Here is a 54,891-nt window from a genome sequence, read left to right as displayed (position 1 = left end):
GCAGCTTTTGCCCGCTCCAGCAGCAGCTGGCCCAACCGGATCAAGCTCATGGCGGCAAAAGCCGCATATGCGAAAAACAAGACCTGATACCATGGGTGGGCCAGAACGATGTTCAGCCGCAATTCCATCTGGAACAAGCCCATGAAGCCAAAGCCCAGTACCGCCGTCAGTGGCAGCACCCAGACGAAATGCTTGCGAATCCAGGCCGAGAACGCTTCGTAATGGAGACCGATCCACCCGCCCAGGGTAAACATGCTGAAATAGTTGATGCAGAGTGAAGGCATGTGGCCGAACGGCTCCACCCAGTTGTGGTACGCATAAAACCCGGCCTGAATTAGCAGGCCGACCCAGATCAAGCCGCTGCGGAACCAGCGAAATGCCCGGCACAGCCACATCAGCAGCGGGAACAGCAAATAAAACTGGACGATGATGACCATAAAGTACAAGTGATACGAAGCATCCGCCCACGGCAGCAAATCCAAAAATTCGCCCGTGTTCCAATGCAAATTCGCCCGGTAATAAATCCATTGGTTGTACAAGTAATAAAAGAGCGACCATACCAGATACGGGTACAGCACCTGCTTGACCCGCCTCAAATAAAACTGCAGCGCCTGCTTGCCGCCGAAGTCGTCCTGGTAGCGATAAAACAGCACCAGACCGCTGACTAGGATAAACACCGGCACGGCAAAATTGGCAAGCTTGTTGAGCGCCAAATACACCGCCTGGGAGCCGCTGCCCGGCGGCAGCTCAACCGTGGCGTCGGACGTCGAGTGAATGAGCACGACCGCGAGAATGGCGATGGCCCGGACGATGTCCAGCTCCAACAGCTTCGGTTTCGATTTCCGTTTCGTTTCTGTCACGTGCGTTTCGTTTCCCTTCTTGCGTAAGTTCATAGGCATATGTATGCTTCAGCCATTGTAACATAACGCCTTCGCGGAATGCATCCGTTCGTTTCAAAAGATTTCCAGTAAGCATTTTACTTACATTTACTTATTAACGCTTGCAACATTTAAGCATTTCCACTTATAATGCGATTAAAGCCATTGTCATCCTGTATCGGAAGGAGTCTGTCATGTATCAGGAGGAACGCTTATTCGCCATTTTACAGCACATGCAAGCGCATCAACGCATTTCCGTTGAGGAGATCTGCGAGCTGTTTCAGGTTTCCCGGGATACGGCCCGCCGGGATATCGTCAAGCTGGAGGAGCAGGGAAAAATATTGCGCACGCGAGGGGGAGCGATCTGTCCTTCGCTGAATAAAGACATCTCGGGCTACCGCGACCGGCTGGAGGCGGAATCCGACGTGAAACGGAACATCGGCCGGCTCGCCGCTTCGCTGATCCACAGCGGCGACTATTTGTTCATGGACGCTTCCACGACGGTGCTTCATGCGGCGGAGCAGCTACGAACCGACGGCCACGTCATCGTGACCAACTCGATCGACATTGCCGGTCTCCTTTCCCCCAAGCAAGGCAGCACCGTGCATTTGCTGGGTGGAGTCGTCCACCCGCACCACCGGTTTATTTCCGGCGCAAGAACGCTTGAAATGCTTCGCGACTATCAGGCCGACAAGCTCATCCTCGGCACCAGCGGGCTGACACCGGAAGGGCTGACTAACCCCTTTGAGGAGGAAGGCTATGTCATGAAGGAGATGATTCGCCGCGCCGATCAAGTGATCGTGCTCGCGGATCATACGAAGTTCGGTCTCCGCCAGTTTTACCGGGTAGCGGGATTGGATTGCATCGACATTGTCATTACGGACCGGCCGCCTGCGGAGCCGATGAGCGAAGCGCTGCGCCGGCACCATATCGAAATTCTCATCGCCGAAGGGGAGAACGAACGATGATTAGATTGATTGTCAGTGACTTGGACGGCACGCTGCTGCTCGGGCACCGGACGATCCGTCCCGAGGACCGACAGGCGCTGCACGACGCGATCGGACGCGGGGTTGCCGTCGCATTCGCCTCCGGACGCATGCGTCCGGAAATTGCGAAGGTAATGGAAACGGTCGGAATTACCGCCCACTGCATCTCGCAAAACGGCGCATACGTGCACGAAGCCGGCGGAGAGCTGATCCGCCACCACGCGTTCGAGCGCGACTTGATCGTCGAGCTCTCGCAGGCGGCGGCAGGTCTGCCGTTTCTCCCGCTGCTCGCCGGACCCGACCGGTATATGACGGAACGTTGGAGCGAGCATGCGCAGCGGCTTGCCTCGCGGCTGATGGCACCATTCGAGGCGGTGGAGGACCTCCGGGAACGGCTCGGACGCGACCTCGTCTGCGGTAAAATTTCGTTCATGGGCGATGTCGGCCAGCTCAGCGAATTTCAGCAAACGCTTCTGACGCAATACGGCGAAGCGGTCGATGCCTATATTTCGGATATCGATTGCTTGGATGTCATGCCCAGGGGAAGCTCTAAAGGGCGCGGCCTGCTTGCCCTCCTGGAAAAGCTGAATATCCGCCCGGAAGAAACGGCCTGCTTCGGCGACGCCTTCAACGATTTGTCCATGTTTGCGGTAACGCCGCACAGCTTCGCCATGGCTTCAAGTCACCCGGACGTGCAAGCCCGCGCTTTTCGCACCGTACCGTATATTTCCGAAGCGGTGCGGTGGATCGACGGGTACAACGTCGGGACGGTTGCCGCCGGCAAAAGCTAATCCGTCTGACCGGTCCGCAAAATTTTCGTGCTCACCTCGACGCTTACCTTGGCTTTCGGATACAGCTGCTTCCATTTGTTCAGAGTCAGGCCGGTGCCCCGGTGCTGCGCCCGGTACTTCTCACCGAAGCCGACGGGATCGACGTTCAGCCTTTGCGTTTTTTCGATAAACGCCATCGCGTTAGCTTGAACCGCCTTGCTTGCTTCGCGCTCCAAAAGTTCGATCACCTGCCGGTTCCGCAGATTGACCGGAGACGAAATCTCCTGCAGCCTCCCGCTCATGTGAACCTGTACCGTGAATGCCAGCTGCTTCGCGTCGGTCAACCGGATCCGGCTTTCGCTTTTCACCGAGTCGAACACGAGATAAACCTGCTTCTGCCCTTTGGACGGGGAGCCGATCGACCCGAGCGCTTCCGGCGATATGCCAATCTCCGTCATGCCGGAGCGGAAACGATCCCGCAGCAGCCGGAGATAAAAAATTTTGCGCAGCGGCAGCGTTCCGACCATCTGGTCTCCCCGGAACAGCGCGGCTCCGTATAAAATGATCTCGTTATTCTTCTGAACGATGTACGGCAGCACCGGGTCTTTCCCCGGCGAGTAGAGGTCACGGATAAACTCATGCAGAATCGGCGAAATCATCTCTTCGCTTTCTACATTTTGGCGGATCGACTGAAACAAATACTCTCCGATATTGCTGATTTCGGGATAGCGCCTCGTCATCAGATCGAAAGCCCGTCCTTTGGAGACGGCCAAATAGATGCCCGTGCCGATCTCCGGATCGCGCATCATCGTATCGACAAGCTGGGTCAGTCCTTTGCGCGCAAGGTCCTCATGGTAGACGACAACCCGAAGCTGGCCCGAGGTCAGTTTTTTTCGCGATTCGGCGTTATTGCTATACCGGAGCCCCTTGCTCGTAAACGCGGTCGACGTAATCACATTGGAGCGCTCCTTCGCGCCTGGATCCATCTCGTAGAGTACCGAGGTACCCAATATTTTGTCGCCCGGAGCCTCGTCGTATCCGGCGGCAATAACCATCCCCAGCCGTTCCAGCACCCGGGTCTGCAAGCAGCCCGCCGCGACGGAAGCCGCCGACAGAAGCATGGCCGCCGTCATGGCTATTCGTTTCAGCTTCATGCCTCCACTCCTTTCTTCTTCCCGCGGCCGCGTTTCCACCGAACCAGCGCAAACAGCACAAAGGGGTACAGCCAAACGAGAAAAATCCCGATCTCTCCAAGCAGATTGGATATCCACTCCACATCCTCATGCGTAAAAAGCAGCTCCGACGACAGTACGAAGATCAAACAGCAGGCATAGAGGGCATACTTTTGCTTCAGCTTGAAGACGGAGCGCATGCCGCGCGTCGAAGCCCACAGCAGCACCAGATTGTTCGGCAGCACCAGAATCATCCAAAAGGCGGCCCCGACGATCTCAAACCGTTCGAGGAACGGAAATTGCGCGATTTTGTACCAGGAGTAAGTGGCCCATACCGTATGCTTAAGCTGTTCCCCCGCATAAAATACAATGGCATTGATCAGCAGCGTGCAATAAGTGAACACCGTAAAAGCGACGGCAAGCTGGGAATATTTCTGCACGTTCTGCTTATCCCGTATGAACGGGTACAAGAAGTACACCAGTTCATAGCCGAGCATCGGATAAGTGGCTGCCCGCATGCCTCTTACAATTTGCCCGGACCCCGCCTCAAACCACGGCAGCAGCTGATCGACCTGCGCATATTTCCACGGAAAATAGTACAGCAGGAATACCCAGAGCCACAGAATAAACGACACGACCGCAAAGCCTGCGATTACCTGCACACCCCCAGTCACGCCGTACAGAAACAGCAGGCTCATCAGCGTATTGAACAGCCAGCTGTTCATGTCCGGAAACAGCCAGGTATGGACGACTTCGGCATATGAATGGAGCACGGTAAAGCAAAGCACAAAAAAATACAGCACGAACGCGAAATTGAACAGCTTGCCCAGCCAGCGGCCGAACAGTTCCTGGTGGATCTGATACAAATCGTTGTCCGGATAATACTCCATTGTCTTGATCATCGCATACAAGGCCGCACTGACCAGCAAACCGTTTAAAATCATGCACACCCAGGCGTCGTGGCCGGCCGCGATGTAAACGTTTCGTTGAAAGCTTTGCGCAGGATCGCCAAGCTGCGTCCCTGAAATGATGAAGAAAAGGACGTAAGCGTTGAGCGGCTTCGTCCGTTTGCTGGTCCTCACCGGGAATCACCTGCCGGTTCTTCGTAAATGTCCTGACTCAGGCTCCGGATGCCGATCGGCGGCTTGACTCGCATTTTGCCGATATGAAACGGATAGAGCGGGTACAAGTAGGATTGGCCGATGGTCTTGACGCGCAGCAGATGAATCAGAACGAAGCTTACCCCCGTCATGATCCCGACCGCCCCCCACGCCCCGGCCAGCAGCAGCATCGGAAAGCGCAATATGCGGATCGCCGCCCCCATAATATAGACCGGCGTAATAAAAGACGAAAGCGCAGCCAACGCCACGATGATGATCAGAATATTGCTGGTAAATCCGGCTTGAACCGCCGCTTGCCCGATCACGATACCTCCGACGATACCCATCGTCTGACCGACCTTGGTCGGAAGCCGAGCTCCCGCTTCCCGCAGCAGCTCGATGATGAACTCCAGCAGCAGCGCCTCCATCAGCGGAGGAAAAGGCACCTTGGACCGCGATTGCGCCAGCGGTACCAGCATATTGGATGGAATCAGCTGGTAATGGTACGTCAAGGCGGCCACATACAGCGGCGTGAAAAAAACCGAGATGAAAATAGCGACCAAGCGGAGCAGCCGCAAAAACAACGCCATATTTGTACGTAAATATCGGTCTTCGGCCGATTTGAAAAAGTCGAAAAAGCGAGACGGGCCCAGCAGCGCGAACGGACTGCCGTCGACGAGGATTACCAGACGGCCTTCGATCAAGTTCAATACGATCCGGTCGGGCCGCTCGCTGGAAATCATTTGCGGAAACAGCGACTCGGGATTATCATCGATTTTTTGCAAAAGCATCGAGCTGTCGGTAATGCCTTTGAATTTCACGTTCGCCAGCTTGTCTTTCATTAAGGAAATTTCGTCGGGCGGAGCAATACCCTCCATGTAAAGCAGCATCACTTCGGTATGCGTGCTTTCGCCGATCTGATACGACGCATAGCGGAGCCGCGTGTCCGGCAAATATTGCCGAATCAAGGAGATGTTCGTTTGCAGCGACTCGGTCAGCGCCACCTGTGGGCCCATGATCTGCGACTCGACCTCGGGGCTCGTGGCGCTGCGGTCGATCTTCAGCGCCGTGTTGAGCAAGTAGCCCCCGCGTTCCGCGCTGGAGAGGAGCAATGTCCAGCCGGAGATCAACCGTTTCACCACCCGGTCAATATCGCCTGCCTTCTCCTGCTGGTCCACCGGCAGATGGCGAATGAGCGTTTCCAAGGAGACTCCCCCAGGTGCTTTTTCCTGCATGGGAGGAATCACTTGCGTCTGTAAAATTTTCGCGTCGGCCAAGTCTCCGTAATACAGCAGCATCCATGTCCCCTGCGCATTCGGGATGCTCCTCGTCTGCAGCTGACCGTGCCGCTCCAGAACAGAACGCAAAGGTTCAAAAGGATCTTGCTCCGACATAAGTTTCCTCCTCCCGGCGATACATATCGCTTGTTAGGTTTTCCCTCCTCCGGAAAATATATTCCAGTTCTGGCGGGAGTCTCCGGGCCTGCGGGCACTGGCCCGATATAGGTGGTTTCTTTCACCAAGGGTTAGACGCCCTCATATGATGAAGTAGTTCGCTTCTCAATGTTCAAAGCATGTTGCGGCATGTCTTGCGGCAAGCCGGTGCTGGGAAGGAGTTCCGCATGAAAAGAACAAAGGTGAAGATCCAGATCCAAAGCGCCGGCAATTCCTCGGACGGTTCCGTTTTGACGCTCAGTGAATCTGTAGTGAAAAGATGGAAGATTCCGCTGGAGCAGCCACTCCAACTCCGTTTCGGCTCTGCTCGGGAGGAAATTTCGGTCATCTCTTCGTCCAAGGCCGGCGTGCTGCGCTTGAGCGGTTCGTTAGCTTCCAGATGTGGGCTTGCCCACGGGGATGAGCTCTGTCTGCAATACAAAGCCGGAACCCGTACGATTCATCTCGGCCCGCTGATCGGTGTCATGGTCAGCCGCGTTTACGCCGATTCCGCCGACAAGCTGTTCGGGGCAAACACCGCCTTTAGCCGTGAGCTCTCCGAAGCATGCAGGCTGTATGGCGCATCGGTGTTTTTCAGCACGCCTGAGGATTTGCGCGGACAGAGCGACCAGGTTCGGGGATGGCGCATCAAGGCTAACGGAGGCTGGGAAAAAACGACGTTTCCGGTGCCGCACGTGCTGTATAACCGTCTTACCTCGCGCAAGCTGGAAAACCGGCCCAACGTGCAGCACTTTGCGACGCAAGCCAAGAGCCGCCATAATGCGGTGCTCTTCAATGAGAAGTATTTAAACAAGACGGAAGTATTCGACGCCCTCCACAAGGAAACGGGTCTGCAGCCGTACTTGCCGGAGTCGTATTTGCTGCGGAACCTCCAGCTTCTCAAATCGATGTGCGCCAAGCATCCGACCGTATTTCTCAAACCGATTACCGGCAGCCTTGGGAAAGGCATCATTCGGATTAAAAAACAGCCGGGCGGATACATTTGCCATTTTACGAATCTGGGCGGCGCCCGTAAGCAGTCCTTTTCCACCCTTGGCAAGCTGTTCAGCACCATCTCGGGCAAACTGAAAAGCCAGCGCTATCAAATTCAGCAAGGGCTCGACTTGCTGACCGTGAACGGCCGGCCCGTCGATTTTCGGGCCTTGGTGCAGCGCGGCGAAACCGGACAATGGGGCATTACGTCCATCGTAGCCCGAATAGCCGGCACGCATCACTTCGTCTCCAATCTGGCGCGGGGCGGCACGCTGACGACGGCCAGGAACGCTTTGGAACGCTCAGGGGCTGCCGCGGCGGCGGGCGGCTTAGGCAAGCTGAGGCGGGCGGCCATCCAAATTGCCAGGGGCATCGAGGAGCAGGTCCCGGGCCATTATGCCGAGCTCGGGATCGATCTGGCGATCGATACGAACGGCCGGGTATGGCTGCTTGAAGTCAATTCGAAGCCGTCGAAGGAGGACAATACGCCGCTGGGGGCCGGGCGCAAGATCCGCCCCTCCGTCAAGAAGGTGGTGCAATACGCCCGCTTCGCGACGAAGTTTTGATCGGTTCGCCAAGCTTCCGGATCGGCGAGCCGAAAAGCGCTCCTACGACGATGGAGCTTGAACGGATCGAGGTAAAGCGCATGATGAAATCAGAACGCCCGAATGAAAGTACCGTCGGCATCATGACGACGCAAACCGATGAACATCCGCCTTTTGCCAACCGCGATTTCTACCGTCGCTTGTGCCTTCTCGGAAGCCGCAGCGGCTTGACGGTATTCGTATTTACTCCGCAGAGCATCGATTGGTCCCGGCCGCGAGTGACCGGCTATGTTTATGATGCGACACTCAAGGAGTGGGGCAGCCGGACCTTTGACCTGCCGGCTATCGTATATGACCGCTGCTTTTTCACCGCCCGAAAGCAGTACGCCGATTATCGGAACGCATTGCACGGTCTTAAACGGCAGTCCTCCGTCCGATTGCTCGGCCACGGCTTGAAGGGCAAGTGGGACGTTCAGCAAGCGCTTCGGCGGGACGGCCGGTTTGACCACCACCTGCCGGAGACGCAGCCGCTGCGCAGCATGCGCACGCTCGTGGATTGGCTCCGGCTGCGCGGCGAAGCGATTCTGAAGCCGCGCGGCGGCTCCCAGGGACGCGGCGTGCTGCTCGTGCGCCGCGAAGGCGCATCCCCTGCGGGCACGGCGAACGCCGCCGAAGCGGCGTTCACCGTCCGCGGGCGCGATTCGCGCAACCGCGCCGTCGCGTGCGGCTTCGCCGACGCCGGGGCGCTGCTTCGCTGGCTGCGCCGCTTCGTCGCACAGCGCAGCTATTTGCTGCAGCAGTATTTGCCGCTGCAATCGCAAAACGGCGACGCGTACGACGTGCGCGCGCTCGTGCAAAAGGACGGCGACGGCCGCTGGAAGCTGACCGGCATGGCCGTCCGCCGGGGGCAGAACGGCAGCCTGACCTCCAATCTGCACGGCGGGGGCACCGTGGAACCCATCGGACCGTTCATGGCCCGCGAGTTCGGGCCGGCACGCGCCGAGAAGCTCCTTCATGAGCTAAAGCAGCTCGCTATGGGGCTCCCGGAAGCGCTGGAATCTTGTCACGGGCGGCTCGCCGAGCTCGGCATCGATTTCGGTGTCGACAAGGACGGCAATAGTTGGATTCTCGAAGTGAATTCCAAACCCGGCCGCTCCATCTTTACTTATTTACAAGACAATCAAGCCAAACTGGACGCCCTGGCCAACCCGCTGCGCTACGCGCGGTATTTGCTGCGGCAGCCGCGTGCGCAGGCGGACGTCAGGCAAAGGCAGCCTTGACGAATGCCCGGCAAAGTTCTACCTACGCTTTCGAAGAAAGTTTTGCCTGCGGCAAAACTCAGCCCACGCTTTCGGAGAAAGTTTTGCCTGCGGCAAAACTCTTAGGAGGTTCAACATGAGCTTGACAACTTGCACGATTCATGTCACCCAGCGTCAGGAGCGGGTCGTCTACCTCTCCGGCGAATTGGCGCGGGCGCTTAAAGTATCCAAAACACGTAACATACATCTGCACCTCGGCGGCAAAAGCGTATACGCAGGTTTGAAGCTGCTGAAAAAGAGCGGTAGCCATCTGTATTTGCCGTCATTTCTTTACGCACAGCTTCGCATTCCCCGGGCCGGCACCAGCATGATCACGTGCAGCAACGGCAAAGACCTCCGCATCGGCCCGCTGATCGGGGTCTTGACCAACGTTACGGGAGGGAACAGCGCTCCGTTCGGCAATCGGACGGAATTTATCCGGCAATTTATGCGCGCCGGTTCCGACAAAGCTTTCTACTACGGCTTTTCCCCCCAAAGCGTCAATTGGTCTCAAGCGACCGTCACCGCCGTTCTCCCGCGCGGCGAAGGCGGCTGGGTACGCAAGACGATGCCGCTGCCCGATGTCGTCTACAACCGGCTGCCCAGCCGGAAGGCGGAGCGGCTCGAATCGATGAACGCTTTCAAGCAGCGGTTTATTCGCAGAGGAATTCCGCTGTTCAACTGGACTTTTTTCGACAAATGGGATGTGTACAATTTGCTGGAAGGCACCGAAGCTTCCCGTTACGTTCCCGAGTCCCGGATCAACCCCACCCCTTCGCAAATTAAAGAAATGCTGGAAAAGCATAAATTCATCTATTTGAAACCGACCGCCGGCAGCCTCGGCATCGGCATTTTCCGCCTGACGTACAACCCGAAACGCGGCTACTATGTCCGTTTCCGGCGAGGAGCGCGCAATGTACTGCTCCGGTTCAGCCGGTTCGAGGCCCTTATGGCGCTGCTTAACCGGCAGAGCGGAAAACTGAACAACTACGTTGCCCAGCAGGGGATTCGTCTGATCGAACTCGACAGCTGTCCGATCGATTTCCGTTTCCACATGACCAAGAACAGCACCAACCAATGGGTCGTTGCCGCCATCGGGGCCAAGAAAGCGGGCAAAGGCAGCGTCACGACCCATGTGCGCACCGGCGGGCAGCTCATGACGCCCGAACAGGTGCTCAAGCAAATTTTCGGCAGCCGGGCGGATGCGGTGCTGACGAGTGCCAAAGAAACCGCCGTCAAGCTGGCGGAGGACATCGAGCAGAATTACCGGCATACCTTGGGCGAGCTCGGCTTCGATATCGGGATCGACCAGAGCGAACGCCTCTGGATGTTTGAGGCGAATTCCAAGCCGGGGCGGTCCATTTTCAAGCATCCGGCGCTGAAGGAACAAGGAAAAGCTTCGCTGCAAAACATCTACGACTACTGCCTCTACTTGAGCCGATTTCGGTCAAGGAGGGATTCCTGAGTGGCTACCAACACCAAAGGACCGTCCAAGCGTGAAAATCCGACGCTGGCCATTCTTACTCACTCGGATGAAACGCGAGTTTTTCGCGGGAATCAAGAAAATTTTATCGACCTGATCCGAGCCGGTGCAGAGCGCGGCGTTCTCGTTTACGTCATGACGACGAACGATTTCAAGCTGTCCGGAAACAAAGCCGTCGGATATACCTATAATGTGGCCGACAAAACGTGGAAAAGAGGGGTGTTTCCTGCCCCCCACGTCATATATAACCGGATTCCTTACCGCAAATTCGAGCTGCTCCCCGAGGTTCAGCAGGTGATTCAAACCTGCATGCGGCAGAGAAGGACCCGCTTTTTCAATCCGTCCTTCTTTAATAAATGGACCTTGTTCGAATGGCTCAATCATGCCAAGAAGACACAGAGCTACATTCCCGCCACGAGACGGCTCTCCGGTGAGGAGCTCGATAAGCTGCTTGCTGAGTATCCGTTTCTGTATCTCAAGCCGATTCGCGGCAAAGCCGGCAAGGGCATCATGAAAGTAAGCCGCAGCCTTCTCGATACGAAATCCAAAATATTTGAGCTCAGCATTCAGGAAAAGACGAAAAGCCATATCTCCCGTTACCCGAGCGTCTCCCGTCTGTGGTCTGAAGTACGGGAGCTGATCGGGGGCAAGGACTATATCATCCAACAGGGAATTCCCCTCTCCAGCTATAAGCAGCGTCCGTTCGATCTGCGGGTACTCGTGCAAAAGAACGGCAAAGGCCAGTGGAGCGTCGCGGGGGTCGGCGCCAGATTGGCCGGAAAGCTCAGCATCACGACCCACGTTCCACGGGGCGGCTCGATTGACGATCCAGCCAAGCTGCTTGCCTATTCCTTCGGCGGGCTCGGCAGCAAACGCATCATCGCCCGCGCTAAAAAAGCTTCGCTCACCATCGCGAAGCAGATCGAGAAGTCCAGCGGACATATGTTAGGCGAAATGTCTATGGACCTTGGCGTCGATCAAGAAGGGCACATTTGGTTTTTCGAGGCAAATTCCAAGCCGATGAAATTCGACGAGCCGCCGATCCGCAAAAAATCGCTCGAGAATCTGATCCTGTACTCCATCTATTTGGCCAAGCGCAAACCGAAACGCCCTCTCAAAAAATCGGAGGCCTTCTCCCTTCAGGCTCAAACCAACGCCGAGCACGATAATTAAGAAAGATAGGCAGGTGAGCGGCACTTGAGTATCCAACTTGGCGTGCTGGCTATGTATATGCCTGGACGGAAGCTGGAAGAGCTTTCGTTTTACCGCAAACTGAGCATTTACGGACAAAAACTCGGGGTGGACGTATTTGTATTCACCCCGGACGATGTGGATGACAACCGATCGCGGATTCACGCGCTCGCCTATAACCAAGCAACCCGCTCATGGACCCGCAGATGGGTCGGATTTCCGCCGATCGTCTATGACCGGTGCCGGTATCACGGGGCGGACAATTACCGCAAGATCACGCGCTTCCGGCAAAAATATACCAAGCTCCGCTACCTGAGCCGGCCGCTTGCCAACAAATGGATTATTTACCGCCTGCTCTCGGAAGATGAAAACATCGCTCCGCACCTGCCCTCCACCGTTCATTACAAAAGCCGGAAGCAGCTGGAGCAGTTTCTGAAGAAGCATCCGATCGTGTACATGAAACCGAAAAGCGGCACCGGGGGGCGCGGTATTATCCGCTTGCAGCGGCTGCGGGGAGGCCGTGGCTATCTCATGCAGGGGAGAGATGCGGAGCGCCGCATTTTGCCGGCGGCCAAGGTGACCGCAGCGCACATTCCGGTGCGGCTTGCCGACTGGGGGCTGCAGAGCAAATACATCGTGCAGCAGGGCATTCCGCTCGAGCTGAAGGACGGCCGGGTGCACGACTATCGGATGCTGGTACAAAAAGACGGTCAAGGGAAGTGGCAGGTAACCGGATGTGCCGGCCGTATCGGACCGCCGTTTTCCGTCACTTCCAATCTGCACGGCGGCGGGACCGCGATCTCCATGGAAACGCTGCTCAAAAACCGTTTCGGGACGGAAGAGAAAGTAAAGAGCATCAAAGAAACGGCTTATACCCTCGGGCTCCATATCGCGAAGCATCTCGAAGACAAGTTCGGCACGTTCTGCGAAGCCGGCATCGATCTGGCGGTCGATCCGTCAGGGCATGTTTGGCTGCTGGAGGTTAATCCGAAGCCTTCGCGCGACGTGTTCCGGCTTACCGGAGATCTGCAAACCTACCGCAGGGCGATTCGCCGGCCCATCGAATTCGCTCTCCATCTGCTCCAAAAGAAAGCGGCGCCTAAAACCGATACCAAAAATTTGGATTTTGCATCGCCATCCCAACAAAGCGAATCTGACTGAGACCGGTCTGTTTGAAGCAGCGGTCTTTTCTTTTTGGGCCGGATTTCCGGTTTTTGTTCATAAAAAAACACCGATGCGTCATCGATGTTTTTCGTGCTCGCCGGCGAATCCGGGTCAGAGCCTTTAAATCAAAAGCTTTACGCTTCGAGCAATGCCGGAAGGTCGCGGAAATCTGCGATGCGGACGTCGGCCTGATCCAGCTCTCCCTCTTTGCGGAAGCCAGCATAATCGCAGCCGACCACAAACAGCCCGTTCGCATGTCCCGCCTCGACATCCGAGGAACGGTCACCAACCATCCAAGCGTTTTCGATGCCGTGCTTGTCCAGCAGCTGCCGCACGAGATCCACCTTGGAGCGTGTCGCATACTCCCCTGCACTGTACAAGCCTCCGGCTTCAAAAAGCGGCTCCAGCCCTTGGTGACGGATAACGCCTTTGACGTAGGCCTCCAAACCGTTGCTGGCAATGAACAGCCGCACGCCCCTCCGGCGCAGCTCCCGCAGCGTGTCGGCTATGCTGTCATACAGCTTGCCTTCGCCGCGCTCCATCCCCTTTACTTGCAGCTCCAGTAATAGCTCGTCCGCACGGCGGTGAACCGCTACATCGGCATCCGGCATCACCAGCTGCCATATATGCTCAAGCAGCATGCCAAGCCCGCTCAATATGTACTTCTCATCCGGCGTCTCCCCTTGAAACAGCCCTTCCGCACGCAGCTGTTCGAATGTGGCGTGATAAGCCGGCAGCAGCAGCGTTTCCGTCTGAAACAGCGTCCCGTCCAAATCGAAGATCATCGCTTCCGGTACTCTCTTGTTCGTCGACATTCCCTTTCTCCTCCTGACATCCGCATAAACATATCACGTCTTATAGAACCATGATTGTCACAGATTGTCAAACGATGTCCTCACAGTACAAAATGAATATGGACAATAGCACGAATGTCAACACGGAGGAAACGGTATTGTCTGCTGCAAATTTCTCGGGAGCGCCGCGCGTGATAGGCAGCGGATTGGATTGGGACGGGTGCGAGACCCTTGGCTACATTCCGGAGGGCGTTGTCTGTGAAGCTGTCGCAGAAGCGATCGAAGCGTGCATCACCCCAAATAGTCAAGGGCCACTATGGGGATTGGCCTGGCGGATAGCTTAAGCATTCGAACCGCCAAAATAAATGATGGCGTACGGAATGATTATACCGCTCGTTCCGTACACCAATGCCCCTGCCTGCCCGCCGAGCCCGGATTTCCCCCTAAAATACCTTTTTCGCCCCCTGCTCCGACTTCAAAATCTCCACTGCCTCGCGGAAGCGGAGCGAATGAATGACTTCGCGCTCGCGCAAAAATTTGAGACTGTCCTGCAGATCCGTGTCGTCCGTCATGTCGATCAGCCATTGATAAGTGGCGCGCGCTTTTTCCTCCGCGGCGATGTCCTCATACAAGTCGGCGATCGGATCGCCTTTGGCTTGAATATAGGTTGCCGTCCATGGTGTGCCCCCCGCGTTGTTGTAATAAAGCGCCCTATTGTGATTCACGTAATGCTCGTCTAGTCCGGCAGCCTTCAGTTGTTCCGTCGTGGCATCTTTGGTCAGCTTGTAGACCATCGTGGCAATCATTTCCAAATGGGCAAATTCTTTTGTACATCATGTTTGGAGGTGATGAATCCAATCCATTTGAATCCATTTTGGGGCTTCAGGTTCCCAGCCATTTTTGACCGTCTAAACCAAACTGTATAATATTAGGGGGAAGGATTAATTTGGTAAAGGAGGGTTGTTAGCTTGAATATTGAAGAAGCCCAAGTTAAAGAGGATGAGCGTATCAAAAAGAGAGAAGCTGCATGGGCGGAGGAAATAGCAAAAGAAAACGAATCCAGAAACTTCGCAGGAACACTTGTCAACTTCATTGGTTGGGCAACCGTTATCCTTAGCGTAATTTTTGGATTATGGGTTTCAATGGAACAAAATGGAACACTGGGTTTTGTTTATATTATCTCGGGAACCGTAACGGGGATACTCTTGGTCGGATTTTCCGAAGTAATCAATCTTTTGCAAAAAATATATAACAATAGTCGAAAATAGTAATAACCCCCGCCAGAGAACTCTAGCGGGGGTTATTATACTATTCAGCTTTTTGACCGGAAGCCTTACGCAGCTCGTTCGCCAGCCAGTGAATATATTCGGCCTGTTCTTGAACTGCTGCGGCCGCGGTTACGTCTCCGGCCTGCTCCGCCTCTTGACGCTTTGCGTCCAGCTCCTTCCATGATGGACTCATCCACGTATCGATAACTGTATTCGCCACACCTTTGTCAAGCGCCATATCTTCTACCTCCATATCATATTTGATAAGTCCGTTTGCTTCGATAATGCTGATCAACTTCTGCGCGTACGTCGGATCGGTTGCGTACCCGGCCTTCTGTAGAGCGCTCGCCGCCCCCGCGTAATCCAAGGCCGCACACCGCTCGAAGAAACCAGCGCGTTCATAGCGGCCGTTCTCGGTCAAAAAACGACTGTGATCGCAAATACTGCCTTCCCACGAATCGTATACGCGGAATCCGTCTTGAATCGTAATCCACTGGCCGCCCACGAACTCTTTTGTCGCTTGCGTCTGGCCCGTGCCTTTAATCCCGAACAGGTTATTTCCAGGCGCCGAACGTCCCCAAGCGCTCTCTAATGCAGCCTGCGCCAGTACGATCGACGCCAGTACGCCGCTTTTTCGCATATCCGCCACGGCATACGGCGCGATTGTTTCTACGAACTCAGCGCGCGTCATTTGTGGTCCCGTTCCCATCCGCCACACCTCCCGTTTCTTTTTCGTCCACTTTCGGAATAACTACGCCACCGCCACCGTCCCCCGTCCGCTTTTTTGTAAACGTATAGGCTCCGCTTGCCGTCAGCGCAACGACACTGATAACTACGATCTTCTCCTGTACGGCTGCTGGTACCAGTACAAAAACGGCAGCTACGACTACGGCTACAATCGGAGCCAACCGCCCAGCCAGCGCCTCATACTGCGTACCGGATGCGAGTCCTTTTAATACGCCGACGCACGCGGCTACAAGCGCGGCCAGCGTTGCGACATCGTTAAATTGCGCCATATCAATTCCGAACATATTGCGTCACTCCTTAGTTAATTTTTTCTCATCATTTCGCACTTGCAACTATGTGTGATCCCGTTTTCACCCCCTTTCCCTGTATATAGAATCCACCCTGTAAAGCGAAGCCAACGATAGCTAGGATGATTGCGCCTATCACTGTCGTCGCCAGCCAGAACGTCAGCTTGTCGATCTTGTCCAATCGGTGATGAGCTGACTTCGTGCTTTCCATTGCCTTTTTCGCAATGTCTTCCACGTCATCGACTTTCTTTGTCAGGTCCTTCAAACCGTCTACTTTTGTAGATAGTTCTCGCAAGTCTAGCCGTACGTTGGTGATCTGATCCGTAATTTTATGCATTTCATCCATTCATCAATCACCCTCTCTGTCCACAGTGAGTCAATTACTCTTGCAAATTCCTAAGCGCTTGGGAAAATGAAATAACCCCGAATAGGCTCGGGGTTATTTGAATCGTTTTAGATACTCAATGAATTTTAGCCGCATCCTATCATGACCAACTTCGTTCGGGTGGGTGCCGTCTTTCGTCGTGCCTGCATCCCATTTGCTGGTATCCATTGGATGCTGAACGGCGGATGCGGTATCGATTGTACCAGTGAGCAGGCCCGGTGCCGGATTCGATAGAAGCCAACTGTTTGCTTGATCTCTATCAGCACCCTTTGCGAACTTTGCGCTTACGGGGGTTTGGTTCTCAGGTGTCGCCCAAGCATCGCTCGAATTGGTGCGCGGCGGTATAGTGAACTGGTAGATTTCTTCTATGCCGAAGTCTCGAAGGAGCTGCCATGTCGCTATGATGTCTGATTTGAATTGATCAAATGACTTTCCCATCAAATCGTTCGTGCCGTAGTGAACGAACGCTCGACGGCCGTATTTCAGAAGGCCAACGCGAAACATGGCTTTTCCGTTGGCGCGGAAGTCGTAGCTGCTTTCCCCGCCTTTCGCAACACGTATCCAAGGGAACTCAGCCCCGAGTCCCGCAGCGATAAATCCACGGTCCTGGGGATTGTCTCCAGCACCTTGGCCGATGGAATCAGCAACTATGATGTTTCCGGGGACAGCAGAAGGCCCCACAATCGCTATGGGATGATATACAAATTGACCGTGTGTATCTGGTGCCCCAGAATCCACTATGTCCGCATTTTTCATCCCTTCCCCGCGAGAATTCCACGCGACAAGGCCGCGCGGGAATTTTCCCCCGTCTGGAATCGATATGCCAGTATACATGTAGAATCCAGTGCCTTTTTTCCCGTTCACCGAAGCCATATCAGACATTTGTTTCGCTCCGGGGTCAAGAGCGAACGCTCTACTCCCGCTCGTGGTAAAGAGTGGGATTCGCTTGGTATTCCCAATTGGGTATTCGATACTTGACCTCACAGATATCGGGTTTGGCGTGGGGACATCCTGGTCATAGTAATTCCCGAAAACAACAGAGATTTCAGCCATATCCTCAGTAAATTCGTGATATGTTCGAGAGGTTTGCTCTTTCACAAAAGGATCTTCTGGTTTGGTGGGATATAGCCCATTGCAGAGGTGGCTACCCCGTGTCGCCACGGCTTGAAGTTTCCCTGATTGTCTGCTATCACTTCCAGACCCAGACATATAAATGTATCCCATAGCTACCTCCTACAAAAGCACGTAATTAAACTCGTTAGATCCGGTAGCGCATTTGTAGTACAATTTTGAGCCGCGGATATACTCATCAAAAACAAATTTCGGTGAGACATACAGGATTTTTTTCGGCGAGTCTGAAAAAGGAATATCAATACTAAACATTACCTCAGACGTGCATTTAGAGCAGTCAAGAATGATGTGGTTAAATCCCCCGAGCCCTGAGCAGTCAATCACCTTTTCATTCTGGTCCACTGTTGTTTTATTCGCTGCTTTCAGCGTCACGGCGTCGTAATAACGTGCCATCGTTAACACCCACCTTCAATTTAGATTTTAGTTTATTGTTCGGACCCCTTGTGGAGTTTGTACCCTAAAATTTGTCATCGTAACGTCCGTGCCTACAAGCTCGAAGCAACCAATACCTGCGGGAGTAGCAATCCGCAATGCCTTCGAGCCAAGTACGCCGGAATTTGGATCATAGATCGCCAAGGAGAGCTGAGCAAGTCCGGCCTTGTACTGCATTGCCCAGATTTGTTTTTTCGTCACGAACTCCCGGTATGTGTACGCACTTTCGTTCCCAGCCTTGTCGTAGTGCGTCACGGTATAGCGATATCTCACACCGGGCTTGAGATTATTAACGTGCTTTTCGATCACGTTTATATCTGTCGAAACAACCGTCCCATTGAATAGATTCGGTGCCCCTCCTACCCACGCCGAGCCGGTCCACTCCCCGAGATAGAAGAGGGTCCGAGCATATCCAGAGGACGGCGTCGGGTCTGAGAACCGAAGCCATGTGAAATTTGCCGCTGTTTCCCCATAGGTCACGGAAACGTTAGGATCGTTGGCGCGTTGGCTGTCGACGAAAAATCTGACTTCATGCGGCCCAGACTGATTCCCCGCCCGGTCCCACAAATAGAAGTGAACAAGATATTCCCCATCGCCCGCATAAACCGGGGCGTCGAAATAAAAATCGCCCCCGGACTGTCCGGCGGCGTATGGCCCGTTCCAGTTCATGCCCGTTTTGACATAGTGGGCCTCGACCGACGTGATCCCGCTCACAGCATCAGCAACCCCGTATATCCATACGCGCCGCGTTCCTCCGGTCTGGTTCGTGTAGCTGAAGCCTTGGACGCTGGCGACCGTTGGAGGGGTACGGTCTACATACGTGCTGATAGCACCAACGAAACCATTGTTACCGGCGTTGTCATAGGTATAAACGTGCGTGGTATACAAGCCTTCATTATTTCCGTAGGCATTTATGGGAATGTCACAATACCAGTTGTTACTTCCGTCTCGCACACCATCACGCCACTGGAAGTCTGATCCGGGACCGGCTGTCGGAAATCTCACAATAGAAACCCCGGACCAACTGTCTGTTACATTGTAGGCCCATACCCTGAATGTGTTGTTCGGCTGTATTTTCAGATATTGTGTGCCCGTCAAACTTCCAACAGTTGGCGGCGTGGTATCTGACTCATACGTGTACCGGATGATAGGCGGACTTCCTGACTCCCTAGAACGGAATTTTAGCAGGCCGGGCGAGTCACCACTAATTAGTACATCGCCCATTATCAATATTCCGCCATCAAAAAAATCCCTAAATAATTCAGTTTGAGCTAATTCAGTGACATCAAACGAATACGTAACCCCCGGAACAATCGGAGACCAGTCAATCCGCGTCGGCCTGTAAACGGCACCGGGTCTAAAACTCGTTTCATTTTCATTCCATATGTCCTTCAAAGCCCCTACTATCAAATTTCCTGATGTTTTTCCATCGACATAATCTGCTCCTACGAGCATAATTTCTACTTTCACCATCCTGCTCCATTGCGGTATGGAGAGATTGTTAAAAGCCATTGATGCGAAGTAATTGTTTGTCCCTTTTTGGCCTACATACAAGTCAGGTGCAGTACCTTTGAAAGTTCCTTGATAGAAATCTCCAAAACCATCTTTATATGCGGTCGATTCTATATACGGCATCCGTTATCCCCCTATTTGCCGATAAGAGTCTTGTCGACAAGAATCCACATACGCCCAATCTCCGGGTTCACCGGGTCGGACGTTCGGACCTCGATCACAAGTGGTTTTGTATGGTCTTCTCGGACTGCATTAACATCTTTTTTCAAAGCCACATTCGCGTCAATCAGCTCCATATTCTCATCAATCAGTGATTTTGTATCAAAATATGTCGTGGACGGGCTGCTCCGGTCCACTTTGTTTAGCTGCAAATTTGGCGTTTTGGGATTTGCCAAAAGATTCACCCCCATGCAAATTTATCGAGTGTGGTATTTTCAAGCTGCTGCAACGTCATGCCCTCAACCTCGGCTACAGTCAAGTACCGGAACGCATACCGTACATCTAAATGCGCCGGTTTCACTTCCTCAATAGCTGCTTTCATGTCATGAAGATTTGGCGGAACACCCAACGTATCAATGAATCTGATTTCAAAGGAATACTCCCCTACCGTGTCTATAACATCAATCGCTCCGCGCTCATAGGACTGGGCGACGGTTTTCAAAAGCTCAATTGTTGCCGGTCCCGATCCGCGGATTTTCGACTTGACGACGGAACGGCGCTCCAAGATTGGTTTGTTTCTATCGACGGGTATAGCGAGTTCGTTTTCCCATCTCTCAAGTGCCCATGTTGCAGTATCCACAAAGTTCTGGTTTAAAGTCTCTTCGATAAGCCGGTGGAGATTGTCAAACTCCACCCCTTCGCTTTGCAGCAGTTCCTTTGCTATGTCCGAATTCTCATAATGCCCGGACAAATACGACAAAAGACGTTGACCGGAAGGGGAGGTAATTTCAATATTCATGTCAGCGTCACCGTCCCGCGCTGCGGTATTTCCGTTTCAATCAGAGTCACATTGCCGTTTTCGCCGTTAACTTTCAGATTCTGATAGTCAACCACACCCGGCGCGTTTAAGAGCATTGTGCCGATCTGGGCGTATCTTACGACGGTATCTTTGAAGGCAATTGTTTTCAAATATCCATCAAGCCCCGTTTCGATACCTGGGCGAACGTCTGCAAGAGATTTGCCAGCGGCCAACGTCAATTTGGCCGTGACGTTGATTTGCTTGGTCGTGGCCGATTCCACGGTAACATGTGCGCCGATTGGGGCCATGCCTTCACCACGCCCCTGTACAGGGTCAATATAGGCTTGAACGCTCTCTACAAGCCGGGCAGGGGCCGGTAGAAAGGCGGAGTCTACGATGACCACTTTCACCGTTTTAGGGCCGTTCCAGAGAGGAAACACCTTCGCCCCACCCACGCCAGGCACCTCAAGCGCCCACTCGACGTAATGCGCCTTGTTCCCGCTTGTCGTCGGCTTCCGGCCCCTCTCAAGATAGCGCTGCAACAATGATTCTTCGGATTCCGTATTATACCCGCCTTCGGTTGCCGTCTCATTGCTGACTTTCGTTATCCCCGGAATTGTGACGGGCATTTGAAGGATCGAATTGGCGGGAACATTGCCCGCAGCTCCCACATCGACGGCTATAATCGGGACGGCCACACTTCCCGAAACCGGTATTGTTACGGCGGTTGTGGTTTTGAACTGGGTCCCGTATGCCGTGGAAAACAGACTGTCTTTTGCGATTTGGGCCCCGCTCGCTCCAGTGATTTTGAGCGTTCCTTTTGCTGCTACTGCGGGCTTTCGGAACACTCCACGCTCCTCCGCCCTCATCTCTAAATACTTACCTGATGTCGTTTGAGCAAACGCCAGATTCAAAACCCGTTCCAAACTCGTATAAAGATTTGCAAATTCGAGGGAGGCAGCGGACGCTTGATCGAACGTCATCGAGCCTTCCAGCTTAGCCATATCATTTTTGACGGAGGCCAGCATCCGGGCAAGGATCGCTTTCCATGTATTTTCTTCAAACATTGACTGTCATCTCCCCGTATACAGTAGTCACCGTGCATTCCACGTTTACGGTATCGCCATCGATTTTCGTTCTGATGTCGAACACATCCTTGATGTATGGATTTACGGTCAATGCCTCCTTGACGTACCGCTCCATTTCACTCTGTATGGCGCTTGGGGAAAATGTGCTGCCTATGACTCGTTCAAACTCATGCCCGAAATTCCAACTATACGCAAGGTGCTTAAACCGGTCCGTACGCAACGCCTTGTATATCCAAACTTTCAGCGCCTCATTGCCTTCGATCACCATCATTTTTCCATCGTGTAACAAGTACTCGCCTGTTTCGAAATTCCATGCGTATTCCTTGAAAAGTGGAAGCTCTTTGTTTGACGGCCTTTGAGCTGGCACGTCCATAAACGGGAATATCCCCATCGTTACACCACCTTGCATAAAACAATATATACCTTATGATCCGCAGTCGGCAGCATGGCAACCGTGTCCCCCACGCCAAGCGGCATGCCAAGCGTCACCTTTTCGATTACCCCTTCGCTCGTCCCGCTGATTTGTGATCGCAGCAAATGTTCGGAGACAAGCAAGTGCTCCCGATCCAATGGCTGGCCGCCAGTCTGGATAATTAGATTTGGCGGTATAGACACGACCTTGCCTAACTGGATCGATGGAGGATTCAACTTCGCGCCCTGCTCTTGTATGAAATTCACGATCCATGCAGCGGACATTTATATCACCTCAATAGTCACCAATTTGAAGGGAGAACGATGTACTTTTGTCCTTGCTCTTGTCTTTCTTTTCCTCTTCGCCGTCGTGTTCATCCATGATGTTTTTAAAGTTCAAACTTAAGCGGATGGTGTGCTGCCCGTTCTCGAATGTGTGTGCATCGGAATCGATATAAAAAAGGCCGGTCAATCCGGTGAAACTTTCCACCTGTTGAACGGCATTCCCTGCAATAAGATCGTACATTTCTTCGTTACCGGCGATTTCCACATCGGCCACACGGTTCACATCTTTTAGCAGCTTCTCCGCTTCCGCTCTTGCGTCTTTCATCCCCGTGCCCGCCTCCCCTTAATAATCACCTATGGTCAGGCTGGAATTGTTATTTTGCTTTGAACCGTCTTTATCAGATTCCTTTTGGTAAACTTCTTGCAGAAGGCCATAGTTTTTTACCCATGCATCACGCGTTAGAATGCCGACGCGGTTGCCCTTATCGTCCGTGATAATGACTTGATTCACCATTGATTCGATATCTTCTCCGTATGTCGCATTTATCAAGTTCCGATCCGATGAAAGCTTGACCTTTCCGACGATGTTGCCCTTTTCAATAACATCCAGTTTTCCCGAATTCATTCGCGGCATGTACTGTTTTCCGTTTTTCTTATGGGCTTCAGTATACGCGGTTATTATAGCCTCATACCCGGTTTTCCCCATATGAACAAAGCTTACGGGAATGCCGGTTGCGGCCAACTTGCCAACCGGCACGCCTAATTGATCGCATACGCTGCGGGTAATTGCCTCCGGCGTAACCTTCCGAAATGTTTTAGACAGCTTTGATTTGACGAGGTAAATCAGGCCGTCGTAAGCCGTCACAGACAATTCATTACCGTTGTATGACTTCTGCTTTTTGAATACATAGCCTTGGAATAATTCCCGCTCCTGGTCGTCATACATCACAATCATGTCGGCTATGTCGATAAAGACCTTTGGCAGCTTCTCGTCGCTCGGTGAAACCGCTATGCTCAATTCGAGTTTCCGGGCGACCTCGCGGATATCCCCGCTCCATGTGGCCCGGATGATCAGGCTTGTGATGTCCTTCGTTTCCCCATTTTGGATATGCCTGAAAATCATACTCACCTGCCCCGCAATCTTAACGTCGATCCCATGACAAGCGCACCGAAGTCCCGAATATTGTTATCCTGCTGGATCTCTTTCCAGCGGGTGTCATCACCGTACTGGCTTTTGGCGATGGTGATAAGGGTATCCCCTTCCCGAACGGCGTAGGCAGGCAAAGGCGTCCGATCTGTAGGCCTAGACTCGCCAAAGAGCGCGGCATACTGCTGAACGGAGGAGACTTTGTCCGCTTCGAGATGTTCCTTAAGGAATCGGTATTCCTTCAGCTCCAGCGTATAGTACACGTCCTGCGGACCGAATTTTTGGCCTACCGTGAAACTTTCAATCGCCATTGCTTCGTTGATCTTTAGGCCTTCTCCAACGATTAGCAACCGGATCGGCTTGCCGGAGTTCCGCCACCGTCCGATCATATCCAAGCATTCAGACGGTTTCGGCGGGTTCCTATATTGGCAAAGTCCATCATCCTGTATCGGGAAGTATGAGCTGATCGTGACGGTCTTAAGCTTCCGCCGACCAATAAGGTTAATCTCCCCGATCTGGTTAATCGTGACCGTTGAATTTTGATTTCCGGCAACCATCTCGAAGCTTTCGGGAGGAACCGGAAGCCAAAGCTTTTCTTCTCCGCTATTGAACGTAAGCCAAAACTCTATCACGGCCGAACCCCCTTATTTCGAAAGCTTGCAGAAAGGCGCTCGCCATTGCTTGGATATCGTTTTCACTCGGAGGTGTTATACATATCTCTTTAGATGTGAAAGAGATTTTGCGGTACTTTTCGATTTCACCAATCGGTAAAATAACATCGCCTTTATGAAGCGATGCTAGGTATCCGTCATATGGTACGTTTAAAAACATCATGTCCCGACTCACCCCATGTTCATTGTGACATTCTCCAGCTCCGCGCGAAGAGCAGCCATAATCTTTTGGATGTCGCTATCATCACGCACGACAGGATTGTTCAGGTTTATCGTAACCTCCACGGATCGCCCTTCCCCGCTTCGATACTGTTCAGCTTCTTGCGCGGTCAGCACAGCTTCGTTTTGGTGAAGCAGCGCCGGATAGTTATCACGCGGCACACGTGGCATTCCGATTGCTTTTGGCTTATATTCCTCAGGATATCCGAACATGTCGTAGTACTTTCCCTTGATTGCGTTTTTGACACCGCCAAAGAACGTAGTGTCGTCTGCGGAAATACTGCCTTGACCATATAACGATTCGCTCTTTCCTGCCGCGTTGGAAATATTGTCAACAAAGGTTGCGAGGTCGGTTTGTTCCTTTTGCTGCTTTTCGTCAAGGAACTTCGAAAAACTGTTTATCTCGCCGCCAATGCCGACGCCCGCCGCAGCCGCAGCCTTGATTTGGATCGGTCCGGGCGTCATAAGAAAGGTCATCAATGCGGAAGCTCCGGGATTTTCTGCGGCAAAGTCTTTCATCCCTTGGAGCATACCGGAAGCGATAGGCTTGCCGATGTCTATTCCGATTTGTTTGAACGGGGCAGAAGACGCTTTAACAGCGGTGCTCAGGTAGCCAACTAGAGCATCGACAGTGTTGTTAATCTGCTCCTTACCGCCGGACGCATACCATTTGTCGAACGTATCCTTAAAGCTTTGAATGGCGAACTGCACTTTGCCGCTGAGAGTGTTGATTTTTTGGAACTCCGGATTATCGATAAAGTGTTTCGATAAATATTCCTTCGCTTTTTCCACGCCACGAACCACGCCCGAAAACATCTTCGCCATAAGTTTAGACCCAGCTTCAAAGAAGCGATCCGCACCACCGCTGCTTAGAAAATCGGCCCACTTTTGTAGCTGCGGCTTCAAGATTTCTAGCGACTTAATACCCATGTTGGTGATCCCGCTCTTGAAACTCCCTGAAATTGTACTCCAAAGCCCGCTGGCGGAAGTCGAAAGCTTGGTTGATCCTCCCTTGAAAATTTCGGTGAGAGCAAGACCCTTGTCGTTCTTGATGTTCTCCATCTTGCCGCCCGCAGCCTTGATTTGCTCTTGCGAAATTTTGAAGCCAAATTCCTTCATCCGCTCCGTTTCACCGGTCATCAGGTCGGCAATAGCCTCGATAGCATCCTCAAGCGTTTTTCCCGGCGTCAAAGCTGCCATGTCTTCCGAGAGCTTCACAAGGCTCATGGCCTGCTTGGTGTCGCCTCCTGCTATGCCTACCGCGCGGGTACCGGTTTTGATAACCTCCCCGGTTTCAAATGGGGTCTCATCGGCGTTTTTCCGCAAGGCAATGATAAAGTCATCAGCTTTCTTTTTGACCTCTTCCTTACTCATCTTTTTATTGTTCACGCCGATGAAGTGCTCCATGCTTATTTGAAACCTTTCGAGCTCGGCCGCGCCTTTCAGAGCTTCCGCCATACCCGCACCCGCAGCAACAACACCGGCAGCAGCAAACCCAGCGCCAACCTTCAAAGGCGTTTCCAAAAAGGACAGGCTGCTTCTGATTTTGCCTAATCCGGTCGATACGCCGTCCTTAAGACGGACCGCCACGGTATACGGCGATTTCGTCACCCGCCAAAGGGTAGAGGAAACAGCTTGCATCCGGCCCATGAAGTGTTGGGTTCTGGCCGTAATCGTTACCGCCCGATCCCGTACGCTTTGCATTTTTTTTGTTATGTCATTAATAGCCTTCCAAGCCGGAGCATTGCGCGTCCTAATGGTCCGTTCTCGGTTATAGGCGGCGTCCATGGCTTGGCGGGCCTTGTTGACATCCTTCTGAAAGGAAGCCGTATGTCTTGAAGCTTGCCGCAGTACCGCCGAATAGTTATCCCTCAACGAGATTACTGATGTTAGGTTAGCCAATTCGCCATCCTCCTACATGACCGGGATAAACGGCCACACCTTGCCGCTTGCGTAAACCTTCTCCCGCTCCTCATGCTCATATTCGTAAAAAGCCCGGATGAGCGTGTACTCTCCGGGCGGCAAGTTATGGATTACGCTTGGTCGGATGCCTTTGCGGGACCAATAATAGTACAGCATTTCGAGGTGCCCGTCATCACCCGACCTCAGCCGTTTTTTAGTTCTATAACCTTTCCTTCTCCGAACCCGGATAGGCCGGAAATCTGTTCGTACAGTTCCATGACTTCACCAGGAAGCAGCAGTTTCCCGCTATCAAGTAATTCCTTTGGAGTGCTGACGTTGAATCGCCCCAACAAAGTACTATCCTTCAGACTCGGTTCAACGACGCCTTTCAAAACCGTGAATAGCGGCACCATTTTAGAGCCATCCGCCCCTTTGCCTGCTGTGATGTCCTGAATTTCGTTCATTTCATCGAATGTGATGGCTTGTACCGTGAAAACCACCGGCTGGCTTACCAATTCACTAAGTCTTTTAATTTCGACTTGCTTTGTGGGACGTTTCAATTTTTCAGAATCAATAGTAAGAAGTAGATCCAATGTAGACATAGTTTTTCCTCCTTGGGGCGATTGCCCGATTAGTTATTAATTGTGTCTTTCAATTCCCAATCAGTGAATGTAAAGGGGGCCTCGATTTCGCCAAGCTTTCGCAATTCCCAATCGATCAATGTCAGGTCGTTAAAGCTGGCATCCTTAATTAAGATTCGCTCTGCTCCGAGTGCTCCGGGGTCATTCAAACTGGAGAGCAATTGCATCCGAGGATTGATCCCCCGAAGAACATCCGCACTCATTTTCCGGATCATACGCGAGTTGACCTTATGCATGCGGACCGTTCCGGTACCCTTATACCCCATGAACTTCTGATCCGTTGTATATTTCCCGGCCAACGAAACGTCTTCCTTGATTAGCTCTACTTTGGCCTGAACCCCAACCACTTCCGCGACATAATCGCCATCAAGCCACAGCTCGCCAAATGTCCCGGATATAACGCGGTCGCCGTTAATTTTGTTCGTCAATGTTCTCTACCCCCTACAGATTCACGACGAGTTTAACGTCCTCAATCGCGTCCAGCGGTCTTTCTGCGGCCGTCAAAAACACCTGATCCCGCGTGTTAGCTTCTTTGATTTGCTGCTCGGTCATTCCAGCGACGACCGATTCGCCAAGGATAGATTTTAGGTATGTGCGTTGTGCCGGCACATCGATTTCAGCACGGTTTTTCCCCGGATCAAGCACCCCGTCCTGCTCCAACTGTTCAAAATATGCGTTGATTGCAGAGACAAGCAGCAGCTTGTTGATATACGAGTTTTGCACCTTGCCAATGTAACTATCCTCGATTGTGCTTTTCACGTCATGATAGGTCTTGTTCAAGATGCGCACCAGTTTGATCTTCTTCCAGTCCTCACCCATACTTTCCGTCACCGTCACAAACGAAGTCACGCCCCGGGCGATTTTTATTTTCTCCCCGTCATGATACAAAATCAGTTTCCCGGCATTCACTGCCGCGTCCGCTTGCGCCTTTATCATCTTTGGCACGTTCGTTACTTCCGGCAGCGGAAAAAACGTAGGGGCAACCGTCAACGGGAGCCCGGCAATAATTCCGGCAATACGTGCGCTGAATTGGCTCGCCGTGTATTTCTTCGCCCCGACCTCAATATCTTCGGTTGCAAAGTTTATGACTGCCGGATGGTCCGTGGCGCAGTTGGGAAGTACCGCTGTAATTTTCCGGTCCTTGGTTTCGAACATCCCCTTGGACCAAGTGCCTGCCGCTGTCACGTCGGCTGCGGCAATCCCGGGAATCGCAACGACGTTAAATCTGATCGACTCCAGCAGGTTAAAAGCTTCGACGTAATCAGCTGCTTTTTCTGAAAGCAGAATTAGCCGGATCTCTTTAGGCGCTCCCATCAAAGCCATTTTTACATAATTGGAGTTATCCGCACTCAGTCCAGCGGGGATATCCTCTACCCCTTGGACTCTCCGCTCGGTCGCGTTCGTCACGCTGCTATCCTTGAGGACGAGCGCCAAGATGCCCGCGGCTCCCTGTTGGATCGCAGCGGCTGCTCTCTGCCTAAAAGTAATAATCACGCTAGGTAATCCGCTCATCGGCTTAATTCCTCCTTATAGTGTACTTCCTTCATCAATTCCGGATTAGCCGACGGGTCGCTTGTCGTCGCTAACCATTGCCCCTCTAACGAAACTTGAATATGGGACCGGTCTTCCTCCGGCCCCCCCACTACGCTAAGAATCGTGTATACTTCCCTTGTGGGGCTGCGCAAAAAGTTGCGTGAGGAAAATGCCCGGCGGACGAGGTCCGACATTTCGATTTGATCAAAAGAATCAACGATGTCGGATGGTAATTGCTTAGGGAAGTAATGAATGTGCCATACCGTTACGCCCCGCATGATCCGCTTTGTCAACCTCTCTTCCCGGACTGGTTCCGGGTAAACGTAGAAAGATGGGGAAACGAAGTCTTCCGGAACAGCGTTGACGTAGATGTTAAGCTCCGGTCTGACCTCCTTCATTACGGACCGTACGGCGTCCAGGCTGTCACGTAACATCGAAACCCGCCTCCTTGCCGATCTTTTTCAAGAAGGAGTCAACCATACCGGGAATTCGTTCGTTTGTCTGCTCCAGCGCCCGACGCATGAAGTGCTTTCCCGGTACAAACCCTTTCGTCTTCACGCGACGCCGTCGCTTCCCTTTGTCTACGCCGCTACGGACTAATCGTGTGGGGCGACCATAGGGCACCTTGAGTTTGTGGCCGGTTTCCACCATCCGCGCATAGAAAACTTTTGTTCCCACTTCGACGGTATCGACTGGGTTAACGAAGAGTATCCATTCCTTTTTGCCTTTGTACGGCTGGCGCTTGAAACTGGCAACCAAACGGCCGGACTTCTCGCCGCAAAACTTTGCATTGAAATCCAGATTCGTCTTTCCTACCTCGTACCGCAGCTCATCGTACCGTTTCCGGTCCCTTGCGGCACGTTCCATTTGTCTGATGTGTTCTTCCAGTCCGGAAATACGGAAGTCCGTCATGCGCTTCCCTCCCGCCACACCTCAACTTCAATATGGTGGTTTCCCGGTTTGTATGGAGGACCGGCAGTAAAGTCTTTTGTGTCTCCGTTAAGCGTCACCCGGTCGCCCGCTTTGATATCCGCGCCTATTGGCATGTAGAGCATGTAGGACTCATTTGTCTTTAGGTCCGGTGCTTCTTGAGTCGCCCGTAGATTCTTACGGGAAAGGCGGCAGCGGCTTGTGCCGATTGTTTTCCAATCCTCCCCTTTAGGGGTTTTATACTCATCCTCGATCTGAACCAACCGCTTGATAGTGCAATTGCGGTCAAACAACGAGCGCAACATTATACCCACCTCCCGATATACGGCGATATCAGAGAAATCACGGCCCCCGGCAGCTCAAAGCCGCTTCCATCCGTTTTGACGTTGTATGTGACGGAATAATCCCCGAGCCGCTCGGCTGCGATCCCTAATTGGCCGGAAAGCGTTGTTTTGGCTAAAAATAAGCAAGCCAATTCAATAGATTCCGGTAATGTTCGGGGGTTATCAGGTGTCGCATCACCGGGGAGCACGTAGCCCCCGGTATAAGTCACCTGAATATTGTGCTTGCCGATCGGCCAACCGCTTGAACGGTAAAGCCTTCCTTCTGAAAGGATTTCATAGTCTGTGATTTCTCCGGTCGGTCCGGTCAAGCTTTCGACGCTCGCTACCGGGAAGTTACGAAGGTTGATATAATCCGAACGAATATACCCGCTCAAGCGCTCCGTATATTGCTGCTTCCGGAAGGATCGCTTGCAAAAAGATTCAATGGCCTGCGATGCGGCCAACAGGTGGAGCGATAACTCGTCTTCCTGTCCATGTTCTTCCTTCGGTATTTGCAGTAACCCCTTAAGTCGCTCTAGCGTAGCAAGCACCGTTGAACCTCCTTATCTTTAGGTGACCGTCAACTCGCCAAAGACCACAGCGGCCTCATCGAATTTTTGTACATCTTCCCGCTGAATAGCCCGGACATCGGTTGTGTTTCGTCCGAAGGCTTTCCCGCCCACGTTTGTCGAGGCAATGGAGTATTGTTGCCGGTCGAAAAGTACCGCAAACTCTTTTAGATCACCAATGATAACAGGGGCCTTTTTCGTTGTTGTGCCAGTCATAGGAAGCCAACGATTTGCCAGTACGACAACCACCCTACCAAAAAGTAAATTCCTCGTCGGTTGCGTTGGGTCTGGTTGCATCAACGGCCGACCCTGCCCATCTTTTTGTTGATCTAAGAAGTTGAATCCATCCTGATTTGTAATAATGATAGAAGATTGGCTGATTGCCGGGTCCAAATCAACATTGAGCACCTTCTTGATATCATCCGCACCAGCCAATGCTTTTTTGGTCAAAGTACTAAGCAAATCAAGAATCAGTTTGTTCCGTGTGACAGTAGATTTTTTAGCAATCCATTTTGCAACATATTCGAGCAGATTCTGATCAGTATCTGCTAAAAGCGTATTGGAAAGCGGAAGAATACCGCCACGATCCTTGATTGCGTATGTGATGGATTTGAATTTCGGATTGTCCAAATCGGCCAAGTCCGTCAACTCCGTGATTTCAGTAAACGGGGTAATATCAGCATTCTTTTCGATAACCCGAGAACCGGACCTTGTGGAGACTGGTTCAACTGTTACATACTGTTCCAAACTGATAAACTGCCGCTTCAATTCGTGGATCAAAGTTTGAATGTCCTGCGGCACAGTCAATCCGCCGTCCTCGCCTACACCACCCTGCATACCGGCGCGGACTTCCGCCATTGCCTCCTCGATAAGTCGTTGTTCATCGCCAGTTAGTGGCCTGTTGCGCAATACTTTCAAAAATGCATTACGATATTCCTTTTGCTTATCTGCATTTTCTTCGCGATGCTCCGGCGTCTCGATAATTGCAGGAATAATTGGCGGTGCCGCAGGTGTATCGATACCGCGCAGCTCCTCAAGCATGTCAACCTGCCTTCTCAATTCTTTGGCAGCGTCCGCTGCTGCTCGCGCTTCTTCAATTTTCCCCTGCTCTGCTAGTGTTCGCGCCTCTTGTAGTTTGGCGGACAGCGCTTGGCGCATTTCGCGTTCTTTTTCACCCATTGTTTAGTTCCTCGCTCTCAAGCTTTTTTTTTAAAATAAAAAACTCGGCTCGTCAGATTGCTAACAAGTCGAGTTCAAATAACAATTTTTCTTTTTTCAATCGCCGCTGTTCACGCGACTCAATTGGCATTGCTTCAATGCTTCGTTGGTTGACTTCGCTGTCCGGGTATGCCGGGAAAGGAGTCGGGGAAACCTCGAAGAGATTCACGTCGACAAGCGTGCGCTCGTATACATCATCTTCGGACAGAAACGTCCATGCGTCCTTTCGAACGTTGAATCCGAAACTTACACCGTCCACGTCGCCGCGCCGGATCGATTCATAGGCATCATTGCCCCATGTATTATTCGGCAGGTCCAATTCGAACCGCAGCCCTATGGTATCCTCCCAAAGTCGAAGCGTTTGGTTTTTTGTGGACCCGAGGACGAAGTTAGATTTATGATCCCAGAGTGCTTTAATTGTGTTTTCCTGCAAGCTTCGAGCAAAAGCACCCTTCGCTACTTTCTCGTAGAATTCGCCCCATATGAGGCTGCTACGCTGGTTAAAGCGAACAACATAGCCGGTCACTGTACGGGTTTCTTCGCCTTCTGCCCCGCTGCGGACTTCGAGTTGTTCAGCTTTCAGATATCGAGTCTCTTTATGCACCTGTTTCACCTCCTTTACCGAGCCCGGCCTTGAGCATTTGATATTGGTCCATTTTATCGAGGCTGACATAGTTCAGGCTGACAAAATGTTTGTCGCCTAGCTCCCCGATGTTGTCCTGCTCCTCAAGGGCCCGTACCTCATTGATTTTATAGACGCCCATAGCAATCATTTCTTTGTAAAACGCCGCCCGGCTTGCGCTATCGCCCCGCAACTCGCTCGCAAGGTTGAAGCGTACGTAATAACGCCGCCGCTCCAATTCTGTGAAGAGTTTAAAAGTAATCTCCTGCTCCCAATTCGTTACGATTGGCTGAAGCGTGTTTTTGACATACTCAAGCGATTGGTTTTCCATGTTGCTGAATTTGGCCTGTTCCATTAAGCCGAGTTTGTAGCCGGGGACTTTGTAAATCTTCGCGACTTCCATAATCCCGAACCGGCTTGTCTCAATGAATTGAGCATCATTTAACGGCATGCCGAGGGCTTGGTATTCCATGCCCGCATCGAGAATGGCAATTCGGTGCGCATTGGATAACCCAGCGTTTGCTTTCTGCCACTCGTCCCGCGCCTTTTCTTTCGCCTCCGGTTCCAGTTTTGCCGCACCTGGCACCCTCAAAATACCGCGTGTCGCTGTGCCGTTTGCATAAAACGAACCGAGGAATTTCCTTTGCGCCTGCTGGACGCCAATCTCCTCCCGAATGACCGCGATAGGAGAAATACCCTTCAAGCCGTTTTTTGATATGCTCTTGATATGGATGATATCCGCGGGGGGTATCTTGCGGACCTCACCGCTTGGCAGCACAGTCACATACCAAACCTCACCGGTAACTTTATCCGTCCGAACATCCGTCTTTGACGGATCAAGCGGCCAAAGCGCTTTAGGCTGGCCGTTATTTGGACCGCTCGTCTCCCATTCGATATTGGCGTATGCATTCCCCCATAAGGTGCAATGAACCTGTAGCAGCTCCTTAAATGTGTAAGCACTCATATACGGGTTAGCTCGAAGCCCGAGTATGCAGGAAACCGGATGCGAACCGTCTTTTTCGATGCCTTCCCCACGCCGTTTGAATGTCTGGATCGGCAGCTTGCCGATATCCCCGCCCAAGATCGAGGCGCAAGTATACACGTTGCTATTCAGCAGCGCCGTTTCACTTGTTACCCGCTCGCCGCTAGCCGTCCCTACCCCGCCCATGATATTAATCAGCCAATCTTGGGGATTTGTAAGATCAGACTCCAAAAATGACCGAGATTCCAGCAAATTACGTAAAAACATGACGTTTTTCACCTCCTTCTGGCAGAATCAGGAGGTTTCCGGCCAAAAATCAACCCAATAATGCCTAACATAATACCAAGTGCGTACATACCGGCTATTTCATTCCACATGAAGGTAGCCCGGACGATGATAAGCAGCCCGAGCAGAAAGAAAATATCGTCAACAAAAAGCAGCAGCCATGCCAACCGCCGTAACTGCTTCAATCGCTTTGCACCTCCCTCAGAATGAAAAGTCATCGGATAGAATGTGTTTGTTCAGGTCCAGCTCCTCCGGACTAAGGACCGCTCTCACCATGGCGTTTATTATTGCGGCAATTAAATCTATCCTTTGGCTGTCATCCTTATGCTTTTTCGATAGCTTAATGTTTCCGTTACTATCGATAATTTCGACCGCATTTGATAAGCACCAAGTCAGTAACGGGCTTCCGTCATGAACTATTCTTTCCTGTAACACCAGCTCTCTAAATTTCTTTGTCGGCTCGGAAAGCGTCTGAGCCCCCTGCCTGATTTCCACACAAACATACCCTTTCGAAGTCATATCATTTGCAAACTGCCGAGCACCGTAGGGGTCGTAACAGATTTCTTTGACCTTCCATCCTTCCTCCTGTTCTTTCTGGTGGATGTGGTCCTTGATGAAATTATCATCCGTTACATCGCCTTTTGTGAGTTTACACCATCCATCAGCGGCCCATGCTCGGTAAGGAACACGGTCAGAATGTTCGTGTTTAGTTGCTGTATTCTCAGGCATAAATCCGTGAGCTGTCACGGCATACCGGCCATCGTCCAATTTGAAGACGAAACCCGCTGCAGTCAGGTCAGTATTTTTGGATAGGTCTTCGCCATTCCAGCATTCCCTTCCTCGAACAAGCTCCAAAAACTCTTTTCTGGGTATGCCGAGTTTCTTCCATCGGTCCATGATTCCGGACATGTATTTGTTCTCACTGTCCGATTGCCAAAGGTTCACCCTTTTCGTTAACCATTCCCGGATTTTTGCGTGATCGCCTGTGTTGTACGCGTCATCATGTTCCGCACGGATTTGCCGAAACAATTCCTGGGCATATTCATTGTCTTCCTGAAGGATCGGATTTGCTTTAACCCACACGGTTTCGTCGTGAGGATCGTCGCCCTTGTCAAGCTCCCGGATCATCACAAAATACGTTTCATCCATGGGGATATCCCCGGCAAGCATCTTGCAGCGAGCATCATACTCCTGCTTGCAGGGACTGTTCTCGGCATCTTTCCCGGCCGTGGAGATTATCAGCATCAACGACTGCAGCCGCTTCCCGAATCCGGAGTACAATACATCGTGGATTTCACTGCTTGGATGCGCATGATATTCGTCTATGATCACAATACAAGGGGCGCCGGAGTCTTTATTCTTGGTATCTTTGGATAAGGGGCGAAGCCATCCGCCTCGCGTCGCATGCTCAATATAGGTTCGCTTAATTCGCAAGCGCTTGAGAATTTCCAAACTTTTCTTGCCCATTTCTTGTGCATCGCCCCATACTCGCTTCGCTTGGCCTTTATCTACGGCGGCACACTCTACCTCTGGGCTATCCTCGTACCGTTTATATGACGGATTTCCCGGAGGATACACACAATCGCCACACATGCCATAGAGCGCCAACCCGCTCATTTCCGTCGATTTCACGTTCCCGCGCGCCCTCATGTTGAACGCTTTTTTAAACCGGCGCTTGCCGCTTTCCACGTGGACCCAACCAAATATGCTGCCTAAATCAAACTTTTGGAACGGTGCCAGCTCGATCAGTTCGCCAGAGAAGGGACCACGCACGTGACGGCAACATCGTTCAAACCAATCGAATATCCGGTTCGCTCGACTTTCATCGAACACATAGGGGAAATCGTCGGTTGCCTGCCGTCTCAAGTCATTCAAATGCCGTGCGCAGGCCAGCCGCTCCATTTTGCAGCTGGGGCGGAGCCCGGTGACGATCTCCGCGGCGTAGCGATGCGTCGGGTGGACATCTTCCCAATCAGTCGAAGAGTTCGGCATTTGGATCTTCCCCACCATCGGCTATCTTCTTTGCGAGTCGGGCACGAGCTTCCGCGTTCAGGCCGAGCTTGTTCGAATAGGCAAGAATGATTCTGGAGTAACTTTGAGCTAACTTTACGTTTGCGCTCACGACGGTATTACCCTGGGCGTTAACTTCGGTATACCCGAACAATTCTATTTGTTCATTTGCATGCTGGTATTTTGCAACGGCATCGCAGTAAGTTCCAAGAACATCCTCGTCAACCTTGTCAAGGACATCGAACTCTTCCATATCCTTGACGGTCTTCCGCCAAACTTTGCGGGCTTCGTCCGATAACCATTCGGGTATTTTTAACTTCCGTTTCTTTTTTCGTTCAAACTTCTGAGCAGCAGCTTCACGAGCCTGAACCTCTTTTTCGGTCCAGTGTTTGCCCCCGCCTTTTTTCCCAACCCTCATATGGTCAAACTTGATCACTTGGTTCACACTTTTTACCTCCTCCCTCCCCTCAGAAACTTTCGTCGGGGACTTTTTTTCACAGACGAGGGACACGCGGTCTGTAAGGCCCGTAGGCGTATTTTTTGACCCCCGGGGGGTGGGTTCGGCCTCCGGCGCCTCTTAAGGGCCCTAGAAACGAATTTCAGACGCCATACGTCGTTTTAATTATCAAACTCTTTTTCAATTCGTTTGTAAGTCTCTATTAGAGCCGCATTCACGTTCGTGTTTTCCAAAAGCTTCGGATTTTCCACGAGCCCACCGCGCAACACCTTGATATATTCCAGCAGAAGCATGATTCGTTTCTCTACATCCAGCTCGGAGAATTTCTCTACACTCTCTCGCGCCAACCCCATCTATACCCCTCCCTTCTTTAGTTTCCAAACCCTCCATCCTCCCGCGCCGTCTTAGTACTATGGCAGCTATCGCATAATCCTTGGTGGTTCTTTGGATTCCAGAAAAGAAAATAATCGCCCTTGTGCGGCTCGATGTGGTCAACTACATTTGCCGCAGTAAGGCGATTCTGTTTCTTGCACTCTACACAAAGCGGATGCTCGGCCAGATATTGCAGCCGGTACTTCCTCCACCGGTTATCATAGCCCCGGGCATGCGCCGATCCGCGCCGCCGCTCATATTGCTGGCCGACTTCCTGCTTATGCTTCGTGCAGTACCGTTCCCGGGTTAACTCAGGGCAACCGGCTCGGCTACATGGTTTGAGAGGTCGCAGCGTCATTTACGGAAGCTTCCTTTGTCTCGTTGGTCATGCCGCTATCTGCAGCGTTGATCGTGCTGTTGTCCGTAGCTGGGGCCACGTTGCTGTCTGGGATGGTAGCCGTGTTGCCTTCCGCCGCCTCATCTGCGGTGTAGAAATCAATAATGTAAGATTGGCCTATTGCAAACTGCGCGGCTGTTTCATGATCAACGATTATGGCTGCCTCCTCGTTGGTTTCAGACCTCAAGACGACTTTCTTGCCTGCGTTGACTTCCCACTTGTCCAATACTTTCAGCTTTAGTTTGATCTTCAAATGAAGCCCTCCTTTTTGTTAATCCTTGAAATTTGTTCCCATCAAAAAGCGAACACTTTGTGAACGTCTGAGTTACCCATATCTTATATTGTGGGTAACTGGTTAAGGGTAGGATAATCCTTGCTATTACTGACTTTGCTAATGATCTTCCGAACGAGTTACACCTATCCTCAATATGGTGAATTGACTACGCTTTGAAGCGTTTTAGAGCTGTATCCATAGTGTCTTGCTCTATTCCAATGTACCTGAGAGTGACCTTTTCCGAGGTGTGGTTAAAGAATTTCATCAGCATGCCAATATCCTTATTAGTCTGGTGATAAAACAAATAGCCGAACGTTTTACGAAGCGTATGACAACCTATGTCGTCAAGATCGAATTCGTCGGCAATTTGCCTTAGCAGCTTATAAGCCATGCTTCTTCCTATCGGCCGGTTGATACCTTGGCGGCTTTGGATCAAATATTCATGGGGCTGCTTACCTTGGACATATTCCTTCAGCTCGCGCTTGAGCTCAGGAGTAATGAGGATTCGCTTTTCCTTCTTAGTCTTTCTCTCACGGAGTGAAATGTGAGTTCCGACTATATCCCTTACTCTCAGCCTCAGTAAATCACTGATCCTCAGCCCGGTATTAATGCCAAGCAAGAATAAAATATAGTTCCTTGGGTTTGTATCTTTTAAATGAGATTTGATATCTTCCAATATTTCAGGATCACGGATTGGCTGGACGAAGTTCATTCGTCGCACCACCCCTCACGCATACCTGTCTGCTGCAGACTTGCTTCGTACCACACCACTGGCCCCAAATACAGCCCTTGCACTGATTCGGCTGTTTCGGCGGGTCTTTTATCCTCTTTTGCCTCACGCGGCGTTCCCTCCCCTATGCCTTTTCTGCGTGATGTTTCCCATCACAAAAAGAGCCGCCATGGCGACTCCTTTGCGTATCCAACTTTCATTCCTTCCGCAGCGGACCGGAATTTCCGGACCACTGAACAAGAAATGAATTAATTTCGGGGCATCTAACCCCACCTCGCACCGCACCATTGCGCTTGCCATTTTCCTCCGAATGGAGACGCTAAGGTCGGAGACCCACAGCACGGCCGAGTGCCTACAATGATAAGGGTACAGTAGACATTACCCGGAGCCTCTTTTGCTTGTTTGGCTCTCTGGTTCTACTGTACCCTGTAGGTATGGACATATAGTGGACAGCGTTTGGACATGGAATGGACATTTTTTTAGTCCAAGTATAAAAGTGTATTTGCAACCGACGTGGCTCCTTCAATTACTTTTCGATCTATTGTTTTATCGCAGCAATTCCAACCTTTAAAGCGAAGGATCGTTGCGGCGCGTGAATTCCCCTTAATAAACATGTACTCAATTACTGCTTTCACATCTTTTTGGAGAATCTGATCAACTGCTATTTCAATTTGAGTTGTGAATTTTATCAAGTCAGTCTGCAATTTCTTTTGTTTCTCTGTCTTTGGTGGGGTGCGTTCGAATAGCAGTACCTTTTGCTTCTTTTCTTGGTATTGTTTCAAATGGGATTTTGCAATCTTAATTTCGGTTTCCGTTGCCTCAGGAAATAATTCTTCCATGCACAAAACAGACATTCTCCTCACCCTTCCTTTATGCTATAATGTGGGTGAGAACTGACGTTCTACCCCCGCCGACCCGACCAAGAGCTGCGGGGGTATTCTTTGTTATTCTTCGACTACTCTAAATCTAGTTTCGTCAGTGATTTCTTCGTCGACTGGATCGACATAATCCTCCGGGGTTATCTCGGAAAACCTGATCAGTACCCCGTTTTCATCTCGCATGACAAATAAGTATTCTCGCTTCCACTTAGCTTTATTTTCCATTCTTACACCGTCCTTCTTCATATTTGAAACACCCTGACCGTATCAAAGTTTTATTTTCATCCCGTTGCGTGCTCCTGATGACTTCGATCGAGCCCGGTGAATTTGTTGAAGTTCTTCAAGAAGGCCAGCTCGACAGTACCGACCGGGCCATTCCGCTGCTTGGCGATAATAATCTCTATAATGTTTTTCTTCTCCGATTCCTTATCGTAGTAATCATCCCGATACAAGAATGCGACGAGATCGGCGTCCTGCTCGATCGATCCAGACTCCCGCAGGTCGGACATCATCGGTCGTTTGTCCTGCCGCTGCTCAACGCCACGGCTGAGCTGGGATAGAGCGATGACTGGCACGTCCAGCTCGCGAGCAATCTGCTTGAGCGTACGGGAAATTTCCGAGACCTCCTGCTGCCGATTTTCTTTATGACGCCCACGGAGTGTGATCAACTGCAAGTAGTCTATCCCGATCAGATCCAGCCTGCCAAGGCGCTTCTTGAGCCTCCTGCATTTCGCCCGGATCTCCGAAACAGAAATTCCAGGTGTATCATCAATATAAATATTTGTATCTGCCAACAAACCGGCAGCAGATGCGACTCGGTCCCAATCATCAAACTCCAACCGGCCAGTTCTTATGCGGCTGGCGTCTATATTGCCTCTCGAACTTATGGATCGTTGACCCAACTGTGTCGCACCCATTTCCAAACTGAACAAGGCGACATTTGCTTTCCCCTCAATGCCAGCGTTCTCTATAATGTTGCCCAGCAACGCGGTTTTCCCAACAGAAGGCCGGGCCGCCATGATGATCAAGTCACCTCTCTGAAAGCCGGCCGTCATCTTGTCCAAATCGGTAAATCCCGAAGCAATGCCTGTAATGCCGTTTTCCGATTGATTCAGCGCCCGATGCTCAATTTGTTCATAGGCTTCCATGATGACCTTCGGCATCGGACGGAAGTCCTCCCCTTTTGCCGTGCAATCCAGCATGATAGCAGCGGCCTGATCCAAGAGTGCGGCAATCTGTTCTGGTTCGGCCTGAGCTTTTGCTTGGTCATAAATATCCTGGGTAATTCTGCATGCCATCCTCTGTATACTGCACTTCCGCACTTCCTTCGCGTAGTAGGCGACATTGGAGACGGTTGGAACTGAACCGGCAATACTGGACAAATAACTGACTCCGCCTACGCTTTCAAGCTCACTCTTCGCCTGCAGCTTCGATGCTACGGTAACAACGTCGATCGGTTCTCCGTCTTCTCTAAGATCTCGCATCGCCTGATAAATCACGGCATTGGACTTCCTGAAAAATGCGTCCTCTGGCAAAATGGCATCAATCACATCGAATGCATCATTCTCCAGCATGATCGAGCCGATACAAGCCTGCTCTGCTTCCAGATTATGCGGGGCCAGCCATTCATCAGGAAGGTAATCTCGCAAACGTCTCACGCACCTTTCTTCTTTGCTCAATAGACGGCGGTACGGCGTTGATTTGATCATGCTGCATGAGTGCAAGCTGTCCGGCAATTCGCAACTGATCGTGGTATGAACTTTGCTCATCAGCTGCCGCAAGGATACCCGGATGCGGCGGAAATTTGTTGTTTGGATCAAGTGTGTACCGCCTTAAATTGGCTTGTGCCAGTTCAAAAGGAGTATTCTTCAGAAGATCCCGCCAAAGCTCGATTTTGAATGAATTTTCCGGCCCGAATGATCGGTCACTGTACGTACTCTGGATCACTGCGAAAAGCTTCCTGATTTCCGATTCTTTCACGTTCTTCCGCCTCCTGTATCAGTTTCAAGGCCAAATCCGCACCGGAAGCAGGTTGTCCGCTCTTTTTCTTGCTTAGGACTTTGTCAGCAACCCAAGTCAGGATAGCACGATAGTCGCTTTTGTACTTCTTACCCGATGCGCCCTTGTAATTGTCCAACTCGGTAATGCAGGCATCTGCAATGTCGCTACCATGAGCGTCTACCAGCTTGTGATACTCGTCTTCGGTCATAGAGACAAATTCGGCGTATTTTCGCTTCTTGTTTTCGTCTACGTTTAGGTTTTGATCTTTAAGATCTTTATAGTTGTCCCTATCGTTTCCCCTTTGGTTGTCCCTGCCGTTGTCCCTGCCGTTGTCCCTATCGTTTCCCCTTTGGTTGTCCGTATCGTTGTCCCTTTTGAACAATCCAGATATTTTATAACGACCGGCCATATCCACGCGGTTCGATTTCCGATATTGAAAAAGACCAAATTCAATAAGGAGTTGCCTTGCACGATCAAACTCTTTACGACTTAAGCCTGCGTTCGCCTGGAGTACCGCATTAGGAACAGTGAATTCCTCCGGCCACCCAGCCTTATTACAAACGGCAACGAGTTCATGCCATAATGCAATTGCGCTGGCAGGCAAGGGGTTCACTTCCTTCCATCTGTGGAAGCCGACGATAAGCTCAAGGTAATTCATGGTGCGCCACCCTCAATCTGTTGATCTCATCAGCTCACGCGGGATTAGCCGAACGTCTGCCCTGTTCTGCAGCTCTCTTGTCCGGTCGTACAGAGGCACATATCGATGTCTAAGGTCATCCGTCCCCCTGCCTGCATTGGCTGCATAAAGGAAAGCAGCAGGCTGCTCTCCTTCCGCGGTCGGTACATTGTACTGCTCGCAGCGTGTCTTGCTAAGCAAGATCGCATATGGATAAGGCCTGCTCGTCCAACGACTGGACGATGGAATGAAGTATGGCAATCCGCTGACAACGACTTCTGCTTTGGTATATCGTCCTTGTTCGTTCGGCATGTCTATCCTCCCGAAATGTGCTATAATAGCACTGTTAGTCTTCACTCTCCCCCGATCCGGCCAAGGTGCGGGGGAGTTTTTATTTGTTCCAATTCCAAATCCCCTGCATCCCTTTCGCCGGGATAGACTCCGGTAGCTGCTGAACGTTCGTTAATTCCCAAGCATACCTACCATTGTCATACCAACCAAACATAAGTTCATTTCCATCAATTTCGATCCATTCATGATTGCTATCGCCCGCATAGAGCGAAGTGATACCTTCGAACACATCGATTTTCAGACAATTTGACAATTCGCAAGTTGCCACGATAGCACCGGTTGGCAGATTGTCCGCCGTATATCCATGCTTAGCAAGCACAGAGCGGAATGGTTCTTTCTCGCAAAGCTCCCGATCTACCTTTAACCCAGCATGTATTGCCAACGGACCGCGATACTTTCGCCTCCAAGACCGTGTTTCGAATTTTTTTTCACCAAGGGCAATTAGGGTCGCCCATGGCTGTATGATTGTTATGGCTTTCAAATTACCGTCTCCTTTCATGTCTATATTTCGCGCCCCACCCGCCGTCTTGAAGCGGAATGTCGTCCGTGACAATCAGATTTTCAGGTGAATAGGGAGATAGTATGCAAGCTGGGTCAAAGTCAATGACCCGATCCCCGCGCTTATTGACACGATAGCGCACAGGCTTATTTTCATAGCACCAAAGCGCACCGTCAGTAATTTGGTGGACTACGACTTGCTTTCCTTCCGCATGTTCTAACATAACCCTGCAAACAACTCCTGGCTTAAATATTTGTTCCGGATAGAAAAAGAAGAAAAACATCTCATAGCAAGCTGCGGAGCTGATCCACAACCTTGGCAGCAGCCGCTTTAAGCTTGTCCTGCTCCGATTGCTCTTTCACGGCGGCGATCGCCTTAACCAGTGAATCCCCGTCTTTGACAATTTGCTCAATTTGGATTTTGGCCTTCAAAAACTGTTCATTGTTGCTGCGGGCCAACTGCTGATTCAGCTTGTCCAGTTGCTCTTGCATAGACTGCTTGTCCTTGGCTGCCTGCTCTATCAGTTCCTGCTCACGCTGCTGCAAGCGTTGAACAGCTTCACGTTCAGCCTCAGCCTTGGCTGCCTCCAATTGCCGCTGAAGCTCGGCAACCTTTGTCTCCTGCTCGGACTTGGACTTTTCGGCCTTCCGAAGCTCGGTTTTCAGCTTGGACATTTCTTTGTTGTCCCCGGCCTTCTGAGCCTTCTCTAGCTCGGCTTGCATGGCGGCTAGCCGATCGTCCATTGCTCGTTTTTCCGCGTTTGCCTCATCCAAGTTTTTAGACACCAGCTCACGGGCAGCTTTTGCCGCCGCAGCCTGCTCCTCTGCAGCCTTGACGCGTTCCTGTTCTTCTGCAATCCGTTTTTCCAGCTCTTTCTTCTCCTTGATGGCTGCCACCAGTTCCCGGCTGGACATTTCGGAAGCATTGTTCTCTTCCACAAATTTCTCCCGTTCCTCGGCCGGGACCGAAAGTAGCGCAAGAGCTTGGGAGTAGCTTAAACTCGCAAGCGCTTGAGAATTTGCATACTCGGAAGCTACCTTCATAAAATTGTTTGCGGACGACTGGCTGTAATTCACATTTTCCGATAACCATTTTGCCCATTCTCCGTGAGCAACTAGCGCTTTGGCTTCATGAAGTCGATTGCCGATCTCAATAGCCGATCGCAGCACATACTGCCGCGCTTGATCGTCGATACTGCGGATTTCAGCGGCAATGACCTCTGGCGTCCTTAAGGCAATGCTTGTTTCCACTACTGGCAATGCTGGCGCAAGTTCCTGCTTCTGTTTTGTCGTCATACTGCAACCGCCTCTTTCCGTTTATTGATCTTCTGACCGGATCTCTTCTCCACTTTTAACTTTTTGAACGTCTCGATCAACGCTTTCAAGTCACCGGTGGGTTGTTGATGCTGGTATCCATACGCTTGCTTGATTTTCCCGTCCTTCAGTTCCAATGTAAAATAAGGCTGATCCGGATCCGCTACTTTCCGAAGCATGAAAATGTTCGTTTCGCCTTTAGCATGGCGTTCTGCGTATCCTCCGACACAATGACGTAAAGCCTTACCTTCTTTGATAATCTCGTCGCCGGATAGCGCTGGTCGGATGATATATCCATCCATTTCAAACCTATATTGTTCCAGTTCAGCAACACGTTTGGCTATCCGCTGCGCCTCGATCTCAGATATCTTGATTTTGACTTGCGAGGTTGTGCTTTCATGAGCCGTATACAAATTGTGGGGGAAAACAACTTCATTGCGTGTTAAGTCCAACCCCAGAGCCTCGCATTGCTGCATGTAATCCTTCCACATCGAAACAACGTTAGCGCGACTCCCAAAAACACGACTGTTCTTCCTCTTTTGCCTTTCAATATATGCAGCACAAGCCCGTACGTTTTGATACTTAAACATAGGCTTCATGCCAAGGAATATCCCCATTACAGCGGAAGCTATTGCTTTCAGTTCATCCAAGGGTGGCCGGTTCCTATCCTTTAAGGTTAATTGGTATAACCTCAACGTAAGCGCACCTGTTTCGTCACTTTCGGTTATACGAGGCTTCCATTCCTTGAATTGCTTGAAATCCTTCTTGCTTAATCGCAATACCGCGTCAACTGTTTTACCACTCCATTTAATAGCATCGTAAGTCCTTCTGCCCTCCAGCTTGGCATGTACAAAATACTGATACCCCATTTTGGTCAGAAATTCGATGCAGGGATACTTCGAGTACAGCCCGAAAAACTTGGTCATGTCATTTCCGTCTGAATAGTGTTCCCAGGTGCTATATTGAAAAGGAGTGTCCGCCACGGCTTCCTTAATACTGTCAATAGATGTATAACAAGGCGTTCCATTCTTATAGAATGAGTATTCAGAAACAATATTCTTACGCGGGTACCATTCGTGTTCATCCCAGTATCCGGTACAGAACATCGTGCTCTTGCCGCCCATTTCAAAGACATAGCTGCATGAAGGTCGATAAAGGGTAGTAACTTCCTTATAATCGCCTGTGTAGTCTCTGCGAACAAAAAATCCTTTCGCCGTAATGACCGATGGATCTATGATAGATTTCTCATAGTAGACGACATAAACCGAATCTTTCATGAATTTCCTGCCGACATGACTTTTTTTAACTACGCAAGTCGATTTGCATTCCGGGCAGGTCGCCTTAGAGTTGTGTTTCAATGGCTCTTCCGGCCTGTGCTGCTTACGACAATGCGTACAATATGCATACTGGACACGCATTACTGATTTTGTGAACAGGTAGCGACTATAAAGCAAAACGTGATTCTCGACATAATCCTTAAGCCCTTTGCTTATTGGACCAAAATGAGCTTTATGCGCTTTGAAAGCGGCGGCCTCTTCTTTTTTCATGCCCTTCCCTCCTTACAGCAGCAGCTCGTCCAGATCAACGCTGAGGCCGACGTCTACCGTCTCCCGTGCTGGCGCTGGCTTTTCCTGCTTGATACCGTAATACTCCAGCACAATAGCCATGCCCTCGTCCGGATCGAGCGCGGCCGTGTTGCCAACTCGAACCTTCTCCGCAACTTTCCGCATCGCCTCAAAGCTGCCATTGATGGATTTACCTGGAGCGGTGAAAAGCGGAGCTTTATCCGGATTCTCGCGGATAAATTTCATTAGTTGGCCTCCGACATATGCGTACATCTTATCTTTGGCGTTGTCCCCTACTTCTTTTTGGATGTGCCGAAGCGCTGCTTGTACCGGCATGCCTTTCCCTCCTTTGTGCCAGGGGTTGAAGCCCCTGGCATATATTGAGCGTCTAGCCTACAATGACGATATTATTTTTCAAGATGCGCTCTTTGAGTTTGTCATACAAATATGCCTTGATCCCAGAAATGGCCATCACTTTCCACGCCCCGCCGTCTGCTTCGAATAGCGCGGCTTCCGGGCCCTTTTTCAGCCGAAGCACGAAAGGAGAAAGCGGCTGCTCGATCTCAACGAATGTCCGGAACGGTTTAAGATGGACAGGGTTGGGTACCGGGACATTTTCGACGGTAGCCACACCTGTTTTGGCTGCAACGGACTGGCTGATGCCATCATCGCCAAACGACATTACCTGCTCGTCTTTCACATTGCCGACCAATCGCAGCACCGCTTCCCGATCATTGCGTAAATCTTCCGAGACGGCCGGGACAAAGCAGCTTTGAAGCAAAATGTTGAATGACTCCAGGTCGTGGTAGTCGTTAAATCTAATGCGCGGAAGCAAGGCCGTTGCGGTGATCAATGTGCTCCGGTTAAAATCGCCATTAAGGGAAGTGAGTACCCGGACCTCCGTCGGGGAAATGACATGAAGGATAACCGGCAATTGGAGATCAAAGTCGGACAATAAATATTCCACGATGCCGCTGAGGTTATGTACCTCAATATGATCGATCAACGGCTTTCTGATCTTCGTCAGCTCCGCGTTCGTGTAGGTCTGACCGTCGATTTCAACGGTCTGGATTGGCGCGGTATGCTTGGCCAGGCTCAAAATTTTATCTATCGCTTCTTTAATCAAGGAAAATTCCTCCCAGTTTTTTTTAGAATTACCTGAACGGCGTCAGATTGACGACATTCTTTACAGGCGTACCTGTTCCATCGACGATTTCGCCGTTATCGGCAAAGGCGGTCTGATCCCGGTCCTTACCCATTTTCAATTCCTTCATGACGGCGTTGCCCTTTCCGTCATAGTCGAAGACAAAGGCTGACGGCAATCCCTTGGCTGGAGCAAGAGACGACTTGACGGTTATCTCAGCGTCTCCGAGCTGCCGCGCCTCATTCGGTTTGATTGAGACCTCAATGGTTAGCTTCCGGACGGCGTCCGGCTTCGTGTTAGGGTCAAGCACGTTCTCCGCAATCTTGTTCAGCTCTCGCTGAATACGCTCTGACGCACCGCCGCCTGCCAGTTGATCGATGCTAATTGACACGTTTTCCACCTCCCCACTTTTTCCGCTCCAGTGCTGGACGGCTTATTAAAGCTGCAACATCTCGTTCGGATATGATCAAGGCTATGCTGCCATCGTCAAAGCTCACCTTTGCATGACAACGAGCAATGCCCCATGTATCCAGCACCTCGACAGCTCGTCCGTCTTTTAGCCGTATGTGATCGCCTTTTAACAGCAACATCCCTAACCCCTCCTTGCGTCAGCCGCATCGCAGACGGATCAGCAACCTAATCCGTCTGCGATAAAGCCGACAGTGTCGGCTCAAAATCGCAGGATATCATCCCTCCCTAAGTAAACACCTACTTCGGACCACTCTTCCCTTTTTGAATGGAGTGATGTCGATCTATTAAAAAATACATGTCTTTCGAACCCTTACTCCCTACAAACAATTGAGTGAAATCAATTTCTCCTGCGACTAGGAACTCAACAATTTTGTTTTTGATTTTAGTTAAGTCGGAAATAACAGTTTTGTTGACTCCATCCAAATAAACGTCTTCCCAAATAATCGCGGAGACAGTGTCTTGTCCTTTGTATACTCGGACTGTGAATAGATCCACATGACTTGCGTAATCAACATCGATCCGAATGGCACCGTCAGTGCTCTTTGAAATCGATCGGGCGAGGACGCAAATATCTGCAATTAATTTGTTCATTTTGCTGTCACACATTGCCACATACCTCCTTGTCAACTGATTCCAAAGCAGGTATACTATAGGGGAACATATTTTCCATTTTCACGACTAAGTCGCCCTGGCCGGCGGCTTTTTCGTTTTCTGCTAGAATCCGCGCTGTCATCGACCGAATCGTTTCCTGTGCCCGGCACTCTGCAGCCATGCGGACCACTTCGTGTGCCTTTAATAGCCCGCTGGCATAAACAACCCCTGATTGCATCCCTTCAGCTTGCAGCATGTCCAAGAAAAAAACATGTTTTTCAGCGTTCACCGCGCTTCACCTCCATTTCGTGCTTTTTAGCTAGCCTACGGCGATCCAGTCCGAATTCCTCTTCCAGAACCCCCTGCAATACAGCGGCTTTTTCGATCACGTCTCTTATTTCATGCCAGACACGTTCGGCACTCTCGCGTCGTTTGACCGGGTCTATATGCTTCGCCAAGGTGAGCCCCTCCAATGCATGTTCAAGATCGTCGAGATCCTTCAAAAGCACATCTTTGAGCGCTGCTGGATGAAGATCGAGGTTAGGAACATCATCAAGTATGTTGGAGAAATATCCTCCGGTACGCTCGTCCGCCAATTTAATAGCAAGTTTGTAGTTCAAACTTGCCAGTTTAGCGTCGTGGGCTTCCGGCCATTCGCGTTCTCCAGTTTCGATTTTTGAAATGAGGCTGCGATCCATATTGAGCTTACTTGCCAGTTCCCGTTGAGTGATCTTATCCTCGCTGCGATAGGTGCCAATGGCTTCACCGATCGACATGTTCCCACGTCCTTTCTGTCACGTAAAATGGATATATTTGTGACATCCGTCTGTTGTAAAATCAAGTTATACTGACGAATGCATCGGGAGGATTTATGATTAAAATGGATATAAGAACGATATGCGAACAATTAGGCATAAAACTAAGCAATTTCAAGGCGCATATTTCGGAACAACGGTGAACCCTTCAGCTTCGAGAGCCGGAAGCAGAGCGTCGCGCTCGGCTTCTGTTGCCGCCTGATGGTAAGCCTGAATGACTTCGGATTCGGCCATACGCTTTTTGCATAGTACCCAAATCATTTGCCTGAGCTCGTTAATTCTTTTTTCGTTTTCCTCAGGCGTTTCGGCCAATGCTCCATCATAAATGCTTATTGTTGTATTCTCGATTTTGTAGGTTTCAACCACATTTCCCAGCTGCGCGGCTTTCTCCATAGGAATCGACCTCCTATGTGTATGTGTATGCAGAGACTGGGCTGGGACGGGCATTGAATTTTCACCGCCTTCATTGAAGAATTTTCCTTATCTGCTAAAATGGAAACTGTCCGTTATGCTGAATTAATTTTGGAGTTATGAATCACAGAAGAACACGTTTCGTGTTGTTCGTAGTCATAAAAAACCTCTTGAACTGTAACGTTATAAAATTTGGCTAAGCGAACTTTTATGTCGTCCCTTGGAATTCGCTGCCCATTTTCGTACATTTGCAAAGCACTCACGCTTATACCGACAGATTCTGAGACTGCTTCTCTTGACTTGTCTCCGCGTAATTTAATCAGTTTTTTTGCAATTAACTCTTTCACGCGTCGTCACCACCTCTCTTTAAAAAGCACATATTGTGTTCTTGGAATTAATATAGCATAACACGATATGTGCGGTCAACACATTTTGTGCGGTAGATATTAATCAACACGTTTTGTGTTAAAATAGAAATGGGTGATTCTATATGACTGGTTTTGGTAAACGACTACGCGATCTGCGTGTTGGAAAAAAATTAACTCAGAAACAACTTGCTAAAATCATTAAAATTAGTGAAAGCGCAGTAGGAATGTATGAGAGAGGTGAAAGAGAGCCTAGCTTTGAAATAACTGGGAAAATCGCAGAATATTTCGAGGTTTCTGTTGATTGGTTATCTTATGGAAAAACAGTTGAATTCAAGGACAGTATTGAAGAATTAAATCATGACATCGATTTACACAACATTTCAGACATTCTTAATAAATACAATCTTAAAGTCGATGGTAAACAATTAACAGAAGAAGAAGCTAAGGGGTTTCTTTCTTTTGTAAGAGCAAATCGTTCCTTAAATTGATCCAATTTTCGTACAGTCCATATCTTTTTAGATATTCTATAATATCAACATCTTTTTTATCATTTTTTTTATTGTCCACAAGTCGCACCGCCTGTTATGTTTTGAGATAGTAATATCTGGTGTTCTTATTATAATACGAACAAACGTTCCCATTCAACCAAAAATGCTAAACAACTAGAACAGTGAGCGAAAGTTTTCTATGTCATTATTTTGACTCTAAATATCGCTTTACTGTTTTTTTATGTACTCTTGCAACTTCTGCAGCCGGTATTTTCTCCTGGTTAAAAAAGACCTGCCCTCTTACCGAATCGTATTCGGTAATAAGCTTCATATTGACGTAATTAGAGTTGTCCAGTCTCCACAAATCGAGATTGTATATTTTGGAGCAAGTATCAAAATCGTCCATCAATACAACTCCTTCGTAAACGTTACCACTTTTATGATAGTAATGTATGCGTCTGGGATGCTTGCTTATGAGACGCCAGTAATAGCAATCCGTTAAATCGATGTTTATTAAGCTTTCAGGGTCGTTCGAATCAATGACCAATACTTTCAATCTTTCTTCTTTTTGGATTAGCTCTGAAATCACATCTACCATTTTTCGATAATTATCGACTGCTATCTTAACATGTTCTTCGGAGGGGTCAGCATCATTTAGCATGGACAGCAACGACATCAAGCTCACCTTCGATCCCCTCCCCAATTTATGCGCATTGTTTGCTCCTTTGTCAGTAATATATCACAAGAAATGGTAGCTATGGAATCGACAAAATGACCTCCAAATTGTATGTTTACAATTTTTTTATTTTGTGATATGGAGAAAAATTGCTAAAAAAAGAGTAAAAACCGCTTTTCCCCAATATTGGCGCGGGTTTTACTCTTTTTTAGGAAGATGTTCTACTTTGTACATATTTCTGAATGATATCGTCGTGTGTAAGTTATTGTCGAAATATGCGATTCTTAGCTTGTCGTCTATATACTTAATTTTGTTGATATTGACTAAATTTTTCGAATCAAGTTCCTCGAATCCAAAAGGACTAAACATTCTAACGCAAGTTTCCAAAGATCCATCGAACTGAAATACATACACGCCATTCAGTAAATGGAACCTTAGCTTCTTTCTTTTGTACAGATCAATGTATAGTATATCTAGTCCATCAATCCAACAATTTTTACCTTTATCGTCCAAACAAAATAAAGGCATAGTGCTGATCACGTGTCACCAACTCACTTGCTTTTCTTTAGTGCAGTTGGCCTCCCAAGAAATTCCTTACGAAGCTTAACTGCTTTGCCTTCCTTTGCAGAAGACGAGATGATTTTTGCCAGGTATTTCTTCAGCATGTACTCTTCCACCTCCCTATTTTAATTAAAGTAAGCGATTGTGAAAACAAGGATAGAGAGATAGAACTGTTACTAAAAAAAATACTTGAGAAAACTATCATAAAAGTAAGAGACAATGATTTAAAGTCCCTATTTTCTGAAAAGAAGATAACAATTACTAACGTTAATAATCCAATGTAAGGTAAAATAAGTGGACTTATTTGTATATGTGGAATGATTGATAACAGTATAACACTAACAACAACGCAAAGTGTAAGACTTTTTAAATGGAACCCACCAGTAAGGTTACGGAGCAGCCAAAACGAAAAGATAGTTAAGGTCGTCTCGACAACACGTTCTGATAGAAATCCAATGAGTAAGGTACTTATTATAACAAGCGCGAATGCGATCCTAACTGAAAGGCCGTACCTGATCTCATCTACATCAAACTCAATACTTTCATCCCATGACTTTGCCTTTATTGCTAATAACTCCGCCAGTTTTTCAATTGGATCAGTTATCACGTGACATGTCCTTTCGATAAGCTAGGTAAAGTAAAACAACATAAGACAATATGATCATGGGAATACTTATAAATGACTTGTGATGAAAAATCAAATAAAAAGTGAACATCAATATACACGCCACAATAATTATTGAGGTAAGAATTACAAAGTCGCTTCGCTTAATCTTTGATTTGATAAAGAAGTCATGTGGTGGTCGTATAATAAAGCTGAATCCCAAATTAAACTTATGTAGCGCGTATGAAATAAGTAAAGCGCTTGTTGCGGTGGCAAATTGAAGGATAAAGGCATCTAAACTACTTGGATTATTGACAAGTTTTTCAGTTACCAATCCGAAATTTGACAGAACAAGATAGATAATTAAATTTAACACACCGTAACCAAAGTAAACTAAGGAAATAATTATTCCTCTCCAGATCTTAACTTTTATCATATACCTGAAAAACAGAATATATAAAACTAAGTGGGTAATAATATCAGCGAGCTGATTGATTTCAAAATATACCCTTATGAAATATGAGGTTAGGGCAACTACCACAGCGATTATCGATATTTCCTTGAAGTATTCAAAATAAGGCAGTCTAAAAGTTTTAAACATAAGAGCAAATAATGCATAGACTTCAAGGAGTCCAAAGAACATAAACAGAATAAACTCCATACAATTTCCCCTTTAAACCACATATAGGACTAATATACTGTACGCTCTGTTTTTAGTAAATTATTTTTTACATTTTGCAATTGAAAGAATATTTTGGATATGATACAGTAAAAATATAAAGGAGCCGTGCGGTAACACGACTCCTGCACATCCGCTGTAAGAGCGGTCAGCTTAAAGGTTTTACGATGGAATAGACCGTTTACCTTATCGAGGGCGGTCTATTTCTTTTTGTTTTGGATAAGCACGATGACGATGGTCACAACCAGAGTCAGCAGCGTGATAATCATCGAGCCGAAACTGATCATAAGCGTCAAAGCGTCTTTAACCTCCACAGGCATCACCTCCCTTCCGGGAGATTAGCCGACCGCCCTTAAAGCCAATATGTGCGAGGTAAATTATACCATAGTTGGACGAACAAAAGAACCATCTTATGGGCTTTTTTGACTTCTCATTTGATAGCATAATATTGCCATGTTAGAATAAGAATACAAGGGAGCCGTGCGGCTAACACGACTCTTTGAAATCCGCTGTAAGAGCGGTCGGCTGCAAATCAGGTTTAGGCCAAGAATAGACCGTTTCCCCGTGCGAAGGGCGGTCTATTTCTTTTTGAGTTATGTCAGTAGCCATTTTATAAGGGCTTTTTTCATAAGGACTATGCGAAGGATGATGATGCGTGATTAAATTACCTCCAGGCAATTATTGCTCTTATCTGCGTAAATCTCGGGCCGATCTCGAAGCGGAAGCGAGTGGGGAAGAAGATACATACAAACGTCATGATCGGATCTTGCTAGATTTGGCCAAACGGTATGGAGTTGTTATCAAAGAAACATACCGTGAAAAACCGATCTCAGGCGAGCGGATCTCCGAACGCCCCGAGATGATTCGGATTCTCGAAGATGTCGAAGAAGAAAAATGGGATGGTGTATTTACGGTAGAGGTTGAACGGCTTGCCCGCGGCGATACAATGGATCAGGGATTGGTCGCGCAGGCATTCAAATATTCGCAAACGCTCATTGTCACACCGATGCGTATCTTTGATCCCAACGATCCGAATGACGAAGAATATTTCGAATTCAACCTATTTATGAGCCGACGCGAGTTTAAAACCATCAACAGACGACTTCAGGGTGGTCGTATTAGCGCTGTCGAGGAAGGAAGATATATTGGCAGCGTTGCGCCATATGGATACATCAAATACAAATTACCGGTGGGCAAAGGGTTCAGTTTAAGGCCCCATCCGGAGCAAGCACCAATCGTGCAATTGATCTTCTCGCTCTATACTGACCCTGACCCGGAGAAACGAATGGGCACGACGTCAATCGCAGAATATTTGAATGATGAACTAAAAGTTCCCACGGCTCGGGATGCGCGATGGATCGAAGCGACACTAAATGATATTCTAAGAAACCCTACATACCTCGGTAATGTACGTTGGGGTTCCCGGCCTTTGGTGAAGAAGAAAAACACTAAGAGTCGGCCGCGTAGGTCCCGTAAAGATAGCAACGAACATAAAGGGTTACACGTACCATTAATAGATGTGGAAACTTTCGAACTTGCTTGGAAAATCAGAGAATCGAATTCAAATTCCAAGGGGCCGAAAGCGCAAATCAGCAATCCTCTCGCCGGCCTCGTCAGATGCGGAATGTGTGGCGGTCCAATTCTGTATCGTCCTTACGGTGGTAAAAATCCGGATGCCCTTATTTGTACCAAAAAAGGCTGTCCAAATGTAAGTTCCTATCTGTACTTGGTAGAAGAACGACTAGTACAGTCCCTCGGAATTTGGCTGGATGGCCTGAAGAGCCAGTTGAATACTCGCCAAGAAACGCAATCCAATCGACAAGAAGATACTAAAATTAATGCCCTTCTGAGCGTTCAAAGGGAACTAAAAAAACAGCTTGAGGAAGTCAAGAAGCAGCAAAATAATATCTATGATTTGCTGGAACAACAAGTTTATACAATTGAGATGTTTAAGGAAAGAGCGAAGGTCATCGCAGAAAGATATGAGGAGGTTAAGAAAGCGTTCGATGAGACCGAGGCAGAACTGGCCGGTTTACGCAGGAGAGTCGAGGCACAGTACGAAACTATTCCCAAGTTGGAGAAATGTATCGATGGATACCGCATGGCAAAAACGCCTGCGGAAAAGAACGCACTTTTAGAGCAAGTGATCGAGTCGGTAATATATACCAAAAAGGTAGGTGGGCGCTGGAGTGGCGCTATCGACCAGTTTGATTTGAAAATTATACCGAGAATATCCCCTCAAAAAACCCCGTAATTACGGGGTTTTTCATCACCTCCAAACATGATGTGCAAAATCCTCCGTCCCGATATCGGTTAGAAGCCCGATTACTTTATCCGGTATCGTATATCGCTGATTCAAATACCGCAGCGCCGCCGCCAGCTCGCCGTCCGCACCGCCGTACTGCTCGATCAGCAGCTTTGCCATGTGCGGGTCACACTTGCTGACCCTGACCGGGTACTGCAGCTTTTTCTCATAGATCCACATCGCACAAGTCTCCTCTCCTGGCTCGGCTTTGAATCAGACCTGCCACGGCCACGGCGACTCCACCCATTGCCATGGATATCCCGAATAGCTGTGACCAAACTGCAGAAGCGGACCGAATTCGGACTCGTACCGCCCGGCCAGTAGCTGGCGCTGCTGCGCACATTGGTTAAACTGCTCCAACGCCTGGGCGTCCTCGGGGTGCGTATCCAGATAGAGTGTCAGCTCCACCAGGACGAAATCGATCGCCTGCAGCTCCTCCAGCAGCGTGTAATAATGGGGGGGCAGCGGTTGTTTCATGCCGTTCACCTCCTGTCCTTTCAGCAATGTTTGGATTCATATGGACTATACAGCACAGGCCAGAGCGTACCGCACCGGAGCGCCTGAAGCGGGGGATATTGAGGAAGCCCCGGCGGTTGAAACTGAATATACAGATTTGGCGGAATAACATAGGTCTTAACCGTAATCGGCGGACAAGGGTCGAAGGGGCTGACATACGGATACCATTCTTTCTCAAGATCCATGGCCGGAAATGCCTCCTTTAGCAATCTACCAATATTTATACATTGCCGCTCGTCCATTATGCGTATAAAATGACAACAACTTCATCTGCCCCCTGCAGAAGGAAAAAAGGAGCTGAAGTGCATTGTTAAAGAAAGCGTTTCCAAAAAGATTGCTGCTAACGGCCGCCGCTTCTTGCCTGATCGCGGTCCCTTCCGTTTTCC

71 protein-coding genes and 3 pseudogenes (2 of these 74 only partly in view) are annotated in these 54,891 nt (G+C 50.1%); 11 read left to right on the top strand and 63 right to left on the bottom strand.

What is annotated here, in order from left to right; all coding sequences use genetic code 11:
• A protein-coding gene (locus ET33_RS13670; RefSeq protein WP_036682579.1) for an acyltransferase crosses the window boundary here: on the bottom strand, window positions 1-860 show its 5' portion. The gene continues 247 nt to the left of window position 1, outside the view; the window shows 860 of its 1,107 coding nt (coding positions 1-860); its start codon is at window positions 858-860; its stop codon lies off the left edge, out of view.
• Window positions 861-1,072: 212 nt separating this feature from the next.
• Here ET33_RS13670 and ET33_RS13665 point away from each other — a divergent pair, with 212 nt between their 5' ends.
• A complete protein-coding gene (locus tag ET33_RS13665) occupies window positions 1,073-1,846 on the top strand; it encodes a DeoR/GlpR family DNA-binding transcription regulator (protein ID WP_036681933.1) in 774 nt (257 codons plus the stop codon).
• Window positions 1,843-2,655 (top strand): Cof-type HAD-IIB family hydrolase, encoded by an 813-nt coding sequence (locus ET33_RS13660; protein ID WP_036681929.1) that lies wholly within the window; start codon window positions 1,843-1,845, stop codon window positions 2,653-2,655. The genes ET33_RS13665 and ET33_RS13660 overlap by 4 nt, the downstream gene beginning before the upstream one ends.
• Here ET33_RS13660 and ET33_RS13655 read toward each other — a convergent pair.
• Genes ET33_RS13655 through ET33_RS13645 form a run of 3 tightly spaced genes read right to left on the bottom strand, consistent with a single transcriptional unit; the run spans window position 2,652 to window position 6,300 of the window.
• The gene (locus tag ET33_RS13655) at window positions 2,652-3,788 is read right to left on the bottom strand and encodes a Ger(x)C family spore germination protein (protein ID WP_036681927.1); all 1,137 of its coding nucleotides are present in this window, start codon (window positions 3,786-3,788) and stop codon (window positions 2,652-2,654) included. The genes ET33_RS13660 and ET33_RS13655 overlap by 4 nt on opposite strands.
• Window positions 3,785-4,888: a GerAB/ArcD/ProY family transporter gene (locus tag ET33_RS13650; RefSeq protein ID WP_036681924.1), complete on the bottom strand. Its 1,104-nt coding sequence runs from the start codon at window positions 4,886-4,888 to the stop codon at window positions 3,785-3,787. The genes ET33_RS13655 and ET33_RS13650 overlap by 4 nt, the downstream gene beginning before the upstream one ends.
• Window positions 4,885-6,300 (bottom strand): spore germination protein, encoded by a 1,416-nt coding sequence (locus ET33_RS13645; RefSeq protein WP_036681922.1) that lies wholly within the window; start codon window positions 6,298-6,300, stop codon window positions 4,885-4,887. Before ET33_RS13645 ends, ET33_RS13650 begins: the two co-directional genes overlap by 4 nt.
• 227 nt (window positions 6,301-6,527) lie before the next feature.
• Here ET33_RS13645 and ET33_RS13640 point away from each other — a divergent pair, with 227 nt between their 5' ends.
• The 5 genes from ET33_RS13640 to ET33_RS13620 all read left to right on the top strand — a co-directional run bounded on the left by ET33_RS13640 (window position 6,528) and on the right by ET33_RS13620 (window position 13,010).
• Window positions 6,528-7,898 carry a YheC/YheD family endospore coat-associated protein gene (locus ET33_RS13640; RefSeq protein ID WP_036681920.1) on the top strand — a complete coding sequence of 457 codons (1,371 nt, stop codon included), beginning with the start codon at window positions 6,528-6,530 and terminating at the stop codon, window positions 7,896-7,898.
• Between the two features lie 80 nt (window positions 7,899-7,978).
• Window positions 7,979-9,157 carry a YheC/YheD family endospore coat-associated protein gene (locus ET33_RS13635; RefSeq protein WP_036682576.1) on the top strand — a complete coding sequence of 393 codons (1,179 nt, stop codon included), beginning with the start codon at window positions 7,979-7,981 and terminating at the stop codon, window positions 9,155-9,157.
• 115 nt (window positions 9,158-9,272) lie between these two features.
• Window positions 9,273-10,640 (top strand): YheC/YheD family endospore coat-associated protein, encoded by a 1,368-nt coding sequence (locus ET33_RS13630; protein WP_036681917.1) that lies wholly within the window; start codon window positions 9,273-9,275, stop codon window positions 10,638-10,640.
• Window positions 10,641-11,831, top strand: coding sequence for a YheC/YheD family endospore coat-associated protein (locus ET33_RS13625; RefSeq protein ID WP_036681915.1), 1,191 nt, complete (start codon window positions 10,641-10,643; stop codon window positions 11,829-11,831).
• A gap of 24 nt (window positions 11,832-11,855) precedes the next feature.
• On the top strand, window positions 11,856-13,010 hold the full coding sequence (locus ET33_RS13620) for a YheC/YheD family endospore coat-associated protein (protein WP_051775321.1): 1,155 nt from the start codon (window positions 11,856-11,858) through the stop codon (window positions 13,008-13,010).
• Window positions 13,011-13,147: 137 nt separating this feature from the next.
• Here ET33_RS13620 and ET33_RS13615 read toward each other — a convergent pair whose 3' ends face one another.
• The gene (locus ET33_RS13615; protein ID WP_036681914.1) at window positions 13,148-13,828 is read right to left on the bottom strand and encodes an HAD family hydrolase; all 681 of its coding nucleotides are present in this window, start codon (window positions 13,826-13,828) and stop codon (window positions 13,148-13,150) included.
• Between the two features lie 422 nt (window positions 13,829-14,250).
• Window positions 14,251-14,637 (bottom strand): annotated as a pseudogene (locus ET33_RS13610) (manganese catalase family protein); the annotation flags it as partial.
• Between the two features lie 138 nt (window positions 14,638-14,775).
• Here ET33_RS13610 and ET33_RS13605 point away from each other — a divergent pair.
• Entirely contained in the window at window positions 14,776-15,075 is a 300-nt protein-coding gene (locus ET33_RS13605) for a hypothetical protein (RefSeq protein ID WP_036681910.1), read from the top strand.
• A gap of 40 nt (window positions 15,076-15,115) precedes the next feature.
• Here the strand turns inward: ET33_RS13605 and ET33_RS13600 are convergent, their stop codons facing one another.
• The 50 genes and pseudogenes from ET33_RS13600 to ET33_RS13345 all read right to left on the bottom strand — a co-directional run bounded on the left by ET33_RS13600 (window position 15,116) and on the right by ET33_RS13345 (window position 48,655).
• Window positions 15,116-15,784 (bottom strand): glycoside hydrolase family 73 protein, encoded by a 669-nt coding sequence (locus ET33_RS13600; RefSeq protein ID WP_235206709.1) that lies wholly within the window; start codon window positions 15,782-15,784, stop codon window positions 15,116-15,118.
• Window positions 15,753-16,106 carry a hypothetical protein gene (locus tag ET33_RS13595; RefSeq protein WP_051775320.1) on the bottom strand — a complete coding sequence of 118 codons (354 nt, stop codon included), beginning with the start codon at window positions 16,104-16,106 and terminating at the stop codon, window positions 15,753-15,755. The genes ET33_RS13600 and ET33_RS13595 overlap by 32 nt, the downstream gene beginning before the upstream one ends.
• Window positions 16,107-16,137: 31 nt before the next feature.
• Window positions 16,138-16,455: a hemolysin XhlA family protein gene (locus ET33_RS13590; RefSeq protein WP_036681905.1), complete on the bottom strand. Its 318-nt coding sequence runs from the start codon at window positions 16,453-16,455 to the stop codon at window positions 16,138-16,140.
• Between the two features lie 93 nt (window positions 16,456-16,548).
• Entirely contained in the window at window positions 16,549-17,376 is an 828-nt protein-coding gene (locus tag ET33_RS13585) for an SGNH/GDSL hydrolase family protein (RefSeq protein WP_152570633.1), read from the bottom strand.
• Between the two features lie 351 nt (window positions 17,377-17,727).
• Entirely contained in the window at window positions 17,728-18,018 is a 291-nt protein-coding gene (locus tag ET33_RS13580; protein ID WP_036681903.1) for a hypothetical protein, read from the bottom strand.
• 27 nt (window positions 18,019-18,045) lie between these two features.
• The gene (locus ET33_RS13575; RefSeq protein ID WP_036681901.1) at window positions 18,046-19,692 is read right to left on the bottom strand and encodes a GBS Bsp-like repeat-containing protein; all 1,647 of its coding nucleotides are present in this window, start codon (window positions 19,690-19,692) and stop codon (window positions 18,046-18,048) included.
• An 11-nt stretch (window positions 19,693-19,703) separates the two neighbouring features.
• Complete coding sequence (locus tag ET33_RS13570) at window positions 19,704-19,964, bottom strand: hypothetical protein (protein ID WP_036681898.1); 261 nt, start codon at window positions 19,962-19,964, stop codon at window positions 19,704-19,706.
• Window positions 19,965-19,969: 5 nt separating this feature from the next.
• Complete coding sequence (locus tag ET33_RS13565) at window positions 19,970-20,527, bottom strand: putative phage tail protein (RefSeq protein ID WP_036681894.1); 558 nt, start codon at window positions 20,525-20,527, stop codon at window positions 19,970-19,972.
• The gene (locus ET33_RS13560; protein WP_036681885.1) at window positions 20,524-21,594 is read right to left on the bottom strand and encodes a baseplate J/gp47 family protein; all 1,071 of its coding nucleotides are present in this window, start codon (window positions 21,592-21,594) and stop codon (window positions 20,524-20,526) included. The genes ET33_RS13565 and ET33_RS13560 overlap by 4 nt, the downstream gene beginning before the upstream one ends.
• On the bottom strand, window positions 21,587-22,006 hold the full coding sequence (locus ET33_RS13555) for a DUF2634 domain-containing protein (protein WP_036681883.1): 420 nt from the start codon (window positions 22,004-22,006) through the stop codon (window positions 21,587-21,589). Before ET33_RS13555 ends, ET33_RS13560 begins: the two co-directional genes overlap by 8 nt.
• Window positions 22,007-22,008: 2 nt before the next feature.
• Window positions 22,009-22,311 (bottom strand): DUF2577 domain-containing protein, encoded by a 303-nt coding sequence (locus tag ET33_RS13550; RefSeq protein WP_036681880.1) that lies wholly within the window; start codon window positions 22,309-22,311, stop codon window positions 22,009-22,011.
• 10 nt (window positions 22,312-22,321) lie between these two features.
• Window positions 22,322-23,434: pseudogene (locus ET33_RS40830) on the bottom strand (XkdQ/YqbQ family protein).
• 2 nt (window positions 23,435-23,436) lie between these two features.
• On the bottom strand, window positions 23,437-24,090 hold the full coding sequence (locus ET33_RS13535) for a LysM peptidoglycan-binding domain-containing protein (protein WP_051775319.1): 654 nt from the start codon (window positions 24,088-24,090) through the stop codon (window positions 23,437-23,439).
• A 210-nt stretch (window positions 24,091-24,300) separates the two neighbouring features.
• Window positions 24,301-26,250, bottom strand: a complete 1,950-nt coding sequence (locus ET33_RS13530) for a hypothetical protein (RefSeq protein ID WP_036681873.1) — start codon at window positions 26,248-26,250, stop codon at window positions 24,301-24,303.
• A gap of 12 nt (window positions 26,251-26,262) precedes the next feature.
• On the bottom strand, window positions 26,263-26,427 hold the full coding sequence (locus tag ET33_RS39220; protein WP_167336430.1) for a hypothetical protein: 165 nt from the start codon (window positions 26,425-26,427) through the stop codon (window positions 26,263-26,265).
• A 26-nt stretch (window positions 26,428-26,453) separates the two neighbouring features.
• A complete protein-coding gene (locus tag ET33_RS13525) occupies window positions 26,454-26,852 on the bottom strand; it encodes a phage tail assembly chaperone (RefSeq protein WP_036681871.1) in 399 nt (132 codons plus the stop codon).
• Window positions 26,853-26,881: 29 nt separating this feature from the next.
• Complete coding sequence (locus ET33_RS13520) at window positions 26,882-27,319, bottom strand: phage tail tube protein (RefSeq protein ID WP_063761644.1); 438 nt, start codon at window positions 27,317-27,319, stop codon at window positions 26,882-26,884.
• A 13-nt stretch (window positions 27,320-27,332) separates the two neighbouring features.
• Complete coding sequence (locus tag ET33_RS13515; RefSeq protein ID WP_036681869.1) at window positions 27,333-28,403, bottom strand: phage tail sheath C-terminal domain-containing protein; 1,071 nt, start codon at window positions 28,401-28,403, stop codon at window positions 27,333-27,335.
• Window positions 28,400-28,858, bottom strand: a complete 459-nt coding sequence (locus tag ET33_RS13510) for a phage tail terminator family protein (protein ID WP_036681866.1) — start codon at window positions 28,856-28,858, stop codon at window positions 28,400-28,402. The genes ET33_RS13515 and ET33_RS13510 overlap by 4 nt, the downstream gene beginning before the upstream one ends.
• Entirely contained in the window at window positions 28,848-29,336 is a 489-nt protein-coding gene (locus tag ET33_RS13505; RefSeq protein WP_036681864.1) for a hypothetical protein, read from the bottom strand. The genes ET33_RS13510 and ET33_RS13505 overlap by 11 nt, the downstream gene beginning before the upstream one ends.
• Window positions 29,333-29,659: a DUF3599 family protein gene (locus ET33_RS13500; protein WP_036681861.1), complete on the bottom strand. Its 327-nt coding sequence runs from the start codon at window positions 29,657-29,659 to the stop codon at window positions 29,333-29,335. The genes ET33_RS13505 and ET33_RS13500 overlap by 4 nt, the downstream gene beginning before the upstream one ends.
• Window positions 29,659-30,228 carry a hypothetical protein gene (locus ET33_RS13495; protein ID WP_036681857.1) on the bottom strand — a complete coding sequence of 190 codons (570 nt, stop codon included), beginning with the start codon at window positions 30,226-30,228 and terminating at the stop codon, window positions 29,659-29,661. Before ET33_RS13495 ends, ET33_RS13500 begins: the two co-directional genes overlap by 1 nt.
• Window positions 30,229-30,246: 18 nt before the next feature.
• Window positions 30,247-31,425, bottom strand: a complete 1,179-nt coding sequence (locus tag ET33_RS13490) for a phage major capsid protein (RefSeq protein WP_036681854.1) — start codon at window positions 31,423-31,425, stop codon at window positions 30,247-30,249.
• A gap of 52 nt (window positions 31,426-31,477) precedes the next feature.
• On the bottom strand, window positions 31,478-32,068 hold the full coding sequence (locus tag ET33_RS13485) for an HK97 family phage prohead protease (protein WP_235206708.1): 591 nt from the start codon (window positions 32,066-32,068) through the stop codon (window positions 31,478-31,480).
• Window positions 32,061-33,347 (bottom strand): phage portal protein, encoded by a 1,287-nt coding sequence (locus ET33_RS13480; RefSeq protein ID WP_235206707.1) that lies wholly within the window; start codon window positions 33,345-33,347, stop codon window positions 32,061-32,063. The genes ET33_RS13485 and ET33_RS13480 overlap by 8 nt, the downstream gene beginning before the upstream one ends.
• Entirely contained in the window at window positions 33,344-33,538 is a 195-nt protein-coding gene (locus tag ET33_RS13475; protein ID WP_036681847.1) for a hypothetical protein, read from the bottom strand. The genes ET33_RS13480 and ET33_RS13475 overlap by 4 nt, the downstream gene beginning before the upstream one ends.
• 16 nt (window positions 33,539-33,554) lie before the next feature.
• Window positions 33,555-35,363 (bottom strand): terminase large subunit, encoded by a 1,809-nt coding sequence (locus ET33_RS13470; RefSeq protein ID WP_235206706.1) that lies wholly within the window; start codon window positions 35,361-35,363, stop codon window positions 33,555-33,557.
• Window positions 35,326-35,808: a phage terminase small subunit P27 family gene (locus ET33_RS13465; RefSeq protein WP_036681844.1), complete on the bottom strand. Its 483-nt coding sequence runs from the start codon at window positions 35,806-35,808 to the stop codon at window positions 35,326-35,328. The genes ET33_RS13470 and ET33_RS13465 overlap by 38 nt, the downstream gene beginning before the upstream one ends.
• Window positions 35,809-35,981: 173 nt before the next feature.
• A complete protein-coding gene (locus ET33_RS13460; protein WP_036681841.1) occupies window positions 35,982-36,173 on the bottom strand; it encodes a hypothetical protein in 192 nt (63 codons plus the stop codon).
• Between the two features lie 17 nt (window positions 36,174-36,190).
• The gene (locus tag ET33_RS37440) at window positions 36,191-36,550 is read right to left on the bottom strand and encodes an HNH endonuclease (protein WP_036681838.1); all 360 of its coding nucleotides are present in this window, start codon (window positions 36,548-36,550) and stop codon (window positions 36,191-36,193) included.
• The gene (locus tag ET33_RS13450) at window positions 36,522-36,842 is read right to left on the bottom strand and encodes a hypothetical protein (RefSeq protein ID WP_036681836.1); all 321 of its coding nucleotides are present in this window, start codon (window positions 36,840-36,842) and stop codon (window positions 36,522-36,524) included. Before ET33_RS13450 ends, ET33_RS37440 begins: the two co-directional genes overlap by 29 nt.
• 187 nt (window positions 36,843-37,029) lie before the next feature.
• Window positions 37,030-37,575, bottom strand: a complete 546-nt coding sequence (locus ET33_RS13445; protein WP_036681834.1) for a site-specific integrase — start codon at window positions 37,573-37,575, stop codon at window positions 37,030-37,032.
• A 497-nt stretch (window positions 37,576-38,072) separates the two neighbouring features.
• Window positions 38,073-38,432 carry a hypothetical protein gene (locus ET33_RS13435; RefSeq protein WP_235206717.1) on the bottom strand — a complete coding sequence of 120 codons (360 nt, stop codon included), beginning with the start codon at window positions 38,430-38,432 and terminating at the stop codon, window positions 38,073-38,075.
• A 105-nt stretch (window positions 38,433-38,537) separates the two neighbouring features.
• Entirely contained in the window at window positions 38,538-38,717 is a 180-nt protein-coding gene (locus ET33_RS13430; RefSeq protein ID WP_036681823.1) for a hypothetical protein, read from the bottom strand.
• 35 nt (window positions 38,718-38,752) lie between these two features.
• Window positions 38,753-40,120 (bottom strand): replicative DNA helicase, encoded by a 1,368-nt coding sequence (gene dnaB / locus ET33_RS13425; protein WP_036681822.1) that lies wholly within the window; start codon window positions 40,118-40,120, stop codon window positions 38,753-38,755.
• Complete coding sequence (locus ET33_RS13420) at window positions 40,101-40,451, bottom strand: replicative helicase loader/inhibitor (protein WP_081890315.1); 351 nt, start codon at window positions 40,449-40,451, stop codon at window positions 40,101-40,103. The genes dnaB and ET33_RS13420 overlap by 20 nt, the downstream gene beginning before the upstream one ends.
• A complete protein-coding gene (locus tag ET33_RS36390) occupies window positions 40,396-41,130 on the bottom strand; it encodes a hypothetical protein (protein WP_051775318.1) in 735 nt (244 codons plus the stop codon). The genes ET33_RS13420 and ET33_RS36390 overlap by 56 nt, the downstream gene beginning before the upstream one ends.
• Window positions 41,131-41,142: 12 nt before the next feature.
• Window positions 41,143-41,460, bottom strand: a complete 318-nt coding sequence (locus ET33_RS13410; RefSeq protein WP_036681819.1) for a hypothetical protein — start codon at window positions 41,458-41,460, stop codon at window positions 41,143-41,145.
• A 79-nt stretch (window positions 41,461-41,539) separates the two neighbouring features.
• Window positions 41,540-41,980, bottom strand: coding sequence for an ASCH domain-containing protein (locus ET33_RS13405; RefSeq protein ID WP_036681817.1), 441 nt, complete (start codon window positions 41,978-41,980; stop codon window positions 41,540-41,542).
• Window positions 41,981-42,282: 302 nt separating this feature from the next.
• Complete coding sequence (locus ET33_RS36385) at window positions 42,283-43,293, bottom strand: DUF3102 domain-containing protein (protein ID WP_051775317.1); 1,011 nt, start codon at window positions 43,291-43,293, stop codon at window positions 42,283-42,285.
• Window positions 43,290-44,858: a PcfJ domain-containing protein gene (locus tag ET33_RS13390; RefSeq protein ID WP_036681805.1), complete on the bottom strand. Its 1,569-nt coding sequence runs from the start codon at window positions 44,856-44,858 to the stop codon at window positions 43,290-43,292. The genes ET33_RS36385 and ET33_RS13390 overlap by 4 nt, the downstream gene beginning before the upstream one ends.
• 12 nt (window positions 44,859-44,870) lie before the next feature.
• Window positions 44,871-45,212 (bottom strand): hypothetical protein, encoded by a 342-nt coding sequence (locus tag ET33_RS13385; protein ID WP_036681803.1) that lies wholly within the window; start codon window positions 45,210-45,212, stop codon window positions 44,871-44,873.
• Window positions 45,213-45,264: 52 nt separating this feature from the next.
• On the bottom strand, window positions 45,265-46,002 hold the full coding sequence (locus ET33_RS13380; protein WP_036681800.1) for a hypothetical protein: 738 nt from the start codon (window positions 46,000-46,002) through the stop codon (window positions 45,265-45,267).
• Between the two features lie 28 nt (window positions 46,003-46,030).
• Window positions 46,031-46,411: a hypothetical protein gene (locus tag ET33_RS13375; RefSeq protein ID WP_036681797.1), complete on the bottom strand. Its 381-nt coding sequence runs from the start codon at window positions 46,409-46,411 to the stop codon at window positions 46,031-46,033.
• Window positions 46,401-46,610 carry a hypothetical protein gene (locus ET33_RS13370; protein ID WP_036681794.1) on the bottom strand — a complete coding sequence of 70 codons (210 nt, stop codon included), beginning with the start codon at window positions 46,608-46,610 and terminating at the stop codon, window positions 46,401-46,403. The genes ET33_RS13375 and ET33_RS13370 overlap by 11 nt, the downstream gene beginning before the upstream one ends.
• Before the next feature lie 118 nt (window positions 46,611-46,728).
• Window positions 46,729-47,097: a hypothetical protein gene (locus ET33_RS13365; protein ID WP_036681790.1), complete on the bottom strand. Its 369-nt coding sequence runs from the start codon at window positions 47,095-47,097 to the stop codon at window positions 46,729-46,731.
• Window positions 47,090-47,371, bottom strand: coding sequence for a hypothetical protein (locus tag ET33_RS13360; RefSeq protein WP_036681787.1), 282 nt, complete (start codon window positions 47,369-47,371; stop codon window positions 47,090-47,092). Before ET33_RS13360 ends, ET33_RS13365 begins: the two co-directional genes overlap by 8 nt.
• Window positions 47,361-47,858, bottom strand: a complete 498-nt coding sequence (locus ET33_RS13355; RefSeq protein ID WP_036681785.1) for a helix-turn-helix domain-containing protein — start codon at window positions 47,856-47,858, stop codon at window positions 47,361-47,363. Before ET33_RS13355 ends, ET33_RS13360 begins: the two co-directional genes overlap by 11 nt.
• Before the next feature lie 153 nt (window positions 47,859-48,011).
• A complete protein-coding gene (locus ET33_RS13350; RefSeq protein WP_051775316.1) occupies window positions 48,012-48,290 on the bottom strand; it encodes a hypothetical protein in 279 nt (92 codons plus the stop codon).
• A gap of 113 nt (window positions 48,291-48,403) precedes the next feature.
• Window positions 48,404-48,655: a helix-turn-helix transcriptional regulator gene (locus tag ET33_RS13345; RefSeq protein WP_051775315.1), complete on the bottom strand. Its 252-nt coding sequence runs from the start codon at window positions 48,653-48,655 to the stop codon at window positions 48,404-48,406.
• A gap of 143 nt (window positions 48,656-48,798) precedes the next feature.
• Here ET33_RS13345 and ET33_RS13340 point away from each other — a divergent pair, with 143 nt between their 5' ends.
• A complete protein-coding gene (locus ET33_RS13340; RefSeq protein WP_036681779.1) occupies window positions 48,799-49,164 on the top strand; it encodes a helix-turn-helix domain-containing protein in 366 nt (121 codons plus the stop codon).
• Between the two features lie 205 nt (window positions 49,165-49,369).
• Here the strand turns inward: ET33_RS13340 and ET33_RS13335 are convergent, their stop codons facing one another.
• From ET33_RS13335 to ET33_RS39735, 4 genes are all read right to left on the bottom strand, one after another.
• Window positions 49,370-49,849, bottom strand: coding sequence for a hypothetical protein (locus ET33_RS13335; protein ID WP_036681777.1), 480 nt, complete (start codon window positions 49,847-49,849; stop codon window positions 49,370-49,372).
• Window positions 49,850-50,038: 189 nt separating this feature from the next.
• Window positions 50,039-50,368: a LytTR family transcriptional regulator DNA-binding domain-containing protein gene (locus ET33_RS40605; protein WP_036681774.1), complete on the bottom strand. Its 330-nt coding sequence runs from the start codon at window positions 50,366-50,368 to the stop codon at window positions 50,039-50,041.
• Between the two features lie 130 nt (window positions 50,369-50,498).
• A complete protein-coding gene (locus ET33_RS40600; protein ID WP_161783541.1) occupies window positions 50,499-51,008 on the bottom strand; it encodes an accessory gene regulator B family protein in 510 nt (169 codons plus the stop codon).
• Between the two features lie 876 nt (window positions 51,009-51,884).
• Window positions 51,885-51,998 carry a putative holin-like toxin gene (locus ET33_RS39735; protein WP_233455044.1) on the bottom strand — a complete coding sequence of 38 codons (114 nt, stop codon included), beginning with the start codon at window positions 51,996-51,998 and terminating at the stop codon, window positions 51,885-51,887.
• 341 nt (window positions 51,999-52,339) lie between these two features.
• On the opposite strand from ET33_RS39735, the gene ET33_RS13320 reads away from it, so the two are divergent.
• On the top strand, window positions 52,340-53,938 hold the full coding sequence (locus tag ET33_RS13320) for a recombinase family protein (RefSeq protein ID WP_036681767.1): 1,599 nt from the start codon (window positions 52,340-52,342) through the stop codon (window positions 53,936-53,938).
• A gap of 30 nt (window positions 53,939-53,968) precedes the next feature.
• On the opposite strand, the pseudogene ET33_RS13315 reads toward ET33_RS13320, so the two are convergent.
• From ET33_RS13315 to ET33_RS13305, 3 genes and pseudogenes are all read right to left on the bottom strand, one after another.
• Window positions 53,969-54,169 (bottom strand): annotated as a pseudogene (locus tag ET33_RS13315) (manganese catalase family protein); the annotation flags it as partial.
• A gap of 33 nt (window positions 54,170-54,202) precedes the next feature.
• Window positions 54,203-54,466, bottom strand: a complete 264-nt coding sequence (locus tag ET33_RS13310; RefSeq protein ID WP_036681763.1) for a spore coat protein CotJB — start codon at window positions 54,464-54,466, stop codon at window positions 54,203-54,205.
• A 20-nt stretch (window positions 54,467-54,486) separates the two neighbouring features.
• A complete protein-coding gene (locus ET33_RS13305; protein ID WP_036681760.1) occupies window positions 54,487-54,690 on the bottom strand; it encodes a spore coat associated protein CotJA in 204 nt (67 codons plus the stop codon).
• Between the two features lie 122 nt (window positions 54,691-54,812).
• On the opposite strand from ET33_RS13305, the gene ET33_RS13300 reads away from it, so the two are divergent.
• Window positions 54,813-54,891: the start of a C40 family peptidase gene (locus ET33_RS13300; RefSeq protein ID WP_051775314.1), read on the top strand. 611 nt of this gene lie beyond the right edge of the window; 79 of the gene's 690 nt are visible here — the first part of the coding sequence; the start codon lies at window positions 54,813-54,815; its stop codon lies off the right edge, out of view.

Origin of the sequence: Paenibacillus tyrphae (assembly GCF_000722545.1) — a bacterium.
GTDB lineage: Bacteria > Bacillota > Bacilli > Paenibacillales > NBRC-103111 > Paenibacillus_G > Paenibacillus_G tyrfis.
This window is presented reverse-complemented; position numbering and strand designations above follow the sequence as displayed.

Excerpts from the sequence above, each read along its gene's own strand:
- ET33_RS13665 (WP_036681933.1), top strand. The coding sequence starts at position 1,073 with ATGTATCAGGAGGAACGCTTATTCGCCATTTTACAGCACATGCAAGCG.
- ET33_RS13660 (WP_036681929.1), top strand. The coding sequence starts at position 1,843 with ATGATTAGATTGATTGTCAGTGACTTGGACGGCACGCTGCTGCTCGGG.
- ET33_RS13655 (WP_036681927.1), bottom strand. The coding sequence starts at position 3,788 with ATGAAGCTGAAACGAATAGCCATGACGGCGGCCATGCTTCTGTCGGCG.
- ET33_RS13645 (WP_036681922.1), bottom strand. The coding sequence starts at position 6,300 with ATGTCGGAGCAAGATCCTTTTGAACCTTTGCGTTCTGTTCTGGAGCGG.
- ET33_RS13640 (WP_036681920.1), top strand. The coding sequence starts at position 6,528 with ATGAAAAGAACAAAGGTGAAGATCCAGATCCAAAGCGCCGGCAATTCC.
- ET33_RS13635 (WP_036682576.1), top strand. The coding sequence starts at position 7,979 with ATGATGAAATCAGAACGCCCGAATGAAAGTACCGTCGGCATCATGACG.
- ET33_RS13630 (WP_036681917.1), top strand. The coding sequence starts at position 9,273 with ATGAGCTTGACAACTTGCACGATTCATGTCACCCAGCGTCAGGAGCGG.
- ET33_RS13615 (WP_036681914.1), bottom strand. The coding sequence starts at position 13,828 with ATGTCGACGAACAAGAGAGTACCGGAAGCGATGATCTTCGATTTGGAC.
- ET33_RS13600 (WP_235206709.1), bottom strand. The coding sequence starts at position 15,784 with ATGGGAACGGGACCACAAATGACGCGCGCTGAGTTCGTAGAAACAATC.
- ET33_RS13595 (WP_051775320.1), bottom strand. The coding sequence starts at position 16,106 with ATGTTCGGAATTGATATGGCGCAATTTAACGATGTCGCAACGCTGGCC.
- ET33_RS13590 (WP_036681905.1), bottom strand. The coding sequence starts at position 16,455 with ATGGATGAAATGCATAAAATTACGGATCAGATCACCAACGTACGGCTA.
- ET33_RS13585 (WP_152570633.1), bottom strand. The coding sequence starts at position 17,376 with ATGTCTGATATGGCTTCGGTGAACGGGAAAAAAGGCACTGGATTCTAC.
- ET33_RS13580 (WP_036681903.1), bottom strand. The coding sequence starts at position 18,018 with ATGGCACGTTATTACGACGCCGTGACGCTGAAAGCAGCGAATAAAACA.
- ET33_RS13575 (WP_036681901.1), bottom strand. The coding sequence starts at position 19,692 with ATGCCGTATATAGAATCGACCGCATATAAAGATGGTTTTGGAGATTTC.
- ET33_RS13565 (WP_036681894.1), bottom strand. The coding sequence starts at position 20,527 with ATGAATATTGAAATTACCTCCCCTTCCGGTCAACGTCTTTTGTCGTAT.
- ET33_RS13560 (WP_036681885.1), bottom strand. The coding sequence starts at position 21,594 with ATGTTTGAAGAAAATACATGGAAAGCGATCCTTGCCCGGATGCTGGCC.
- ET33_RS13555 (WP_036681883.1), bottom strand. The coding sequence starts at position 22,006 with ATGGGGATATTCCCGTTTATGGACGTGCCAGCTCAAAGGCCGTCAAAC.
- ET33_RS13550 (WP_036681880.1), bottom strand. The coding sequence starts at position 22,311 with ATGTCCGCTGCATGGATCGTGAATTTCATACAAGAGCAGGGCGCGAAG.
- ET33_RS39220 (WP_167336430.1), bottom strand. The coding sequence starts at position 26,427 with ATGCTGTACTATTATTGGTCCCGCAAAGGCATCCGACCAAGCGTAATC.
- ET33_RS13525 (WP_036681871.1), bottom strand. The coding sequence starts at position 26,852 with ATGTCTACATTGGATCTACTTCTTACTATTGATTCTGAAAAATTGAAA.
- ET33_RS13515 (WP_036681869.1), bottom strand. The coding sequence starts at position 28,403 with ATGAGCGGATTACCTAGCGTGATTATTACTTTTAGGCAGAGAGCAGCC.
- ET33_RS13510 (WP_036681866.1), bottom strand. The coding sequence starts at position 28,858 with ATGTTACGTGACAGCCTGGACGCCGTACGGTCCGTAATGAAGGAGGTC.
- ET33_RS13505 (WP_036681864.1), bottom strand. The coding sequence starts at position 29,336 with ATGACGGACTTCCGTATTTCCGGACTGGAAGAACACATCAGACAAATG.
- ET33_RS13500 (WP_036681861.1), bottom strand. The coding sequence starts at position 29,659 with ATGTTGCGCTCGTTGTTTGACCGCAATTGCACTATCAAGCGGTTGGTT.
- ET33_RS13490 (WP_036681854.1), bottom strand. The coding sequence starts at position 31,425 with ATGGGTGAAAAAGAACGCGAAATGCGCCAAGCGCTGTCCGCCAAACTA.
- ET33_RS13470 (WP_235206706.1), bottom strand. The coding sequence starts at position 35,363 with ATGGTGGGGAAGATCCAAATGCCGAACTCTTCGACTGATTGGGAAGAT.
- ET33_RS13460 (WP_036681841.1), bottom strand. The coding sequence starts at position 36,173 with ATGGGGTTGGCGCGAGAGAGTGTAGAGAAATTCTCCGAGCTGGATGTA.
- ET33_RS37440 (WP_036681838.1), bottom strand. The coding sequence starts at position 36,550 with ATGACGCTGCGACCTCTCAAACCATGTAGCCGAGCCGGTTGCCCTGAG.
- ET33_RS13445 (WP_036681834.1), bottom strand. The coding sequence starts at position 37,575 with ATGAACTTCGTCCAGCCAATCCGTGATCCTGAAATATTGGAAGATATC.
- ET33_RS13435 (WP_235206717.1), bottom strand. The coding sequence starts at position 38,432 with ATGGAAGAATTATTTCCTGAGGCAACGGAAACCGAAATTAAGATTGCA.
- ET33_RS13430 (WP_036681823.1), bottom strand. The coding sequence starts at position 38,717 with ATGAAGAAGGACGGTGTAAGAATGGAAAATAAAGCTAAGTGGAAGCGA.
- ET33_RS36390 (WP_051775318.1), bottom strand. The coding sequence starts at position 41,130 with ATGAATTACCTTGAGCTTATCGTCGGCTTCCACAGATGGAAGGAAGTG.
- ET33_RS13410 (WP_036681819.1), bottom strand. The coding sequence starts at position 41,460 with ATGCCGAACGAACAAGGACGATATACCAAAGCAGAAGTCGTTGTCAGC.
- ET33_RS36385 (WP_051775317.1), bottom strand. The coding sequence starts at position 43,293 with ATGACGACAAAACAGAAGCAGGAACTTGCGCCAGCATTGCCAGTAGTG.
- ET33_RS13390 (WP_036681805.1), bottom strand. The coding sequence starts at position 44,858 with ATGAAAAAAGAAGAGGCCGCCGCTTTCAAAGCGCATAAAGCTCATTTT.
- ET33_RS13385 (WP_036681803.1), bottom strand. The coding sequence starts at position 45,212 with ATGCCGGTACAAGCAGCGCTTCGGCACATCCAAAAAGAAGTAGGGGAC.
- ET33_RS13370 (WP_036681794.1), bottom strand. The coding sequence starts at position 46,610 with ATGTTGCTGTTAAAAGGCGATCACATACGGCTAAAAGACGGACGAGCT.
- ET33_RS13365 (WP_036681790.1), bottom strand. The coding sequence starts at position 47,097 with ATGTGTGACAGCAAAATGAACAAATTAATTGCAGATATTTGCGTCCTC.
- ET33_RS13355 (WP_036681785.1), bottom strand. The coding sequence starts at position 47,858 with ATGTCGATCGGTGAAGCCATTGGCACCTATCGCAGCGAGGATAAGATC.
- ET33_RS13350 (WP_051775316.1), bottom strand. The coding sequence starts at position 48,290 with ATGGAGAAAGCCGCGCAGCTGGGAAATGTGGTTGAAACCTACAAAATC.
- ET33_RS13340 (WP_036681779.1), top strand. The coding sequence starts at position 48,799 with ATGACTGGTTTTGGTAAACGACTACGCGATCTGCGTGTTGGAAAAAAA.
- ET33_RS40605 (WP_036681774.1), bottom strand. The coding sequence starts at position 50,368 with ATGCCTTTATTTTGTTTGGACGATAAAGGTAAAAATTGTTGGATTGAT.
- ET33_RS13310 (WP_036681763.1), bottom strand. The coding sequence starts at position 54,466 with ATGAAACAACCGCTGCCCCCCCATTATTACACGCTGCTGGAGGAGCTG.
- ET33_RS13305 (WP_036681760.1), bottom strand. The coding sequence starts at position 54,690 with ATGGATCTTGAGAAAGAATGGTATCCGTATGTCAGCCCCTTCGACCCT.